We start from the raw sequence: 51,258 nt of genomic DNA, 5'->3' as shown, positions 1-51,258 counted from the left end.
CCCCCCCCGGGGGGCCCCCCCCCGCCCCCCCCCCCCCCCCCCCCCCCCCCCGCCCGGGGGGGGGCCGCCCCGCCCCCCCCCGGCCCCTTCCGCGTCGTCTAAGCCGTCAGCCGCAGCACGTTGCCGATGATCCGGTGCCCGTGCGCGCCCGCCGCGGTCAGGATCGACTCGGGGTGGAACTGCACGGCGAACCAGCGCTTGGCCGGCGCCTCGATCGCCATGACGACCTCGTCGATCGCCGCGGTCGGCGCGAAGCCGCCCTTCACCTCGTCGGGCGTGGCGTACAGGGAGTGGTAGCGGGCCGCGACGACCTCGTCGGGCAGCCCGTCGAACAGGCACCCGCTCTGGTTTGGAGAGCCCAGTACCTTCACGTTCCCCGGCTTGCCGTGGCTCGGCTCGTCCAGCAGCGAGAGGGTCCCGCCCGCGTGCTCGATCATCGCCTGCAGGCCGAGGCACACGCCGAACGCCGGCAGGCCCTGCCGCTCGATCTCGTCGAGCAGCCCGGCCGTGTCGAAGTCCTGCGGCCGGCCCGGACCGGGCGAGAGCACCACGAGGTCGGGGGCCTCCTCGGCCAGGACCTTGGCGGCGTCGAAACCGAACCGCAGGGTCGTGACCTCGCAGCCGTGCTGCCGGAAGTAGTCGCCGAGGGTGTTCACGAACGAGTCCTCGTGGTCCACCAGCAGCACCTTGCGGCCGTCGCCGGCCGGGCCGCCCGCGACCTCGATCGGCTCGGGCACCACCGCGGCCGCGCCGATCCCGCCCGCGGCGGTCTCCAGCAGCGCCCGCGCCTTCAAGTGGGTCTCGGCCTCTTCGGCGTCGGGGTCGGAGTCGTACAGCAGGGTCGCGCCCGCGCGCACGCACGCCACACCGTCGCGGATCTGCGCCGTGCGCAGCGTCAGCCCGGTGTTCATCGTCCCGTCGAACCCGACGAAGCCCACCGCGCCGCCGTACCAGCGCCGCGGCGTCGTCTCCTGCTCCTCGATGAACCGCATCGCCCACGTCTTGGGCGCGCCCGTCACCGTCACCGCCCACATGTGCGTCAGGAACGCGTCGAGCGCGTCCATGCCCTCGCGCAGCCGCCCCTCGATGTGGTCGACGGTGTGGATCAGCCGCGAGTACATCTCGATCTGCCTGCGCCCCAGCACCTTCACCGAACCGGGCACGCACACGCGCGCCTTGTCGTTGCGGTCCACGTCGGTGCACATCGTCAGCTCCGACTCCTCCTTCGCGGAGCCGATGAGCGCGGCGATCTGCGTGGCGTCGTGCATCGGGTCGTCCCCGCGCGCGATCGTCCCCGAGATCGGGCAGGTCTCCACCCGGTCGCCCGTGACCCGCACGAACATCTCCGGCGAAGCGCCCACCAGATACTCGCGGTCGCCCAGGTTGAACAGGAACTCGTACGGCGCCGGGTTCGCCGTGCGCAGCCGCTCGTAGAACGCCGTGGGCGAATCGCACGCCGCGTACATCTCATGGCCCGGCACGACCTCGAACAGGTTGCCCGCCTTGAACTCCTGCCGCGCGCGCCGCACCGTGTCCGCGTACACGCCGGGCACCGGACCGTCCGGCACCGACTCGGCCGGCACGTAGTCCAGCGACTCGGTCTCGCGAGACAGCCCCTTCGTGGAGCGCCCGCCGAACGAGAAGTCGTAGCGGCGCACCTGCGCGGTCTCGCGCTTGCGGTCGACCACGTAGATCTCATCCGCCAGGTGCAGCACCAGGTCACGGGCGTCCGCCGGTCGCTCCTTCGCGAACGGGATCGGCTCGAACTGGTAGGCCAGGTCGTACCCGAAGGCGCCCCACAGCCCCAGGTACGGGTCGTCGCACTTGAGCGCGTCGAGCACCACCCGCAGCGCCGAGAACGCCGTCGGCAGCTTCGACCGCAGCTCCTCCGGCACACGCTCGGTCGGCGTCGGCACCACCACGTGCACCTCGCGGTCGCACCGCGTCACCTCGCCGACCCCCGAAGCGGTCAGCGCATCCGCGAGCACGTCCACGAGCAGGAACCCCCGCGCGTTCAACTGCCGCACCGTCACCGTGCGCCCGCGCGCCACGACCTCGAGGGACGGGTCGACATAGGCGAGGTGGTAGCGCGAATAGCGGCCCGGGTACTCCATGCCGCTCGACAGCACCCCGCCGCGGCGCGTCTCGACCTGCGCGACGATCGGCGTCAGGTCGGGGTCGTCGAGCTCGCTCACGCGACGCTCGACCGTCACTCCGGCGGGTGTCAGAAACTTGGTCATCGGCCCTCTCAATGGGTCACAGGTCCCGACTCGAGGCGGCCGACCCCGGATACGACGAAGCGACCGCCTTCGAGACGGTCGCTTGCTTCTTGCACGCAAAAGCAGGGACGCCGCCTCAGCGACGCCACCACCAGTTGCGTGCGTGGATTCTCACAGGCCGAATACTACATGCCCGGTCAGTGGGACGACCGCCGGTGCGCTGCGGCGACGCGCGCAATTCGCTCGCGAACCCCGCGGGGCGCGGCGCTACACTTGCGGACAACAGCGTCGACCCGGCCATCACCGGCGAGCTTCCGGAAGAACCGGTCACCACCTGGGCTGAGCATGCGAAGCCGTCAATCTGTGGAGCCGCAGTAGAACCGGACGGACGCGGCCCGTCACCGCCGCCGAACGAAGCGGGCGCACCGGTTTCACCAGAAGCAGGGGCGCCAAGCGAGGTGGTACCGCGGGTCAGGCCCTCAAAAGCCGGCACTCGTCCTCGCACACCGAACGTCCGCAAGGTGTGTGTGAGGAGACACCGGTCCCATGGCCTATCCACTCGACGACCCCGCACGGGGCGTACCCGCGAGCCCGAACCTCCCGGAGGTCGAGCGCCGCGTGCTCGACTTCTGGACCAAGGACGACACCTTCGCCGCCTCCATCGACGCCCGCGAAGCGGGGGAGAACGGCGCGAACGAGTTCGTCTTCTACGACGGCCCCCCCTTCGCCAACGGCCTGCCCCACTACGGCCACCTCCTCACCGGTTACGTCAAGGACATCGTCCCGCGCTACCAGACCATGCGCGGCAAGCGCGTCGAACGCCGCTTCGGCTGGGACACCCACGGCATGCCCGCCGAGGTCACCACTGAGAAGGAACTCGGCCTCAAGTCCAAGGCCGACATCGAGGCGTACGGCGTCGACCGCTTCAACGCCGCCGCCAAGGCCTCCGTCCTCCAGTTCACCGGCGAATGGGTCGACTACGTCACCCGCCAGGCCCGCTGGGTCGACTTCGAGAACGACTACAAGACCCTCGACCTCTCCTACATGGAGAGCGTCATGTGGGCCTTCAAGACCCTCTACGACAAGGGCCTCATCTACGAGGGCTACCGCGTGCTCTGGTACTGCTGGCGCTGCGAGACGCCGCTGGCCGCCACCGAGACGAAGATGGACGACACCTACCGGGACCGCCAGGACCCGGCCGTCACCGTCGGCCTCGACGTCACCAGCGAAGGCCCGCTCCAAGGCGCGAAGCTCCTCGTCTGGACCACCACGCCCTGGACGCTCCCGTCCAACCTCGCCGCCGCCGTCCACCCCGACGTCGACTACGTCGTCGTCGCCACCGAAGGCTCCCGCTACGTGCTCGCCGAGGCCCGCCTCGCCGCGTACGCCCGCGAACTCGGCGACGAGGCCGACGTCGTCGGCCGCTACAAAGGCGCCGACCTCGTCGGGCTGCGCTACAACCCGCCGTTCGACTTCTTCACCGGCCGCGAGAACGCCCACCAGGTCCTCACCGCCGACTACGTCACCACCGAAGACGGCACCGGCATCGTCCACATCGCCCCCGCCTTCGGTGAAGAGGACAAACTCGTCACCGACGCCGTCGGCATCGAACCGGTCGTCCCCGTCGACGACTCCGGCAAGTTCACCGACGAAGTGCCGCCCTACGCCGGCGTCCACGTCTTCGAGGCCAACAAGCTCATCATCAAGGACCTCAAGGACACCCAGCGGCTCCTGCGCCACGACACGTACAACCACAACTACCCGCACTGCTGGCGCTGCGGCTCCCCGCTGATCCAGCGCGCCCTCTCCGCGTGGTTCGTCGCCGTCACCCGCTTCCGCGACCGCATGGTCGAACTCAACCAGCAGATCGACTGGACCCCCGGCCACATCCAGGACGGCCAGTTCGGCAAGTGGCTCGCCAACGCCCGCGACTGGAACATCAGCCGCAACCGCTTCTGGGGCTCGCCGATCCCGGTCTGGACCAGCGACGACCCCGAACACCCGCGCATCGACGTCTACGGCTCCCTCGAAGAGCTGCAGCGCGACTTCGGCGTCGAGGTCACCGACCTCCACCGCCCGGTCATCGACAACCTGGTGCGGCCCAACCCGGACGACCCCACGGGCCGGTCCATGATGCGCCGCGTCCCCGAAGTCCTCGACTGCTGGTTCGAATCGGGCTCCATGCCGTTCGCGCAGGTCCACTACCCGTTCGAGAACGCCGACTGGTTCGAGCACCACTACCCGGGCGACTTCATCGTCGAGTACACCGCGCAGACCCGCGGCTGGTTCTACACGCTGCACGTCCTCGCGACGGCCCTGTTCGACCGGCCCGCGTTCCGCACCGCCGTCGTCCACGGCACCCTGCTGGGCGAGGACGGGCAGAAGATGTCCAAGTCGCTCAACAACTACCCGGACGTGCGCGAGTCCTTCGAGTCCTACGGCTCCGACGCCGTGCGCTGGTTCCTCATGTCCTCGCCCGTCCTGCGCGGCGGCGACATGCCGGTGACCGAGAACGGCTTCCGCGACGCCGTCCGCCAGATCGTCCTCCCACTGTGGAACGTGTGGTACTTCTACACGCTCTACGCGGGCGCGGCCGGCTATGAGGCGAACCCGGAGCAGGCGCGGGCGACCGCGCTGGCGAGCGAGCACCGCCTCGACAGGTACCTGCTGGCGAAGACGCGGGAACTGGTCGAGTCGATGACCGCGATGATGGACGACTACGACCTCGCGGGCGCGACCGCCGCGTTCCGCTCCTACCTGGAGTCCCTCACGAACTGGTACGTGCGCCGCTCGCGCGACCGGTTCTGGGAGGGCGACGAGGACGGGTTCGCCACGCTCGCAACCGCATTGAAGACCGCGTGCGAGGTGGCCGCGCCGCTCCTGCCGCTCATCACCGAGGACATCTGGAAGGGTCTCACCGGCGGCCGCTCCGTGCACCTCGCCGACTGGCCGGACGCCGCCGAGCTGCCCGCCGACCACGCCCTGGTCGAGGCCATGGACACGGTGCGCGAGATCGCCTCGGTCGGCCTGTTCATGCGCAAGGCCCGCAAGCTCCGCGTGCGCCTGCCGCTGGCGAAGCTCACCGTCGCGACCGGGCACGCCGAACGGCTCGCGCCGTTCGCGGACCTGCTCAAGGACGAGCTCAACGTCAAAGCCGTCGAGTTCGACTCCGACGTGAGCGCCTACTCGAAGTCCGACCTGAAGCTGGTCCCGCGCGTGCTCGGGCCCCGCCTCGGCAAGGACGTGCAGCGGGTCATCAAGGCCGTCAAGGCCGGGGACTGGTCCGTCGCCGACGGCACGGTCACCGCGGGCGGCGTCGTCCTGGAGGACGGCGAGTTCGAGCTGACCATGGTCGCGGTCGACGCCGAGCACACCGAGGCCCTGCCGAACGACGCCGGCGTCATCGTCCTCGACACCGAGGTCACCCCCGAGCTCGCCGCCGAGGGCCTGGCCCGCGACGTCGTCCGGGTGATCCAGCAGGCCCGCAAGGACGCCGGCCTCGACGTCACCGACCGTGTCGCGGTCGTCCTCGACGCCGCAGACGACGTCAAGGCCGCGATCGAAGTCCACCGCGACTTCGTCCAAGCCGAGACCCTGGCCCTGGACCTCGCCTTCGGCGCCCTCCCCGACACCGCCACCAGCGGTGAGGCCGGAGAGACCACCGTCAAGGCCGCCGTCACCAAGCAGTAGGCACCGCAACAAGGAAGGCCCGGACGCTTTCGGCGTCCGGGCCTTCCTCATTCGTCGGGCCACCAGGTGTGGTCGGCGGCTATGTAGTGGAAGGCCGTGCGGATCTGGGACTCGTCGATGTTCTGGAGGCGGGCCCAGGCCTTTCGGTAGACCCTGAGTTGGAGGGCCGCGTGGCGGGCGGCGTCGCCCTGCGGGGGGCGGCCGGTCTTCCAGTCGACGATGTCGTAGCCGCCGCCGTCGCGGTAGAAGATCGCGTCGATGCGGCCGCGGACCACGGTGCCCTCGTAGTCGATGACGAACGGGACCTCCTGGGCCGCGATGCGGCGCCCGGCCCAGACCGAGTTTCGGAAGGCCTCCTTCAGGCGGTCGAGGTCGGCGTCCGGGCCGACCGGGTCGGCCGCGCCGGGGAGGTCGGCCGGATCGAAGAGGGTGCCGCCGCCGAAGAACTCCTCCACCCAGGCGTGGAACTCCGTGCCGCGCTGAGTTGCCGGGCGCGGCGGGACCGGCATCGGTCGGCGGCGCTCGGCCGCGAACCGCTCCTCGTCCTCGCGCATCGCCATGAGCTGCGAGGTGGAGAGCCGCTTCGGACGGGGGAGCTTGACCACGCCGGACTCGCGCTCGGCGCGTTCGGCGAGGAGCAGCACGGCCTCGTCCTGCCACGCCCGCGCCTGCGGGCCTTCGCCCACCGCGTCGTCGGTGCCGGCCAGCACCAGGTCGGCCGCTTCGGCGAACGCCTCCTGGCGGGAACCCAAGGGCGCCTTGCTCGGCCACTCGACCGTGCGGGCGTCCTCCTCGAGCGGGTTCGACGGGCCCGAGTCCGCCCACACCGTCGCCTGCGCGCCCGCCGCCACGGCCTCGTTCAAGTACGGGGCCGGCTTGCGCGGCTGGCGCCGCTCGGCCTCCCACCAGTAGCCGCTCGCGAGCAGCGCCTGCCGCGCCCGCGTCAGTGCCACGTACGCGAGCCGCCGCTCCTCCTCGAGCCGCGCCTCCTCGTCGTCGCGCTTGAAATCCTCAACGGCCCCTTTGACCTCCGAAGGCACCGTCGCGTCGTCGAGGTACAGGACCGGCAGGTTCTCGGCGTCGCCGCGCAGCGGGTACGGCAGCCGCGCCGCATCGCTCACCCACGTCTGGTCGCCCTTCACCTTGCCCGGCAGGATCCCCTCGCACAGGCCCGGCACCGCGACCACGTCCCACTCGAGGCCCTTAGCCGCGTGCACCGTGAGGAGCTGCACGACCCCGCCCGCCGGGGACGCGCCCTCCACGGTCAAACCACGTTCGCGCTCCGCCGCGGTCTCCAGATAGGACAGGAACCCGGGGATGCTCGCGCCGCTCGTGTCGTTCTCGTACGCCGCCGCGATGTCCACGAACTCATCGAGGTTCGAGAGGTCCCCGTGGTGCAGCATCACCTCGACGTCGAGCCCCGAATGCGCGATCACGTCGCCCACCACGTCCGGCAGGCTCTGCCCCAGCCGCCCGCGGATCCAGCCCAGCTCCTCGTGCAACTGCGCGAACCGCAGGTAGCCCACCGGCGAGTACCGTTCCGCCGGACCCGGATCGGCCAACGCGTCCGCCAAGGACGCCTCGGCCTCGCGTCCCGCGTCCGGTTCGAACCCGCGCGTGTCCGGCGCGAGCTCGCGGGCGCGGGCCCAGAGCCCGGCGATGTCGCGCGGGCCGATGCGCCAACGGTTCCCGGCGAGGAGCCGCATGAGCGACGGCCCGTCGGTAGGGTCGGCGGCGGCGCGGAGCATCGCGACCGCTTCGGCCACTTCAGGATGGAAGAGCAGCCCGAGCGAGCCGACGACCTCGACGGGCAGCCCGGCGGCGGTCAGCGCGCGGTGGAGGGCCGGTATCTGGCGGCGCTTGCGCACGAGCACGGCCGCCTCGACCGGTTTCGCCGCGTCCCCCTGCTCGGCGCGGCGCTGGTCCTCGATCGAACTGCGGATCACGGCGAGGTTGGCTGCGAGCCAGTCGGCCTCGTCCGTCACGGTGAGGTGCATGGCGGCGCGCACGAGCCCCGGTCCGTCGACGCCCGCTTCGAGCGGGCGGATGTCCCCGGCGCGCAGCGGCTCGGAGACCTGGTTGGCGACGGCCAGGATCTCGGCCCGGTTCCGCCAGGACTTGGTGAGCTCGACCCGGGTCGCGGGAAGCCCTGCGGGCGTGGGGAAGTCCGTCGGGAAGCGCAGCAGCGTTCCCGCGGAGGCACCACGCCACGAGTAGATGGACTGGTTCGGGTCGCCCACGGCAGTGACGGGGTGACCGCCGCCGAACAGGTCGCGCAACAGCGCGACCTGGGAGAACGAGGTGTCCTGGTACTCGTCCAGGAGCACGACCCGCCAGCGCTCGCGCTCGGACTTGATGATCTCGGGCGCGCCCGCCACGAGCTGCGCGGCGAGCGAGAGCTGGTCGGCGAAGTCCATGACCCCGAGCTCGCGCTTGCGCCGGTCCCAGGACTCGACGAGCGGCAGCAGCTGCTCGCGCTTGAGCCGCAACGACATCAACGCCCGGAACTGGTCGTTGAGCTTGCTGCCCTGGCGTTCCGCGAGGGCCTCGGCGAGCGCGCGGTCGAACGCCCGCAGGTCGTCGCCGTCGCGCAGGTGCTCGGCGAGCTGCCCCGCGAGCTGCAGGACCTGCTCCGTCACTTTGTCCACGCCCACGTCGAACTCGCTCATCGGCCCGTCCCACGCGCACACCAGGTCCCGCGCGATCTGCCAGCGGCCGGTATCGGTGATGACGCGCGTGCCCGGCTCGATGCCGATGCGCAGGCCGTGCTCGGCGACGAGCCCGCCCGCGTACGCGTTGTACGTGGACACGGTGGGTTCGCCGTGGAGGTCGGCGAGTTCGGGGATCGACTCGGTGAGGCGCCGGAGCTTGTCGCGCACGCGGGCGGCGAGCTCCGCGGCGGCCTTGCGGGTGAAGGTGAGGCCGAGGATGTGCTCGGGCCGGGCGACCCGGTTGGCGATGAGCCACACGACGCGGTCGGCCATCGTGGTCGTCTTCCCGGAACCCGCGCCCGCGACGACGAGCATCGGGTCCCGCCCGGCCTCGATGACGGCGGCCTGCTCGGGGGTCGGGGTGGGAGTGCCGAGGCGGTTCGCGAGACCGACGGCCGTGTACCGCTGCGGCCTGCTGACCTGGGCGTCGTTCGACTGGATCTCATTCACTGCGCTTCACTCATCCGTGACCTGCCGTCCCTCGTCCGCGATCGGGCAGCACCGCTTGACCGAGCACGTCTCGCACTTGCTGGTGTTGCGGGCCTCGAACACCGACCCCGCCATGCGCACTGCCGTGTCCCCGGCGAGCTCTCGCGCCCAGTCCGGGTTCTCGTGCTCGCCGAGCGGCCCCTGCTGGCGGGCGACGGCCGTGGCGCCCTTCGCGTTCGGGTACACGAGCTCCGCCCCGCCCGGCTCGGCGCCCTCCGCGAACGCGCCCTCGGCGATCGCGAGCTGGTAGATCCCCAACTGCGGATTCGTCTGCGCGTCCGCCTTGCTCACGGCGCTCTTGCCAGTCTTGAGGTCGACCACGTAGAGGCGGCCCGCCGCGTCGCGCTCGAGCCGGTCGATCTGGCCGGACATGACGACCTCGACCCCGGGGGGCCCGACCTCGAGCTTGAGCCGGAAGGACCGCTCCGCCCCGATGAGCTCCCTCCGGTTGGCGCTCAACCACTTCGCGAAGCGCTCCACCGCGCCGGAGACGCGCTGGCGCTGCTGCTCGGCGTGCCAGGGGGCCTCGAACGGGAGCCGGTCGAAGTGCTCGCCCACGACCTGCTCCATCACAGCCTTCGGATCGGCCGCCGGGTCGACGGTGACGGCTTCGGCGGCGGCGTGGAGGAGGGTGCCGAGGTGGCGGGGGAGGAGGTCGCCGGAGTCGCCGCCGTGGGATTCGAGGACCCACCGCAGCCCGCACTGCTGGGTCTTCTCCACTTGGGACGGTGAGATGCGGATGGTCTCGCCCGCGAGCGCGAGCGCGCGCTCGTCGGAGACCGTGGCGAGGCCCCACCACCGGGCCGGGTCCGCGCCGGGCACGCCGGACTCGGCGAGGCGGCGGAGCGCGGCGGCGGCCGCGTCGCGTTCGGCGTGCCCGGAGTCGACGACGGCTTCGCGCAGCCGCGCGGTGAGCGCCGCGAGGCTCAGGGGCCGGCCCCGGCGGGGCGCGGCGGTCGGCTCGACGCCGAGTTCGGCGCTGAAGCGGCTCGGTTGCGCCTCTTCGGAATCGACGGCGGTGACGAGCAGCCGCGCGCGGGCGCGGGTGCAGGCGTTGTAGAACAGCCGCCGCTCCTCGTCGAGGAGTTGCGCGACCTGGTCGACGTCGGCGCGGCCGTCGATGACGTCGACGAGCGCTTCGGCGCCGAGGAGCGAACCGCGCGGGCGCAGGTTCGGCCAGGCGCCCTCCTGCGCGCCGGCGACGATGACGAACTCCCAGCGGCGACCGTGCGCGGCGTGGGCGGTCGCGAGCGTGACCGCGTCCCCGAGTTCCGCTCGCGCGGAGAGGAAGTCGCCGGGGAGCTGCTGGTGGAGCACGTGCTCGCAGAACACCTCGACGCCCGCGCCGGGCTGCTTCTTCTCGTAGTCGGCGGCGAGGTCGAACAGGGCGATGACGGCGTCGAGCTCGGCGTCGGCGCGCTGCGCCCGCCGGTCGCCCGAGAGCGCGCGCCGCCGCAGCCGCTCGCTCATCGCGGAGGCCTCCCACACCGCCCACAGCGTGCCGCTGAGACCGGTGCCTTCCCTTGCGGCCGTGAAGAGCGCGCCGAGCCGCCGCGCGGGTTCGGCCCAGTCCTCCTCAGGCAGCGCGGCGGTCCGCTCGGGGTCGCGCAGGGTCTCGACGAGGAGGTCCGCGCCGGGGGAGAAGTTGTCCGCGGCGACGGCGAGCCGCCGCAGCTCCTGGCGCAGCCGCCGCTCCTCGAACGGGTCCGCGCCGCCGTACGCCGAGTGCAGGAGCCCGGCCGCGTTGGACTCGTCGAGGCGTTCGCGCCCGCGCCCGACGAGCACTAGGTGCAGGAGGTTGCGCACCGTGGGGTGCGCGGGGAGCGGCACGTCGTCGGCGGCCTGCCGGGTCGGGACGCCCGCGTGCTGCATGGCCCGGCGCAGGCGCGGGATCTCGGAGGCCGATTTGACGACGACCGCCATGTCCCCGTAGGGAACCCCGTCGAGCAGGTGCGAGCGGCGCGCGACGTCGGCGAGGTACACGGCCTCCCTCGTGGGGGACGGCAGGTAGACCACGTCGACCCGGCCGGTCTCCTCGGAGGCGGTGCCGCGCTTGCGGTCCCGGTCGTGGCCGCGCAGCCGCCGCGAGAGCGTCGTGGTGGCGGCGAGGGGCGCGAGCGCGGTGTCGTGGGTGTCGTCGAGCTGCACCGCGGGCGCTTCGGCGCCGTCGCGCGAGGTGAACCTGAACGGGAAGTCCCGCACCGATTCGGGGTCGCCGCCTTGGAACCCGAACACGGCCGTGTCGGGCGAGCCGGCCGCGACCAGGTTCGCCCCGTCCCCCGCGAGGAGTTCGAGGAGGCGCAGGTGCGCGGGGGTCGCGTCCTGCAGGTCGTCCACGAACACCCAAGCGGGCCTGGGGAACAGCTCGGGGTCGCGGCGCAGAGCCGCCGCGGCGGCGCGCACGATCTCGGCCGAGTCGTACAGCGCGCTCGACATCGATTGGAGGGCGAGGGTGGTGACGTACCGGTCGTAGAAGCGTGCGGCGGTCTGCCATTCCGGGCGGTCGTGCTCGGCGCCGAGCCGGGCCAGTTCGGGCGCGGAGAGACCGCGCTCGCCGCAGCGCAGCACGAGGTCGCGGAGCTGCTGCGCGAACGCGTACGTCTTGACCGCCTCGTCGAACCCGGCGGGCCAGCCGAAGTCCTCGCCTTCGAGCATGGACCGGATGAGCGCGTCCGCCTCGGGGCCGGTGAGCAGGCGCGGCTCGTCGAGGCCGGCGGCCACGGCGGAGGCGCGCAGGAGCGCGAACGCGAAGGCGGCGAAGGTGAACACGCCGACTTCGGCCGCCGAATGCGCGGCGGTCGCGGCGTTGAGCCGCGACCTGAGGTGCGCCGTGTCCTGGCGGCGCAGGCCGAACACGAGGATCGAATCGGGCGCGACCCCTGCTTCGACTTTCGCGATGACGGCCCGCAGCAGCGCCTCGGTCTTGCCGGTCTGCGGCCCGCCGCGGACCAGGAGCGGCCCGGAGGCGTGTTCGACCACCGCCCGCTGCGCCGCGTCGAGTTCGAAAGCGAATCGATCGGCGGGCGGATCGGTCAGTTCATAGCGGAGGTCCAACACGCTGCCCATGGAACCATAGGGAATCACGGGGGTCCGACAGTTCCGGTCGCGGCTGTCGTATGGGCCCTGTCGAATGCGCCCTTTCCGGCGCCATTACCGGACCCGAATGCGAAAGTGCCGATGCCGGGAACCAGTGGTCCCCGGCATCGGCGGCGGGTGTTTCCTCAAATGGTCGGTGCTAGCTGAATTGGAGGTCGCGCCGTTTCGCCCCGATGTAGCCGAGTGCCGCGAACAGCACGGCCACGCCGGTGAGCACGAACAGCGCGGCCCACGAGAAGTCCTCGGCCGGGTAGTTCCCGAGGTGGTCGAACGGCGAGATCGCCATCGCCCACTCCGGCAGGTCCAGCAGTGCGCCGAAATAGACGACCAGCAGCGTCCACGTCCACGCCAGCCACCGCAGCCAGCCCGCGCGCGGCAGCCACGCGAAGGCCGCGAACACGAACGCGATGAGCACCCAGACCGCGGGGAGCTGCACCAGCGTCGCCGCCAGGATCTTCCCGGCCAGCTCGCCGTCGCCGGACGCGCCGCCTGCGGCGAGCCCGAGGCCCGCGACGATGTTCGTGAGCGTCGCCGTGAACAGCGCCGCCGGCAGGTACGAGCCGGGCCAGCCAGAGCGGGCCACCGGCGCGGCGGCGATCAGCTCGCCCCGGCCCACGATCTCCTCCTTGCGGCCGCGCCCGATCACGAGCACGCCGAACAGGGCCGCGACGATCGCGTTGATCGACACGAACGTCGCCGCGAAGCTCAACTGGATCGTCGCCCCGCCCCGGTCGAGGATCTCCTGCTGGGCCTCCGAGAGCCCGTCCGCGAAGTCCTCCGCGCCGCCGATCACCGACCCGTACGCCACGCCGAGCAGCAGCGTGGTGACCACGCCGGTCCAGATAAGGCCCCGGGTGAGGCGGAACGTCAGCGCGCCGGCGCTCTTGAGCCCGGCCTTCGCCTCGGCCCGGCCGCGGCGCGCCGCGACCATGCCCTGCCCGAAGTCGCGGTGGGCGACCAGCGTGAACGCCAGCCACACCGCGAGGATCGCGACCGCGATCGAGATCAGGAGCGGCCACCAGCGCTGCTCGGACGTGAAGATGTAGGCGAGCTGCGACCAGCCGAGCGGCGAGAGCCACGTGACCCACGTGCCTTCGGCGTTCCCGGCGCCCGCCAGCAGCACCGAGACGCCGAGCGCACCCAGGCCGTAACCCGTTGCGGCCGAGCCGTTCTCGCTGAGCTGCGCCGCGACGGCCGTGAGGCTCGCGAAGACGAGCGCGATCGCGGTGTGCGCGGCCCCGAACAGGAGCGCGCTGGAGCCGTCGCCGCCTTCGAGGCCCATTGAGGCGAGCGCCAGGAGCCCGCCGAGGACGACCGCCGCGATGGTGCTGAGCAGCAGCGCCGCGGCCAGGTCCGCGCGGCGGCCGATCGGCAGGGACCGGATCACCTCCGAGCGGGAGGTCTCCTCGTCGGCGCGGGTGAGGCGGGTGACGAGCAGCACGAACATGACCGCGGTCATCGCCCCGGTCCACAGCAGCATCCGGTGCGTGAACAGCGCGCCGACGCTGTCGGCGTACGCGTTGACGTACTCGATCGGGCCGCTCATGGAGAGCATCGCCGGGGAGCTCATCGTGCCCGCGAAGCCCACCCGCTCCTCGGCGGTCGTGTACTGGTCCGCGAGGACCGGCACGGTCATCCAGGTGAACCCGGCGATGCCGGCGATCCACCAGAACAGGTACATGCGGGACCGGCGGACCTGGAAGCGCAGCAGCTTGCCGGTGCCGGCGAGCGTGCCCAGGCCGTCCTCGATCTCCGCGACGGCGGTGGTCATGACCCGTTCTCCTCGCCGTTCGGGACGCCGCTCGCGGCGAGCTCGTCGCCGTAGAAGCGCAGGAAGATCTCCTCGAGCGACGGCGGCTCGCACGTGAGCCCCGCGACGCCGGCGACGGCGAGCTGCGCGAGCACGTCGTCCAGCGCGGCGGTGTCCACGCTGCACTCGACCTCGAGGCCGTCGACCTTGAGGTCGTGCACGCCCTCGTGGTCTTCGAGGCCGCGCACCGGGTTCTTGAGGGTGGCGCGCACGCGCGAGCGTGAGAAGTGCCGCATCTCGGCGAGCGTGCCGGTCTCGACGATGACGCCCTTGCGGATGATGCTCACCCGCTCGCAGAGCGCCTCGACCTCGCTCATGATGTGGCTCGAGAGGAGCACCGTGCGGCCCAGCGCCGACGCCTCCTTGACGCACTCGTTGAAGACCGCGCCCATGAGCGGGTCGAGCCCGGAGGTCGGCTCGTCGAGCAGGAGCAGGTCGACGTCGGCGGCGAACGCCGCGACGAGCGCCACCTTCTGCCGGTTGCCCTTGGAGTAGGAGCGCCCCTTCTTGCGGGGGTCGAGGTCGAAGCGCTCGAGGAGCTCGTCGCGCTTGGCCTTGTCGATGCCGCCGCGCAGGCGGCCGAGGAGGTCGATGGTCTCGCCGCCGGTCAGGCCGGGCCAGAGCGCGACGTCGCCGGGCACGTACGCGAGGCGCTTGTGGAGCTCTGCGGCGTCCTTCCACGGGTCGCCGCCGAAGAGCTCGGCGCGTCCTTCATCCGAGCGGAGCATCCCGAGGAGGACGCGGATGGTGGTGGACTTCCCGGCGCCGTTCGGGCCGAGGAAGCCGTGTGTCTCCCCTTGTGTCACTTCAAGGTCGAGACGGTCGAGGGCGGTCACGTGGCCGAAGCGCTTGACCAGGCCTTCAGTGCGGATCACTGCGTTCATGCCCTCAAGCTAACATACCTTTCATGAATTTGTGAAAGTCGTGTCGTGTCAAGATAACATCAAGATCCGGTCGGGGACGTCGAAGGGGAACGATGGAACAGCACACCGAGGAGCGCAGAGCCCTGCTGGAGTACGTGGAGCAGTTCGCGGCCATCCTGACCGCCAGCGGCATGCAGCGCATGTCCGCGCGGGTGTTCACCTACATCCTCGTGGACGACGCGGAGACCTACACCGCCGCCGAGATCGCCGAAGGGCTCTCGATCAGCCTCGCCGCCGTGTCCGGGGCCGTGCGCGAACTCCTCGCCGGCAGCCTGCTCGCCAAGGGCCGCCGCGCCTCCACCCGGGCCGACGTCTACCGCCTTCACGACGAGGACGTGTGGGGCTCGATCATGCTCGACCGCTCCGACTTCCTCGACCGCTACCAGCAGACCGCCCTCGTCGGGATCGACACGCTCCCAGCCGGACCGGGCCGCGACCGGCTCGTTCAGACCGCCGCGTTCATGGAGTTCATGAAGACCGAGATGTCCGCGATGAGGACGCGGTGGAACGAACGACGGCGCGAACTGTCCGCCGCCTACGAAGCCCGCCGCCGCGATAGTGACGCGTCCCGCTAGTCCGGTATGCTGCAAGCCTGACCGCCCCGATCAGATGAACCCTGGAGGAAGCCGACGTGGCCGACGACACCAGCAGCTCCGACGCGGACGCGACCGCTGAAAAGGGTCGTCCCACGCGCAAGCGCGGCGAGAAGACCGCCGAGCGCAACGTCTTCAAGAAGCTGGGCCGCTTCCTCAAAGAGGTCGTCGAGCAGTTGCGCAAGGTCGTCTACCCGACCCGCCGCCAGCTCGTCACCTACTCGATCGTCGTCCTGGTCTTCGTCGGCATCATGATGGCCTTCATCGGCGGTCTCGACCTGCTCTTCGGCGACCTCGTGCGCCGGGCCTTCGGCGCCGACTCCTAGCGCCCCGCGGGCGGCCGCAGCCGCCCCGCGACACGGCCGCCCCGCCCTTCGCGGCGGCGCGTGGATTGCGTGACCTGCGCCGGTTCGCCGGTGCCTGAGACGCGCCGCCGTCCGGAGCGGCTACCCTAGTGGGTATGACGCGCGCCGGTTCCGCCGGCGCGCGACTTCACAGGCGGGGATCGCCGCATCCGAGGACTCAGTCGAGAAACCGGTTCGGTTCAGAGAGCACCGTCGTAAAGAATGTTCAGTCGCAGTACCTCGCCGTCGCGCGAGGTCGAGCCGGAATGAGAGTTGAGCGTGTCTGAGTTCGACGAGGCCCTGAAGAACGAGGTCGCGGCGCAGGCTGCCGCGGCACAGGTCGCGGACGTCGACGCGGAGCCGGAGATCGACGAGGACGCCGTGCCCGGCGAGCCCGAGGTCGACCCGGCCGAGGCGCTGCGCGCCAAACTGCGCTTCGCGCCCGGCGAGTGGTACGTGCTGCACTCCTACGCCGGCTTCGAGAACCGGGTGCGCTCCAACCTGGAGAACCGGATCCAGTCCTTCGACATGGAGGACTACATCTACCAGATCGAGGTCCCCACCCACACCGAGGTGGAGATCAAGAACGGCAAGCGCTCCAAGGTGGAGGCCAAGGTCTTCCCCTCCTACGTGCTCGTCCGCATGGAGATGACCCCCGAGTCCTACTCGGTCGTGCGCAACACGCCCGGCGTGACCGGCTTCGTCGGCGTGGTCGACCGCACCGACCGGCCCAGCCCGCTCCCGCTCGACGAGGTCATCCAGTGGCTGCTCCCGCCGGAGCAGAAGCCCAAGGACGAGGCCCAGGCCGAGTCCTCCGGCGGCGACGTCGACATCAAGGTCGACTTCAGCGAGGGCGAGTCCGTCACCGTCGTGGACGGCGCCTTCGCCTCCATGCCGGCCACCATCGCCGAGATCAACGCCGAGCAGCAGAAGCTCAAGGTGCTCGTCTCGATCTTCGGCCGCGAGACTCCGGTCGAGCTCAACTTCAACCAGGTCTCGAAGCTGTAGCACGAGCTACAGCTCACATACCTCCTTCAGAGTGCCCGCCACCTGGGCGAGTACCCTGGAGAAGTTGTGCGCCGGGCGCTGCCCTGCGCGCATGTAAGGCGGAGGCTCCGGTCTTCGCAAACCCAGGATCAAGAGAAGGACACGATGGCTCCCAACAAGAAGGCCGTTGTGACGTTCAAGCTGGAGCTCGCGGGTGGCCAGGCCACCCCGGCCCCGCCGGTGGGTCCCGCCCTCGGCCAGCACGGCGTCAACATCATGGAGTTCTGCAAGGCCTACAACGCGGCCACCGAATCCCAGCGCGGCGAAGTCCTCCCCGCTGAGATCACGGTGTACGAGGACCGTTCGTTCACGTTCGTCCTCAAGACCCCGCCGGCCGCCAAGCTGCTGCTCAAGGCCGCCGGCGTCGCCAAGGGCTCGGGCGAGCCGCACCGCGTCAAGGTCGGCAAGGTGACCTCGGCCCAGGTGCGCGAGATCGCGGAGAAGAAGCTCCCCGACCTCAACGCCAACGACCTCGACGCCGCGTCGCTCATCGTCGCCGGCACCGCCCGCTCCATGGGCATCACGGTCGAAGGTTAAGGCCCCCAGAACTCCGCCGGTCCCGTACCGGCGACAACCCAGTGGAAGGGCGCGCGCCCGCCCTCACCACGACATCCGAAGGATGGAACATGAAGCGCAGCAAGAAGTACACCGACATCGCCAAGAAGGTCGACCGCACGCAGCTCTACGCGCCCGCCGAGGCGACCGGGCTCGCCAAGGAGACCTCGCCGACCTCGTTCGACGCCACCGTTGAAGTGTCCCTTCGACTCGGCGTCGACCCGCGTCAGGCCGACCAGCTCGTCCGCGGCACCGTCTCCCTGCCCCACGGCACGGGCAAGACCGTCCGCGTCATCGTCTTCGCCGAGGGCGACAAGGCCGAGGCCGCCGTCGCCGCCGGCGCCGACGAGGTCGGCTCCGACGAGCTCGTCAAGCGGATCTCCGAAGGCTGGCTCGACTTCGACGCCGCCGTCGCGACGCCCGACCAGATGGCCAAGATCGGCCGGATCGCGCGGATCCTGGGCCCGCGCGGCCTCATGCCGAACCCGAAGACCGGCACCGTCACTCCCGACGTCGCCAAGGCCGTCACCGAGATCAAGGCCGGCAAGATCTCGTTCCGCGTCGACAAGCACGCGAACCTGCACCTGCCGATCGGCAAGGTCAGCTTCTCCGCCGAGCAGCTCGCCGAGAACTACAACGCCGCCCTCGAAGAGGTCCAGCGTCTGAAGCCCTCGAGCTCCAAGGGCGTGTACATCAAGAAGTCGACGATCTCCACCACCATGGGCCCGGGCATCCCGGTCGACCCGCAGGCGGTCAAGATCAAGTAAGGCGCACCGCGAGGTGTGACGTGGCCCCGGCGCAGGCTCCTGCGCTGGGGCTTTCTTCATGCCCCCTGCTACGATGAAAGCCAACAACCCAAAGACCGTTCGGTCACCGCCTTGCGCGGTTGTAAACCACCCGGGACCGACGTAGGGCGACTATTCGAAGCGACCATGGTGCGGGCTCCGGCCCGAAGGTCCCAGTGATATGGCGTCCGCGAGGGCGCCTTTTTTGTCGCCTCCGCACGGTTTTGGATTGACCAGCCGAGAAAGGAGGGAAATATGGCTGACAGGGAATACCCGGCGGGTAAGACGACCGCCATCGCCGAACTCGCCGACGAGTTCTCCAACGCGACCGCCACGGTGCTCACCGAGTACCGCGGCCTCTCCGTTGCAGAGCTGCGCGAGCTCCGGCGTTCCCTCGGCGAGGGGACGCAGTACCGCGTCGCCAAGAACACCCTCGCCAAGCGCGCTGCCAACCAGGTCGGGGTCACCGGTCTGGACGAGCTGTTCGTCGGCCCCACCGCGATCACCTTCATCAAGGGTGACCCGGTCGAGGCCGCCAAGGGACTCCGCGCCTTCGCGAAGGCGCACGAGGCCCTGGTCATCAAGGGCGGGTACATGGAGGGCAAAGCCCTCTCCGTCGATGAGATCAACAAGCTCGCCGACCTCGAGTCCCGCGAGGTGCTCCTGGCCAAGCTGGCCGGCGCGCTGAAGGCCACCGCGCAGAAGACCGCCTCCGTGCTTGCCGCCCCCGCCGGGCAGGTCGCACGACTCGGCGCGGCGCTGCAGGACAAGAAAGCGGCCGCCGGGGAGTAACCCCCAGCAGCCCAAGACTTCAAGAAAGGAACCACCATGGCTAAGCTTTCCACCGAAGACCTTCTCGAGCAGTTCGAGGGCATGACCCTCCTCGAGGTCTCCGAGTTCGTCAAGGCGTTCGAAGAGAAGTTCGACGTCACCGCCGCCGCCCCCGTCGCCGTGGCCGCCGCCGGCCCCGCCGCCGGTGCCGAGGCCGCTGTCGAGAAGGACACGTTCGATGTCGTTCTCGAGTCGGCCGGCGAGTCGAAGATCAAGGTCATCAAGGAAGTTCGCGGCCTGACCGGCCTCGGCCTCAAGGAAGCCAAGGAGCTCGTCGAGAGCGCCCCCAAGGCCGTCCTCGAGGGCGCGAAGAAGGAAGACGCGGACAAGGCCAAGGAGGCCCTCGAGGGCGCCGGGGCCACCGTCACCCTGAAGTAATCGCGCACTTCGCGACCTGCTCGGGCGAAGCTCACGAGCCTCGCCTCTAGTGCAAGAAGGGGCCTCCCAGCCCTTGTACGTGACCGGGTCCGCGCCGCCGTAAGGCGGTGCGGACCCGGTCTTCTTTCGTTCCGAGAGAATTCTCAGAAGAATTCTCGCGGGGCGCAACGAATCCGGACCACCGCCACGTCTTTGCGTGTAGACACACCCACGCACTCAAGGAGATGGACGATGTCCGCAAGGAGATGGGCAGCCGGGCTCGGCGGGGCCACAGTGCTCGCGCTGACCGCCGGCTGCGGGATGCTCGGTATCGGCGGCGGCGAGGACGACAGGTCCGCCGAGGAACGCCTCGTCGCGATGCTCAACGAGAGCAACCGCATCGAGGCCGACCTGACCTCCGCCGAATACCGCATCGTCCAGAACTGCCTGGAGGAGCAGGGCTTCACCGTCCACGAGCCCTGGTCGTTCCAGGAGTGGGAGGCCGAGGAGCAGGAGACGCTCTCGTGGGGCTACCCCCACGAGGAATTCCTGATCGACGCCGACGAGGCCAAGGAGTACGGCTACGGCGCCTGGGCCGACAGCGCCGAGGCCCAGGAGAACGGCGAGGCCGAAGACTACTGGGCCGCACAGGAAGAGAAGTGGGAAGAGGAGGAGGGCGGCGACGACTACGTCGAGCCCGACACCACCGACTGGGACGCCCTCACCCCTGACGAGCAGTACGACTGGTACCTCGCCTACCAGGGCGAAGAGTACGTCGAGAGCTCGTACGGCACCCGCGAGGAGTACACCTCGTCGATGTCCGAGGAGGAGCTCACCGAAGAGGAGGCCATCGCCCTCGAAGAGGCGGCCGAGGAAGAAGAGGTCGTCGAGGACGAGGGCGAGATCAGCGTCGAGGACGAGGACGACTGGGTCGACCCCAAGCCCGGCGGCTGCCAGCTCGAGATGATCGAGGCCCTCTACGGCGAGCCCCGCATGGTCGAGGACACCTGGGAGGACGAGGGCGGCGGCAGCTACACCTACTGGGAGTACCGCCCCGAGAACCCCGCCTACGCCGGTGAGAGCGAAGAGGACTCGATGTACGGCAAGATCGAGGACGACTACACCGAGGCCATGCTCGACATGCAGGGCAAGTACCTCGACTGCATCACCGAGCGCGGCTACTCCGGCTTCACCTTCACCGAGTACAACAGCCTTCCCGTGCGCGAGTACCTCACCGAGATCTACTACGACGGCGTCCCCGAGGACGAGCGCATGGTCTCCTACGGCGACAGCGACACCGAGATCCCGCCGCTGCCCGAGGACATGCCGGAGGACTACGAGGCCAAGAAGGCCTACGAGATCCAGATGGCCGTCGACTTCAACGAGTGCGGTGACGAGCTCGGCTACGTCGACGCCTCCGAGAAGGCCTACGACGAAGCGAACGTCAAGGCCTACGAAGCCATCGAAGAGGACGTCTACGCCTGGCAGCAGGACATGAAGGACGCCCTCACCAAGGCCCAGGAAATGCTGGACCAGTAAAAGCCACCTCTCTATCGGGGAAGAAAGGCCCGGGCCGCGCAGATGGGGCGCAGCCCGGGCCGCCCTGTATCCAGGGCACGTCTTTGCGCCGCAAGGGAAGCGCCCCGACAAAGCCTCGCCGACTCGATCCGCCCGCCCCTAGCCCACCGCTTTCCCGCCGCACCGGCGAGCCCCCGTCACCTCCTTGCACCGCAAGGGAAGCGCCCCGACGAAGCCTCGCCGACTCGATCCGCCCGCCTCTGGCCCACCGCTTTCCCGCCGCTCCGGCGAGCCCCCGTCACCTTTCCGGCGCGGGCTCGTTGAACAGATCGAAGCGGCAAGCCCGTTCACGGGCCCGCCGCTGAAGGTGCGAGGCCGGGACGCCGCATTGCGGCCGGGCGCCGGGACGCGCGAGCGCTCGGCACCGGCGGCAGGCGACGCAAAGGCGTCCCGTGCCCGCACCGAACCCGGCTCCGCCCTCGCCGCCGCCCGAGGCGCTTTCAGAGCCTCGCCGACACCCGGGCACGCCTCCGGGGACCGACGGCGATCCGGCCGCGGGAGCCAAGGCCCGCCGACGCTCGCTTGCGGACGATCGCGCGCTGGCCCGCCCAGGCCTCGCGCGCGCTAGGCCGCGTCGGGCGCGACACGCCCGGACATCGAAGCTTGTGCGGCCCTTCGCAACGCCCGAGCGACCCCGCCGCGGCCGGCCTCCGGCGGCCGTCCGCGGGCCCGCTGTGCTGCGGTTCGCCCGCTCCCGCGGGCCCCTCGGCGCCCACCGTTCTCCCCGCTTCAGGCGCTGGGGCCGAAGGGGCGCATCCGGGCGAATTAGACGCCTGACTTGACGAACTGTGACTTGATCCTGCAAACTAGTTCCTCAAGCGCCACTGCGTGGCGCGCGCAACGTTCGCCCCCACCGGGCCGGCTTCAGTGCCGCGAGCGGAGCGCGAGAAGGGCCGCCGCGGGGCGGCCCGGAGGAAGGCAGGACGGTCCAGGAGCGCGTGCGAACCAGGACTCGGAGCGATGTACGGAAGGAACTTCGGCAGCGGGAGAGATTGTCGTCACCACTTACCCCACCACCCGGTGGGGAAGTTGACAGTTGCCGGAGCGTACATTAAGCTATTAATTTGCGCTGCCTCCTTCACGCCTTCTTGACGCGGTGAGGGTCGTGGACGGTGGGGATTCCAGGTTATCGACCGATGTAGGACGCCGGTTTCGGCATGTCCGTCCGATTCGATGCCCGTCTCCGGCTGTCCCGTCTATCCCGCATCGGTGCGGTGACTGCGGCATGCGCCGGCCGTCGTAACAATCAGGTCCTCGGAAGGACGAATCTTGGCAGCTTCCCGCACTGGCAAGACCAGCTCCAGCAAGAGCAAGCACGCACCTCGCCGTATCTCGTTCGGCAGGATCGAAGAGAAACTCGAAGTCCCGAACCTTCTGGCGCTCCAGACCGACTCGTTCGACTGGCTCGTCGGCAACGAGGCCTACCGCGCCCGCGTGGGCGAGGACGCGGTGAGCGGCCTCGACGAGATCCTCGAGGAGATCAGCCCGATCGAGGACTTCTCGGGCACCATGAGCCTGTCCTTCTCCAATCCTCGCTTCGACGAGGTCAAGGCCCCCATCGAGGAGTGCCGCGAGAAGGACCTCACCTACTGCGCCCCGCTGTTCGTCACGGCGGAGTTCATCAACCACACCACCGGTGAGATCAAGAGCCAGACGGTCTTCATGGGCGACTTCCCCATGATGACTCCGAAGGGCACCTTCATCATCAACGGCACCGAGCGCGTGGTCGTCTCGCAGCTCGTCCGTTCGCCGGGCGTGTACTTCGACAAGCAGCCCGACAAGACCTCCGACCGCGACCTCACCAGCGCCAAGGTGATCCCGGGCCGCGGCGCGTGGCTCGAGTTCGACATCGACAAGCGCGAGACCGTCGGCGTGCGCGTGGACCGCAAGCGCCGCCAGGCCGTCACCGTGCTGCTGAAGGCCATCGGCTGGGACAACGACCGCATCCGCGAGCGCTTCGGCTGGTCCGAGCTCATGATGACGACCTTGGAAAAGGACACCATCAACTCGCAGGACGAGGCGCTGCTCGACATCTACCGCAAGCTCCGTCCGGGCGAGCCGCCGACGAAGGACAACGCGCAGTCGCTGCTGGAGAACCTGTTCTTCAACAAGAAGCGCTACGACCTCGCGAAGGTCGGCCGCTACAAGGTCAACAAGAAGTTCGGCCTCGACTCGCCGATCTCGACCGGCGTGCTCACCGAGGACGACCTGGCCGCGACCATCGAGTTCATGCTGCGCCTGCACTCGGCCGAGCCGGGTTACGGCCCCGACGACATCGACCACTTCGGCAACCGCCGCCTGCGCACCGTGGGCGAGCTCATCCAGAACCAGATCCGGGTGGGCCTCTCGCGCATGGAGCGCGTCGTGCGCGAGCGCATGACGACCCAGGACGTCGAGGCGATCACGCCGCAGACCCTGATCAACATCCGTCCCGTCGTGGCGGCGATCAAGGAGTTCTTCGGTACTTCGCAGCTGTCGCAGTTCATGGACCAGGTCAACCCGATCACGGGTCTGACCCACCGCCGCCGCCTCTCGGCGCTCGGCCCGGGCGGTCTCTCGCGCGACCGCGCCGCCATGGACGTGCGCGACGTGCACCCGTCGCACTACGGCCGCATGTGCCCGATCGAGACGCCTGAAGGCCCGAACATCGGCCTCATCGGCGCGATGTCGACCTTCGCGCGCGTCAACCCGTTCGGCTTCATCGAGACGCCGTACCGGAAGGTCGTCGACGGCAAGGTCACCGACGACGTCCAGTACCTGACGGCCGACGAAGAGGACCGCTTCACCATCGCGCAGGCGAACCAGCTCCTGAACGAAGACGGCTCGTTCGTCGACGCGCAGGTCCTGGCCCGCGGCCGCGGCGGCGAGGCCGAGCTCCTGACCGCCGACGAGATCGACTTCATGGACGTCTCGCCGCGCCAGATGACCTCGGTCGCGACCGCGCTGGTGCCGTTCCTCGAGCACGACGACGCCAACCGCGCCCTCATGGGCGCGAACATGCAGCGCCAGGCCGTGCCGCTCATCAAGACGGACTCGCCGCTGGTGGGCACCGGCATGGAGTACCGCGCCGCGGTCGACGCCGGCGACGTCGTCGTCGCCGAGTCCGACGGCATCGTCGAGGACTCCAGCGCCGACTACATCACCATCGCGCAGGACAACGGCATGCGCCGCACCTACCTGCTGCACAAGTTCCGCCGTTCGAACGCGGGCTCGTGCATCAACCAGGTGCCGCTCGTGACCGAGGGCGAGCGCGTCGAGGCCGGCCAGCCGATCGCCGACGGTCCGTCCACGGACAAGGGCGAGATGGCGCTGGGCAAGAACCTGCTCGTCGCGTTCACCACCTGGGAGGGCCAGAACTTCGAGGACGCCATCGTGCTCTCCTCGCGCCTGGTCGAAGAGGACGTGCTCACCTCGATCCACATCGACGAGCACGAGGTCGACGCCCGCGACACCAAGCTCGGCCCGGAGGAGATCACCCGCGACATCCCCAACGTCGGTGAGGAAATGCTCTCCGACCTGGACGACCGCGGCATCATCCGCATCGGCGCCGAGGTCGAGGACGGCGACATCCTCGTCGGCAAGGTCACGCCCAAGGGCGAGACCGAGCTGACCCCGGAGGAGCGCCTGCTCCGCGCGATCTTTGGCGAGAAGGCCCGCGAGGTCCGCGACACGTCCCTGAAGGTCCCGCACGGCGAGGCCGGCACGGTCATCGGCGTGCGCACCTTCTCGCGCGAGGACGGCGACGAGCTGTCCCCGGGCGTCAACGAGATGGTCCGCGTCTACATCGCCCAGAAGCGCAAGATCGGCGTCGGCGACAAGCTCGCCGGCCGCCACGGCAACAAGGGCGTCATCTCCAAGGTGGTGCCGCAGGAGGACATGCCGTTCCTGCCGGACGGCACGCCGATCGACATCCTGCTCAACCCGCTGGGTGTGCCGGGCCGTATGAACATCGGCCAGGTGCTCGAGGTCCACTTGGGCTGGGCGGCGAAGACGGGCTGGAAGCTCGAGGGCTTCGACGAGGCCTGGCAGCAGGCCCTCAAGGCCATCGGCGCCGACGAGGCCCCGGCGAACTCCAAGGTCGGTACGCCCGTGTTCGACGGTGCGCACCCCGAGGAGGTCACGGGCGTCCTGGCGAACACGCTGCCCAACCGCGACGGCCAGCGCATGGTCGCCCCGACGGGCAAGGCGCAGCTGTTCGACGGCCGCTCCGGCGAGCCGTTCCCGGACCCGATCTCGGTCGGCTACATGTACATCCTGAAGCTGAACCACATGGTCGACGACAAGATCCACGCTCGTTCGACCGGTCCGTACTCGATGATCACCCAGCAGCCGCTCGGCGGTAAGGCCCAGTTCGGCGGCCAGCGCTTCGGTGAGATGGAGTGCTGGGCCATGCAGGCCTACGGCGCCGCTTACGCGCTGCAGGAGCTGCTGACGATCAAGTCCGACGACGTGGTTGGCCGCGTGAAGGTCTACGAGGCCATCGTCAAGGGCGAGAACGTGCCCGAACCGGGCATTCCGGAATCGTTCAAGGTGCTGCTCAAGGAGCTCCAGTCGCTCTGTCTCAACGTGGAGGTGCTGTCCGCCGACGGGCAGGCCATCCAGATGACGGAGAGCGATGACGAGGTCTTCCGCGCGGCCGAGGAGCTGGGGATCGACCTGTCCCACGAAGAGCCCTCGAGCGTGGACTTCGAGAGCGCCTGACGTCGAGTGAGGGCGGGCCGCGATGAAGCTTGCGAGTCATGGATCCGCAGCGCTTCCGCCCGCCCTCGCCAACGTCTCATCCAATCCTTAAGAACCATCAAGGGGAAGAGTTCAGTGCTCGACGTCAACTTCTTCGACAAGTTGAAGATCGGCCTCGCCACCGCCGAGGACATTCGGCAGTGGTCGCACGGCGAGGTGAAGAAGCCCGAGACCATCAACTACCGCACGCTGAAGCCTGAGAAGGACGGTCTTTTCTGCGAGAAGATCTTCGGTCCGACCCGGGACTGGGAGTGCTACTGCGGCAAGTACAAGCGGATCCGCTTCAAGGGCATCATCTGTGAGCGCTGCGGCGTCGAGGTGACCCGTTCGAAGGTCCGCCGTGAGCGCATGGGCCACATCGAGCTCGCCGCTCCCGTGACCCACATCTGGTACTTCAAGGGCGTTCCCTCGCGCTTGGGCTACCTGCTGGACCTGGCGCCGAAGGACCTGGAGAAGGTCATCTACTTCGCGGCGTACGTGATCACCGCGGTCGACGAGGAGGCCCGCCAGCGGGACGTCCCGACCCTGGAGAACGAGATCGTCGCCGAGAAGCGCCACTTGGAGCAGCAGCGCGACGCCGCGATCGAGGAGCGCGCCTCGAAGCTCGAGGGCGACCTGGCCGAGCTGGAGGCCGAAGGCGCCCGCGCCGACGTCCGCCGCAAGGTCAAGGACGGCGGCGAGCGCGAGATGCGCCAGATCCGCGACAAGGCGCAGCGTGAGATCGACCGTCTCGACGAGGTCATGGACACGTTCCGCAAGCTCGAGGTGCGCCAGCTCATCGGTGACGAGATGCTCTACCGCGAGCTGCAGCAGCGCTTCGGCGAGTACTTCACCGGCGGCATGGGCGCGGAGTCCATCAAGAACCTGCTGGAGAACCTGGACCTGGACGCCGAGGCGATCAGCCTGCGCGAGACTATCGCGACCGGCAAGGGCCAGAAGAAGCTGCGTGCGCTCAAGCGCCTGAAGGTCGTGGCCGCGTTCCAGGCCACGGGCAACTCGCCGCTGGGCATGGTCCTCGACTGCGTGCCGGTGATCCCGCCGGAGCTGCGCCCGATGGTGCAGCTCGACGGCGGCCGCTTCGCGACCTCGGACCTGAACGACCTGTACCGCCGCGTGATCAACCGCAACAACCGCCTGAAGCGCCTGATGGACCTCGGTGCGCCCGAGATCATCGTGGCGAACGAGAAGCGGATGCTGCAGGAGTCGGTGGACGCGCTGTTCGACAACGGCCGCCGCGGCCGCCCGGTGACGGGCCCCGGCAACCGTCCGCTCAAGTCGCTGTCCGACATGCTCAAGGGCAAGCAGGGCCGGTTCCGTCAGAACCTGCTCGGCAAGCGCGTCGACTACTCGGGCCGTTCGGTCATCGTGGTCGGCCCGCGCCTGAAGCTGCACCAGTGCGGTCTGCCGAAGCAGATGGCGCTGGAGCTGTTCAAGCCGTTCGTGATGAAGCGCCTCGTGGACCTGAACCACGCGCAGAACATCAAGTCGGCCAAGCGCATGGTCGAGCGCGCGCGTCCGGTCGTGTGGGACGTGCTCGAAGAGGTCATCTCCGAGCACCCGGTCCTGCTGAACCGTGCGCCCACGCTGCACCGTCTCGGCATCCAGGCCTTCGAGCCGCAGCTGGTCGAGGGCAAGGCCATCCAGCTCCACCCGCTGGTGTGCACCGCCTTCAACGCCGACTTCGACGGCGACCAGATGGCCGTGCACGTGCCGCTGAGCGCCGAGGCCCAGGCCGAGGCCCGCATCCTGATGCTGGCGTCGAACAACATCCTCAAGCCCTCGGACGGCAAGCCGGTGGCCCTGCCCACGCAGGACCAGATCATCGGCCTGTACTACCTGACGCACCTTTCCGAAGGCCGCGTCGGCGAAGGCCGGGCGTTCTCGGACGTCGGCGAGGCGCAGATGGCGAAGGACCGCGGCGAGCTGGACCTCCAGGCGCCCATCCGGATCCGTCTGGACGGCATCGAGACCATCAACAACGGCAACGCCGAGCCGTGGACGGCCCCTGAGGGCTGGACCCCGGGCGAGCCGCTGCTGGTCGAGACGACGCTGGGCCGCGTGTTCTTCAACGAGTGCCTGCCGCCGGACTTCGAGTTCGTGAACTACGAGGTCCGCAAGGGCCAGCTCTCGGAGATCATCCACGACCTGTCCGAGCACTACTCGAAGGTGCAGCTGGGCGCCTGCCTGGACGCGCTGAAGTCCGCGGGCTTCCGCTGGGCCGGCTGGTCCGGTGTGACCATCGGCATCGAGGACGTCGTGGAGCCGGCCCACAAGGCCGAGATCCTGGAGAAGTACGAGGCGGACTCCGCCAAGATCGACAAGCAGTACGTCCGCGGTCTCATGACCGCGGAGGAGCGCCGCGGCGAGCTGACGGAGATCTGGACCAAGGCCACGGCCGAGGTGCTGGAGGACCTGAACGAGACGCTGCAGCCGGAGAACCCGCTGTGGCAGATGATCAACTCGGGCGCGCGCGGCAACATGCTGCAGCTCCGCCAGATCGCCGGCATGCGCGGCCTGGTGGCGAACCCGAAGGGCGAGATCATCCCGCGTCCGATCAAGTCCTCGCTGCGCGAGGGCCTGACGGTGCTGGAGTACTTCATCTCCACCCACGGTTCGCGCAAGGGTCTGGCCGACACCGCGCTGCGTACCGCCGACTCGGGTTACCTGACCCGTCGTCTGGTGGACGTCTCGCAGGACGTCATCATCCGCGAGGACGACTGCGGCACCGACCGCGCCCTGGAGTTCCAGGTCGCCGTCGAGGTCGACGGGCGTTTCATCGAGTCCGACATCGTCGACTCGTCGATCGACGCGCGCAACCTCGCCGAGGACGTCGAGGTCGACGGCAAGGTGCTCCTCGAGCGCAACACGCCGCTGAACTCGGACCACATCGCGACGCTGGTCGCCAACGGCGTCAGCGTCGTGAAGGTCCGCTCGGTCCTCACCTGCGAGTCCCGCCAGGGCGTCTGCGCGGCCTGCTACGGCCGTTCGATGCCGACGGGCGAGAAGGTGGACCTCGGCGAGGCCGTGGGCATCATCGCGGCCCAGTCGATCGGTGAGCCGGGCACCCAGCTCACGATGCGTACCTTCCACACCGGTGGCGCGGCGACCTCGCAGGACATCACGCAGGGTTTGCCGCGTGTCCAGGAGGTCTTCGAGGCGCGTGTCCCGAAGGGCAAGGCGCCGATCGCGGAAGCGAGCGGCACCGTGCGCATCGAGGACGCCGAGAAGAGCCGGAAGATCATCATCACCCCGGACGACGGCTCCGAGGAGATCGTGGTCGACAAGGTGCCGCGCCGTCTGCGCCTGCGCGTGGGCGACGGCGAGCGCGTCGAGGTCGGCGAGAAGCTCGTCGAGGGCACCATCGACCCGCACGAGCTGCTGCGCGTGCTCGGTCCGCGGAAGGTCCAGCGCCACCTGGTGGAGCAGGTCCAGGACGTGTACCGCTCGCAGGGCGTGATGATCCACGACAAGCACATCGAGATCATCGTGCGCCAGATGCTCAAGCGGGTCACGATCATCGACTCGGGCACCTTGGAGTTCCTGCCGGGCTCCCTGGTCGACCGCCTCGAGTTCGAGGAGCAGAACCGCAAGGTCCTCGCCGACGGCGGCGAGCCGGCCTCCGGCCGCCCGCAGCTCATGGGCATCACGAAGGCCTCGCTGGCGACGGAGTCGTGGCTGTCCGCGGCCTCGTTCCAGGAGACCACCCGCGTGCTCACCGAGGCCGCGATCTCCGGCAAGTCCGACTCGCTGGTCGGCCTGAAGGAGAACGTGATCCTGGGCAAGCTGATCCCGGCCGGTACCGGCATCGCCAAGTACCGGAACGTGTCGGTCGAGCCCACCGAGGAAGCCAAGGCCGCGGTCTACTCCCTCGGCGGCTACGAGGACACGACCGCGTCGGCCTTCGCCTACGGCGGCGGCCCGGCGGTCAGCCTCGAGGACTCGTACGACCTGGGTTCCTTCTAGCGATAACCTGCCGATTCCCGACGGCATGCAAGAAACCGGTGGGGCGGGGGGGGGGGACCGCCCCCCCCCCCCCCCCCGGGGGGCGGGGGGGGGGGGCGGGGCGGGGGCGGGGGGGGGGGGGGCCGGCGCCCGCGCCCCGCCGCGCGCCCCCCCCCCCCCGCCCGCCCCCCCCCCCCGCGGGCGCGGCCCACGGCGCGCTGTCACTCAGGGCCCCGGTCGCGTCCGCGAGCGGGCCCTGGCGTTCGATCGCCAACGGCGCGAGGCATTTCAGCCGCTGATGGCGGACTCGCCAGGACTATCGATGACGGACGGCACGAACGGCGCAGAGGCCGGTGGGACTGTGCGCCTGCTCCTCTCAGGTGTTCTGCGCGGGACCGCGCGCGGGGTCAGGCGCTCGGCGGCGGGGCGTCGTACCGGAGCGTGCCCTCCTCGGCGCCCGGACCGGCCGGTGTGAAACCGGCCTTCTCGAGCACCCGCACCGAAGCCGGGTTCGACGGCTCGACATGCGCGAACACGGCCTTCACCTCGGGTGCCGTGTAGGCGTGGGCCGTCAAGGCCCGCACCGCTTCCGGCGCGTATCCGCGGCCGCGACGCGAGGGCGCCACGCCGTACCCGAGCTCGACCGCGCCGTCCGACGGCGGCCAGAACAGCCCGAGCGAACCGACCACGAGACCGCTCTCGCGCTCCACGATCAGCCGGTGCCCGAACGGCCCCAACCACAACGGCTCGGCGGCGATCAGCGGCGCGATCACCAGGTCGCCCTCGGCGGGGAAGCCCTCGGCCCAGTCGGCGAGGCGGCCGCCCTCGGTCACCGTGGCGGCCTCGGCGGTCGTCCAAGCGCGCAGGACCAACCGCTCGGTGTGCAGATCGGCCACGGCCGCATCGGGATCAGAAGAAGCATTCACAACGCCACCGTAGGCGCGGCGACCCGACCGGGCAACCTACTTGCGAGCACCCCGGAAACCCACCGAACCTTGACTTGCGGGCCCCCGGTAACAAGGGTGGCCCGGGGGTACGACATTTCCGCCCGCAACGACCGAGCAGAGGCGAAGCTCACCCCGCCGCGCTTCCGAACCGCGCCTTTCCCTCTCACCGAAGGAGCAGTCGCTGTCGGCCCCCGCGCTCAGCCTCGGCGAGCCCACGTCCGGGCCGCCGCCTGCTTCGCGTCGATGATCGTCTCGACCTCCACGACCTCGATGCCCCGGTGCCGCTCGGCGACCGAGCCCTTCGGGACGATCGCCGTCTTGAACCCGAGGCGCGCCGCCTCGCCGATGCGCCTGTCCGCGTTCACCGTCCGCCGCACCTGCCCGGTCAGGCTCACCTCGCCGATCGCCACCAGGTCCGCGCTCACCGCGATCTCCTGATCCGCGCTCACCAGCGCCAACGCCAGCGCCAGATCAGACGCCGGCTCGCGCACCCGGATGCCGCCGATCGTCGTCGCGTACACCTCCCGGTCGAGCAGCCGCATCCCGCCGCGGCGCGTGAGCACCGCCAGCACCATGTTCAGCCGGGCCTGGTCGAGCCCCGACACCGTGTGCCGCGGGATCGCGCCGTCCTTCACCGACTTCCCCAGCAGCGCCTGCACTTCCACCGGCACCGCCCGGCGGCCCTCCATCGTCACGGTCACGCACGTGCCCGGGGTCGGCTCGGTCGGCGCGTCGTCCAGGAACAGGCCCGAAGGGTCGGCGAGGGAGACGATGCCGTCCTCGGTCATCTCGAAGCACCCGACCTCGTCGGCCGGGCCGAAGCGGTTCTTCACGCCGCGCAGCAGCCGCAGCATCGAGTGCCGGTCGCCCTCGAAGTGCACGACCGTGTCGACCAGGTGCTCGAGCGCGCGCGGGCCGGCGATGCCGCCGTCCTTCGTGACGTGCCCGACGAGGATCACGGCCATGTTGCGGGACTTGGCTTCCGCGGTGATCGCGCTGGCGACGGCCTTGACCTGGGTGACGCCGCCGGGGACGCCGTCGGTGTCGGGGGCGATGACGGTCTGGACGGAGTCGAGGATGAGCAGCGAGGGCTTGACGTCCTCGACGTGGCCGAGGACGGCGCCGAGGTCGGTCTCGGCGGCGAGGTAGAGCTCTTCGGAGAGGCAGCCGGTGCGGTCGGCGCGGCGGCGGACCTGCGAGGCCGACTCCTCGCCGGTGGCGACGAGCGCCTTGCCGTATCCGGCCTCACCGAAGCGGTGGGCCACTTCGAGCAGGAGCGTGGACTTGCCGACGCCGGGTTCGCCGGAGATGAGGGTGACGCCGCCGGGGACGAGGCCGCCGCCCATGACGCGGTCGAACTCGCCGATGCCGGTGGGGAGGCTCGCGGCCTGCGCGGCCGAGACGGTGCCGATGCGCATGGCGGGCTTGGCGGGCCGCCGCGCGGCGGGCAGGGCCGAGGCGATGCCGCCGCCGCCGGTCTGGCGGGGCGGGGCGGCGGACTCCTCCATCGACCCCCATTCGCCGCAGTCGGGGCACTGCCCGACCCACTTGGGGACCCGGAGTCCGCACGCGCCGCACGCGTAGGCGATTCGCTGGCTCTTCGACATGGCGCCAGCCTACGGCCACCGACCGACAGGAACGCCCCGCGCGCGGCCCCGGCGACGGCCGCTTGTGATGATCGCCTCGGAGGCTCCCGCGTCGGCCCCGGATTGTCGTACCCCGGGCCCACCCTTGTGTTCGGGGGCGCTGCGAACCGCGGCCCGGATGTGGTTGGCGTGCACGCGAACCGGGCTTGCGTTTGCTTCCGGTTCGTGTGAGGCCCGCCTCGGAAGCGCCCGTTTCCGCCCCGGAATGTCGTACCCCTCGGGCACCGTTGCAGACCGGGGGCCCATCCCCGGGGTCCTTGCTGCTCTCGGCGTGCGCGCCTCCCCGGCGACACCGCTCCCGGCATGCGACAAGTGCTCGAAACCGGGTTGTCCGGCTGTTTAGACTTGCGGCATGAACGCAGCGGAGCCGCTTCAAGGCTCACCGGCACTCTCGCTCGAACCGGTCGCGGCACCAGGCCGCTCGCGCCCAGGCGCGGCCTTCTTCGACCTCGACAAGACGGTGATCGCCAAGGCCAGCACCCTCGCCTTCTCCCGGCCGCTCTACCAGGGCGGGCTCCTCGCCCGCCGCGACGTCCTGAAGGTCGCCTACTCGCACCTCCTCTTCCGCCTCGGCGGCTCGGCCGACGAGGTCCAGATGGCGCGCACCCGCGACTACGTCGCCGAGCTCTCGCGCGGCTGGCCCGCCGAGGAGGTCCGGTCGATCGTGAACGAGACCCTCGAGGAGCTCATCGCGCCCGCCGTCTACGCCGAGGCCGCCGCCCTCATCGAGGCCCACCGCTCCGCCGGCCGCGCGGTCGTCCTCGTGAGCGCCTCCGGCGAGGAGATGGTCGCCCCCATCGGACGGATGCTCGGCGCCACCGACGTCATCGCCTCCCGCATGGTCATCGGCGACGACGGCCGGTACACCGGCGAGATCGACTTCTACGCCGCGGGCCCCGCGAAGGCCGAGGCCGTCAAGGAGTTCGCGTCCGCGCGCGGCGTCGACCTCGACGCGTCCTTCGCCTACTCCGACTCGATCACCGACGAGCCGATGCTCCGCACCGTCGGCTACCCGCGCGCCGTCAACCCCGACCGCGGCCTGCGCCGCCTCGCCCAGGAGGAGGGCTGGCCGCAGCTCACGTTCCGCCGCCCCGTGGCCCTGCGCCAGCCCCTGAACGGGCCGAATCCGCTCAAGGTCGCGGCCGCCGGCGTCGGCGTTGCGGCTGTTGCATATGTGGTCTGGCGAGTGTGGAGGGAACGCCGTTTCAGGACCGCTTGAGCAGCGCTTTCCGCAGATGGGTAGCCTCAGCGAGATGGAACGCAAACAACCGGCCCGACTGGCCGATGTCGCCCGAGCCGCCGGCGTCTCGGTGGCCACCGCCTCTCGCGTGCTCAACGGCTCCCCGCACCGGGTGAGCGACCAGCTCAGTGAGCGGGTGCGCGAGGCGGCACGCCGGTTGCGATACGCCCCCAACGTGGGCGCGCAGGTTCTCGCCCGCGCGACCTCCCAGACCGTGGCCCTGCTCCTGCACGACGTGACCGACCCGTACTTCGGGCAGATCGCCGGCGGCGTCCTCGCCGAGGCCGCCCGCCGCAACGTGCGCGTCCTCATCGCCGACACCGGCATCGACCCCGACTCGGAAGTGCAGCACCTCGACTCGCTGCGCGGCTACCGCCCGCGCGCGGTGATCGTGGCCGGTTCGCGGACCACCGACGACGCCGCCGAGCAGCGCCTCGCCGAGCACCTGTCGGACCTGCTGGAACTGGGCGCCACCGTGGTCAGCGTGGGCCAGCCGGGCCTGCCCGGGCGCGTGGTGCGCCCGGCGAACCGCGAGGGCGCGGCCGCCCTCGCGCGGTTCCTCACCGAGTTGGGCCACCGCCGCTTCGCCGTCGTCGCCGGGCCCGAGCAGCTCCAGGTCGTGCGCGAGCGCCGCGAGGGCTTCCTCTCCGCGCTCCCCGAGGACGCCGAGATCGCGCACGTGGCGGCCGAGTTCAGCCGCGACGGCGGCTACCAGGCCGGGCGCGCGCTCCTCGACGGCGCGCGACAAGACGGCGGCAACCTGCCCACGGCCGTGTTCGTCACGAGCGACGTGCAGGCCACGGGCCTGTGCACGGCCCTGCGCGAAGGCGGCGTGAGCATCCCCGAGCAGGTCTCGGTGGCCGGCTTCGACGACATCCCGATCGTGCGCGACCTCACCCCCTCGCTCACCACGGTGGCCCTCCCGCTGCACGACATGGGCGTGAAAGCCCTGGAAGCGGCCCTGGTCGAGGACGCCGACTATCCCGACGAGCTCAAGATCGACACCGAGCTCATCGAGCGCGCCTCCACGGCCCGACCGCGCCCCTGAAGCGCCGGAGCGAACGCGAATGCGGGGCGGGGCCGATCGGCCCCGCCCTTCGCTTTGCCCTCGGATGTGTGCTTTCTCAAGCCGATGTAACGGTCTTGAAACGCAAGAGGGCCGCACCGTTCGCGGTTTCGCGCTACGCTCGGAATCAAGATGGTCTATATATTGGGACGTCGATCTGAAATAATCGAGTGAGGCCGATCTCAAACACGAGACGGCAACCGCTTAAATATAGGTAGATTTAGATATAACTCCAGGTAGTGCGACATTAACTGAATAACCGTCGCTATGGCCTGCAAACTGATCTTGTGTCAACGGTGGATCCGCTGGCACTGCAGGCGTAATCTCGGCGGTGGATCCGGTCAGGGACTTGGTGCGGCCCGAGCGAGATCCGTAGGAACCGAAACCCTTTGCGAGCCGGAAGCGTCGTCGTTACCGCCCGGCCACACCGCGGGGGCATATTCAGGGTTGGAACTGGATTAATGGCAGTGCGGCCGTATCCGGTACCGACTGGAACCAATCCGGAAGGAACACGATCATGGTGCGAGTCACCGTCGAGGCCGAGACGCCCGTCTCGCCGGTCAGCGGCGAAACGCTTTCCAAATCCGACGCCGAGCGCATCGCGGGTGTCCTCAAAGCACTCGCCGATCCGAACCGGCTCCAGCTCATCAGCCTGATCCAGGCCGCTCCCGAGCAGGAGGCGTGCGTGGCCGAGCTGACGGAGCCCCTCGGGCTCTCGCAGCCCACGGTCAGCCACCACCTGCGCATCCTGGCCGAGGCCGGGGTCGTCGAGCGCGACAAGCGCGGCGTGTGGGCGTACTTCCGCCTCGTCCCCGAGACGATGCGGATCGTCGCCGACCTGCTGACGCCACCGAAGCGCCGCCCGCGGCGCCGTTAGGAATACCGAGCGACGCCCGCGGCGCCGTTAGGTATATCGAGCGACGCCGCCGGGAGCCGGGGTGGCGACGCTGAAGAAGGAACTGACGCGCACGGCCGGCCCGCCACCGGCACCGACCGCCGGGGGCACGGGCCGGCCGCGAGCGTCTGGAGCCGAGAAGCGCTGCGCGCGTGCGCTACTGACGCGCGATAGCGGACCGTCCGCATGCGATAACTGAAAAACGCGAACTCGACTGGGTTTGCGCCAGGTCATACACTCGTCACATGACCGGTGTGCATCGCAGACGAGGGCGCCTCTCGAAAGAGGGCCGCCGCCTCCTCGGCGGACTCGCGCTGCTCGCCGTCTTCGCCCCGGTCACCGCCTACACCCTCAACGCCGCCATCGCCCACGTCCAGTCCTGCGGGACGGAGGTGGACCTCCATGTCGCCGCCGCCCCCGAGATGGCCGCGGCGCTCGAGGACTTCGTCGCCGCCGGCGGCGGGGCGCCCTCCCGCGGCTCGGACGTGTGCGCCCACATCACCGTCGAGGCCGTCGCCGGGAGCGCCGTCGCCGAGACCGACGCCGACGTGTGGGTCCCCGAGACCGCGCTGTGGCGCAACAACCCCGAGGCCGGTCTGGCCGAGCGGTGGGACGTCCTCCAGGAGTCGACCGCGAGTGCGGCCGTCGGCATGGCCCTGCCCGCGGGCGAGGGCACCGACGGGGTGCTCCCCGACGAGGCCGACGTCGCGCTCCAGGATCCGCGGCAGCACGCCGCGAGTCTCATGTGGATCATGATGTTCGGGGTGGACGAGCACACGGTCGAAGGCGGGGACGGCACGCCCGTCATGTCCGCGCCCGAGGTCCTGGCCTCCGGGAACACCGATCTGCAGGCGCCCACGGGAGCGTCGCAGGTCGCGCAGTTCGAGTACCCGATGCTGGCCCGCGCCGGCCTGGGCGAGCACGAGCGCGAGGCCGCGCAGAACCTGCTGCGCTCCTACAAGGGCGAGGCGTACGGCGAGGTGCTGGCCGAGCACGCGCTGGGCGGGGCGATCTCGCAGCCCGCGCCGACCTCGCCGGAGCTCATCGCGGCGGCCCTGCAACGCTGGGACGACCGCGAGGACGCGTAGCTACTCGGCGGCTTTGGCGAGGACCTGGCTGAGGACGTCGTTGAAGACGTGCCAGCCCTCTTCTTCGCGTTCGGCGTCGATGTCGGCGGTGGCCCAGGCCTGGAAGGTGCCGTCGTCGGCGGTCACGAAGATGCTGAGGGAGCCGCGCCAGCGCCCGTAGACCTGGTCGCGCTCGGAGTAGGCGACGTCGCCGGCCAGTTCCTGGAGCGGTTGGTAGGGCAGGGCTTCGCGCATCATCTTGCGGGCGGCGTTCGGGCATTCGCCTTCGCAGGGGAGCCAGCCGACGCTGATCTCGGATTCGCCGTCGTCGGCGGTGCAGGTTGCCGTGGCGTCGTCGTCGGTGCACGCGAACTCGCTGGGGACCTTGAACGCGAAGGGCCAGTCGACGGCCGCGAACGTGGCCGTGGCGGCGCCCTCGGGGTAGGCGCTGCCGCCGACGCGCTCGGCGGGGGCGTCGGCGTCCCATTGCGGGACCTTGCTGCCTTCGGCCTCGGTGGGTTCGGCGGCGGGGGCCTGGGAGACGCCGTCGACGGCGGCGGTGGTCGGCGGTTCGGCGGAGCCGTCGTCCTCGCCGCCGGGGTCGGAGAGGACGACCCAGACGCCGACGACGAGGGCGAGGACGACCACGACGGAGCCGATCCCGATGAGGATCGGCTTGAGCTGCGAGCGGCGTTTGGGCGGGGCGATCATCACCACGGGCGGGGACATCGGAGGCGGTGAAGGCGGCCCGGAGACGCCGGCGGGGGAGGCGGGGGCGGCGGAGCGCTGGGCGGCGGCCATCTGGTGGGCGGCGCGCTGGGCCGCGGCGGCGGGGCCGACGGGGAGCGGGCCGGTGGCGGGGCCGAGGGCGAGGAGGCGGTCCATGATGCGGTCGGCGCCGCGGAGGCGGGCGTCGCGCAGGACGACGACGTAGGGCTGCTCGGCCTCGAGATCGGCGACGAGGATGGGGGCGTCCTCGGGCCCGGCGGTGGCGTAGGCCCAGGCGACGGTGTCGGAGAGGAGGCCGCGGCGGGCGGGGTCCTTGGAGGAGGTGGTGCCGAGGGTGAGGATCTGCACGGGCCGGGCGTTCTCGTCGAGGCCTTCGCAGAGCTCGTAGGCGCCTTCGACGCGCGCGGTCGTGACATCGGTGTACGGCCCGACCGTGCGACTCATCGAAGCCCCCCTCAAGCTGCGGATCCGCGGGCGCTGCACGGGCCGTCACGGGGTGTGCGGGCCGAAGGAGCGCGGAATTACCACTAAGTATGGCCCGGCTTCGCACGCCTCGCGACACCTGGCCGCGGGGAGACCGCCGAACGGCCCAGGGGATGGGACGCGTCTCGGTCAGACGACCGAGGCGGGCGGGAAAGTGAGCCGGTTACGCTGGCGGCGTGACCAACTTCCTCAGCCAGGGCCTGGCGATGGCCACCGCCTCCAGTGAGATCCCGAACGCCGAGGGGCAGGGCGACTTCATCCAGTGGGTGCTCGGCCTCATGGAGAACCTCGGTGAGGTCGGCGTGGGGCTGGCCCTCGCGATCGAGTCGGTGTTCCCGCCGATCCCGTCCGAGCTGATCCTGCCCGTGGCCGGGTACCTCGCGTACGACGACAAGATGAACTTCTGGCTGGTGATGCTGTTCGCCGCCATGGGCTCCATGGCGGGCGCGTACATCCTCTACTACGTCGGCTACGCCTTCGGGCGGGAGCGGACGCGGTGGATCTTCGAGAAGTTCCCGCTGCTGGAGCTGAAGGACTTCGAGCGTTCGGAGAAGGTGTTCGCCCGGTGGGGCGGCATCGCGGTGCTGGCGGGGCGGTGCCTGCCGCTGGTCCGCAGTGCGATCTCGGTGCCGGCGGGGATCGAGAAGATGCCGTTCTGGAAGTTCACGGGTTACACGCTCGTGGGCTCGGTGATCTGGAACGCGATCTGGGTGGGGCTGGGCTTCGCGTTCGGGCCGACGATCCAGCCGGTGATCGACGAGTACTCGGGGCTGCTGAGCAAGATCGTGCTCGGCGTCATCGGGGCGCTGTTCCTGTGGTTCGTGATCGCCCGCACGATCAAGATCATCCGCAAGAAGCGCGGCGGCGGCGACGAGAACGGGAACGCCGGGCACTCGGACACGATGATCCTCCGCCGCGTGCGGTAGCGGCTTTCTCATTGCGGCCCTTCACCTTGCGGTGAGGGGCCGTTTCGCGTCCCAGACGGGCATATGAGTCATCTACGCATTCACGGGACGCAACACCGCAATGTTTTCGAATTTCTTCGCGTCTGGGCGTAACCGCTTCCGTGCCTCTCCAGTTATTCAGTGTGGCCGCTTCACAAGCGACCGGGCCGCAGTGTCACCGGCCCAACGGACAGCGAGCGCGGTCCTCGACCCGCCGGCGATCCAGCCGGCCAGGTCGCGGCTGAGGTCCGCAGTCGGCAGGAGCGAACGCCCCCGCGGCGACCGCGCTGCCTCGAGCCGCTGGTCAACCACTGACAATTCAGCGATCTTGCACCGCACGGCGGTCGATTCGCGCTGCTTCCCCAGCCGTCGATCCTTGTTGTGCGGTACGGAGAAAGGCAACGAAGCAGATGAAAATGCGCACTGTGCGTACGGCAGGCCTCGTCGGAGGACTCGCCACGGGGGCTCTGCTGCTCGCCGGAACGGCGGCCCAGGCCGCCGACACCGAGGTCCCGGAATCGACCGGCGACCTCGTGATGGCGACGCCGGAAGCCCTCGGGGGGCTCCCGGTCTCTCCTGACGCCGTGACCGGCCTCGCCGGCGGCGTGACCGGCGGCGTCGCCGACAAGGTCCCCGGGATGAACGCCCTGACGGCGGTTCCCGGCGTGGACGCCCTGGTGCCGTCCGGTCCCGACGCGGAGGCCAAGGGCGACAACGTCACCGACAAGACCGCGGACAAGGTCAAGGACCAGGTCGACACTGAGGCCCCCGCGGGCAACCCGGTCACCGACCTGCTCTCGGGCCTCGGCGGCGGACTTCCGGTCCCGCTGCCCTTCTAAGGCTGCACGACCCCGCGGCGCGCGCTTCCGCCAGGCGCGCCGCGGACCATGGTCGATGGGTCCGCCAGGGGCCCGAACGCGAACGGCTCGACGAGTCCGCGGCGGTGCACCGCCGCGGCTCGCGAGCGGTCGTCCGGCCTGACCGCCGGCGGCCCCGGGCGGCCCCACCGACCGAGCAAGGAAACAGCAAGACCAGCAAGGAAAACTCTCCCGGTTTCAAAGCACCTCGTCCGCAGCGGGACCCAGCCCGCCGGACGTGAACAAGCTTTCGAGACCACGGAGCTTCACGGGGGATACGTGATGGAACAGCAAGAACCATTTCCCTGAAAGGTGAGACTTCGTGAATAACTCATGGGCACGCAAGACCGCGCAGGCCAGCCTCGTCGCGACGGGGGTCGCCCTCGTCGCCGGTGCCGGCACCGCCCAGGCCTACGGTCCTGACGTCACCACGCAGGACCAGGTCGGAGCGGTGTCGGGCAACCAGGTGGTCGCGCCGATCCAGGCGCCCATCAACATCTGCGGTGTGGCCGCGGCCGTCCTCGGCACCGCCTCGGCGGGCTGCGAAGGCGGCGCCGACGCCGACTACGACGGCGCGGGCGACCTGACCACCCAGAACAACACCGGCCTCGGCAACGGCAACCAGGCGTACGCGCCGGTTCAGGCCCCCACCGACATCAGCGGCATCGCCGCCGCCGTCGGCGGTGTCGCAGACGGCTGGTCCACCGGCGGCTCGCACGCCGACATCGAATCGGGAACTCCCGAGTCCGGCCACAAGACCGAGTCCGACACGCTCACCCAGGGCAACTACGGCGCGCTGTCGGGCAACCAGCTCCTCGCGCCGATCCAGGCCCCGATCAACGCCTGCGGCAACGCCATCGCCCTCGGCGGTGCGTCCGACGCGGGCTGCGAGGGCGGCGCCGACGCCGACTACTCCGGCGCGGGCGACCTGACCACCCAGGACAACGTCGGCCTCGGCAACGGCAACCAGGTGTTCGCCCCGATCCAGGCCCCGATCAACGTGTGCGGCAACGCCATCGCGATCCTCGGCTCCGCCAGCGCCTCGTGCGAGGGCGGCTCCGACGCCGAGATCCCCGGCGGGCACGACCACCACCAGAGCCACAAGGAGCTCTCGACCACCGAGGCCTCCAACGTGGACCTGAACGAGGAGCAGCTCCCGGCCGTCCCCGGTCTCGACGCCGTGAGCGGCGCGACCGGCGGTCTCCCGGTCGTCGGCGGCCTGGTCGGCAACACCACCTCCGAAGGTGTTGCGGACTCGGTCGCGGGCGTCACCGAGCTCGCGGGCGCGGGCGTCCTCTAACGCACGACACGGGCCCGCTCCATGGCGGCGCGGGCCCGTATTTCCGATCAAGGGGAGTCTGGACGGCGGTCCGCGTCAAGCGGGCCGCCGTTCCCCTGCGTCTCAGGTTGTCAAGGCCCAGTCTCGAGGCTCAGTCGTCGAGGGTCTTCAGCCGCGCCTCGAGCGCCGCGTTCATCGACCGGAACGCCTGGTCGGTGTCGGCCAGCAGCGACTTCATGAGCGGCACGAGCACGCCGGTGAACCGCTCGCCGTGGGTGAGGACCGTCGTGCCGTCCGCCTGCGGTTCGAGCACGAAGTAGTGCTCGCCGTCGAACAGCCCGCCCGGGCCGAGCTTGCCGAGCCAGCGGATCTGCCGGGCCGGAGAGACGCGCAGGACGCGCGGCTTGAACCGGGTGGTCTTGCCGTTCGGCTGCTGGAAGGTGACGTCGAGCCGGTCGTCTTCGGCGAGGACCCCGGCGATCGCGGTGATGAACGGGTTCCACTCGCCGTAGGCCGGGAAGTCGGTGAGGACCGCCCACACCTCGTTCGCGCGCGCGTCGAGGTGCGCCGTGGTCTCGATCCGCTGCTCCTGGCCGAGCGCCCACAGGCTGTACGCGGTGGCGGCGGCGATGATCGCGGCCGCGATGATGAAGAAGATCAATTCCCCAGACTCCAGAATCGGATGTTGCCTTGGTCGTCGCCGGTCGCCGCGTAGTCGATCCCGTCGATCCTGACCAGCACCAATTCGGTCGGGACGCCGTCAGGCGATTCGAAGTAAACGGTATCCGATGAGTCGGCGCTCATGGCCTGCGCGCCGCCGTCGGCGTCGATCGACAGCAGCGTCGCCCCCTGCGGGGTCTCCGCCATCTCGAAATGGAACTCGGCCGTCGCGTCGCCATAGGGGACCTGCCACGCCGGCTGCTGACCCTCGAGGTCCCAGAAGTGCAGCATCCCGTCGTCGCCGTAGGCCATCGCGTACGGCGTGCCCCAGTAGTAGACGACGGTGAACGCCTCGACGCTCTCGCTCTGCCAGTCCTCGGCGGTGAACGGCGCGCCGTTGGCCTCGCCCCCGAACGGGTTCACGATGTCGAGCTCCCGGTTCCCGTCGAACGCGACGATCTCCGAGTCCATCTGCCCGGAGTAGGTGAAGAACCGCGGGTAGTAGTACCCCTCCGGCACCGGGTATCGCGCGATCGATTCCTCCGTGTCGAGGTCGAACAGCTCGAACTCGTCCCCGTTCAGCAGGGCGAGCGCGGGCGCGCCCTCGTTGTAGGCGATGCGGACGAAGTCCACCTGCGCGCCCTCGTCCACCATCTCGGGGGTTCCGGCGGGCAGGAAGTCGGCGGTGTCGGGCCGCCACACCCACGGCTGGTGGTCCTCGGTGACCGCGACCATGATCGCTTCGCCGGCGGCGTCGGCGGCGGGCAGCAGGTCCCCGATGTCCGCCTCGGGCCAGTACTCGTCGATCAGCGTCCCCGTCAGCAGGTCCCACTGCTCGATCGAGCCGTCCGCGCCGCTCGAGAACAACTGCGGGCCGTTGTCGCTGTCGAGGAACGCCACGGACTCGACTGCGCCGTCGTGCGTCCCCTCGATGCTCGACAGGAGCGTCCCCGCGGCGGCCGTGGACCAGTCGGGCTCGAACGAGGAGACGGCGGGCTCCCGGTCGTCGATGTCCCCACCGCCGTCGTACGGGTCGTCGAAGGTGTCGCGGTCCGGGTTGAAGTACCAGACCAGCCCGGCGATGATGAGGATGTCCACGAGGATGAACGCGATGATGCCCCGCCGGCCGACCTTCTTGGCGCGCCGGCGTTCCGCATCGGTGCGGGGCGGCTCGTCGCCGTCGCCGCCCTCGACCGACAGCGGCGGGGTCAGCGGTGTCTGCGGGGGCAGGTCCCGGGGCGCGCTCGACTGCGCCGGACTCGGCACCGGCCCGGACTGCGCTGCAAGGGACTCCGGTTGCGGCGCGGTCAGCGCCGCCGGCTCCTGCGGTGAAAGCACGGCCTGCGGCGAGACCGGCTGGTAGGTGGGCGCGAGCTGCTGCGGCGCCTGCGGCACCGGAGCGGGCGCCGTCTGGGGGCTGGGCGGCGCGAGGTGGGCGACCCCCGGCGTGACCGGAGCGGGCGCGAACCCGCCCTGCTGTGGGGTCCGCTGGATCGGGAACGTCGTCGAACGCTCCCCGGCCCACGTCCACAGCACGCTGCCCTCGGCGACCACGACCTCCGGCTGGTCGAGCACGGTCGGCGCCAGGCCGAGCGAGCGGTGGAGCATGGTGCCCACCAGCGGCATCCGGCTCGCGCCGCCCACGAGGAACACGCCGGCGCTGGCGGCCACGTCGAGCCCGGCGGCGCGGATGACGGCCTGGGTGACGCGGATGGTCTGCTCGAGGTGCGGGTGGGCGATCTGCTCGAGCTCGGTGCGGGTGAGGTGGGCCTCGACGTCGAGGAGGGGGATCGCGATGTCCGACTGCTGGTGGCGCGAGAGGCGCTCCTTGGCGCCGCGCACCTCCTCCTGGAACTCGCGGAAGTACCGCCGTTCCTCCACAGTGGTCGGATTGACGAGGCGCTTCCAGCCGTCGCGGTTGCCGTAGGTGGCGCCGAGGTGCTCGATGAGGGCGGCGTCGATGTCCAAGCCGCCCAAGTCGTTCCGGCCGTCGAGTGCGACCGTCTCGAAGCCGTGGTCGGTGCGGCGCACGACGCTCGCGTCGAAGGTGCCCGCGCCGAGGTCGTAGACGACGATCGAGGCGCCCACGGCCATGCGGTGCTTCAGGGCCTCCGCGTAGTAGGTGGCGGCGGCGACCGGTTCGGGGACGAGCCGCACCTGGCCGAGGCCGGCGCGGGTGGCGGCGTCCTCGATGACCTGGCGGCGCGCCGGGCCCCATTCGGCGGGCACGGTGAGCGTCACCTGCGCGGGGTGGCCGACGACGCGGCGGCATTCGGCGGCGACGGCGTCCAGGACGGCCGCGATGAGGTCGGCGATCGGGTACTCGCGCGCGCCGAGCAGTGTCGAGGGCCGGTCGATGAGGCGTTTCGGGTTGGGTTCGAAGCGTTCGGGGTGGCGGCGGCCCGCGTGGACGGCGTCGCGGCCCACGAGGATGCCGCCCTCGGCGTCGGCGCAGACCGCGGAGGGCATCAGCGGCGCCCCGTCGAACAGGAGCGGGCGCAGGCTCCCGTCGGCGCGGCGGACGACCGCGATCGTGTGCGAGGTGCCGAAATCGACGCCGAGCGAAGTTCCTTGGGGGCCGGGGCTCATGAGAGGAATCGTAACGAACGGGGGAGGGAGGAGTCGGCCAGCAAGGTGGCGGGCACTGACCGGGATACCGACTTGAATTTGTCTGGTCGCCCGTCGTAATGTCGTAGGGGACTGACACCGACCGATAGGACGAGCATGACCGCTCCCGTGTACCTCGACCCGACCAGGCCTGTCGCCGAACGCGTGGAGGCGATCCTCGCCCTCATGACGGACGAGCAGAAGCTCGCGTGCCTCAACGGCGTGCCCGAGACCGTCCTCGCCGACGGCAACACCCTCCCGGGCCTGACGAACGCGTTCAACGAGGTCCTCCACAGCTCCGGCAAGAAGCCCGACGCCACGTTCTTCCCGCAGGCCATCGGCCTCGGCGCGACCTGGGACACCGAGCTCATGGAAGCCGTCGGCGCGGCCGTCGCCCACGAGGTGCGCGCCCGCGACACGGACGTCTTCGCGTCCTTCGGGCCGGTCGCCGACATCCGCTCCAACCCGCTCGCCGGGCGCTTCGAGGAGGGCTTCGGCGAGGACCCGCTCCACGTCGGCGCCATGACCACCGCCTACGCCTGGGGCCTGCGCGGACGCCACCCCGAGTACGTCAAGACCTTCACCCAGATGAAGCACTTCCTCGGGTACAACCACGAGTGGCACCGGTCGCAGAGCTCCGCCTCCATGGGCGTGCGCGCCTACCACGAGTACCAGGTCGTGCCCTACCGGATGCCCGTCGAAGCGGGCGCGGTGATGGGCGCGATGACCTCGTACAACAACGTCAACGGCGTGCCCTCGATCATCAACCCGATCATGGAGACCGTGCGCTCCGAATGGACCGGGAACGGCCGGTTCTTCTTCCTGCCCGACGGCTGGGACGGCGTCAACCTCCACACCACCAAGGGCCAGCCCTGGGACACCTGGGAGGTCGACCCGCGCGGCGACGTGCCCTACCCGACCGCGCTCGCGGCTGAGGAGGGCCGCGCGATCGACGCGGACGAGAACGGCGTCTACGCCTCGGCGCTCATGCTCCACGCCGGTGTCAGCCTCTTCGCCGACGGCTCCGAACTGCCGTTCGTCCCCAACGCGGGCAAGGCCGTCGAGCGCGGCCTCCTCGGCGTCACCATGTCCCATGTGGACCGTGCGGTGCGCGACTGGCTCGACTTCCTCGTCCGCACCGGCAAACTCGACGGCGACGCCTGCGAGTACAACCTCATCCCGGCCGACCCGCACCCGCAGGACCGGCCCGAGCACATCGCGCTCGCCCACCGCGCCGCCCGCGAACAGCTCGTCCTGCTCAAGAACGAGCAGTCAGCGCTGCCGCTCCCCGAGACCGCGAGCATCGCCGTCGTCGGCCCGCTCGCCGACCTCAACCTCCGGGACTTCTACAGCCCCACCGTCCCCGCCGAGCGCCGCCCCAGCCCCCTCCAGGCCCTGCGCGAGCGCTTCGCGAACGTGACCCACCACAGCGGCAACGACACCGTCGCGCTCCAGGCCGCCGGACGCTACCTCAACGTCGCCGCCAACGGCGTCGTCACCGCCGCCGGGGACGCCCTCGGCGACACCGAGACCTTCGAGGTCTGGGACTGGGCACACGAGCAGCACATGTTCCGCCACAACGCGACCGGCAAGTTCCTCAAGGCGAACCTGCTGCAGCAGAACGACGGACCGGCCACCTTCGAGAACCAGATCGGCGCCGCGGGCGGCGGCGGGCCGCTCCTGGTCGCCCTCGACGACGAGATGGAAGACGGCGACGCCTGGTTCACGCACCAGAACTTCCACTACCGCCGCACCGGCGGCGGCACCGTGGAGCTGTTCGGCGTCAACCATGTCGCCTCCGATGCGGACGGCCCCTACCACCTGCGTCTCGCCGAGGACGGCTCGCTGCCGCTCGCCAAGGGCGGCGATGCCCTCGACCTCACCGAAACCCTCTGCGAGAACGGCCCCGAAGCCGCCGCCGCCGTCGCGGCCGAAGCGGACTGGGCCGTCGTCCTCGTCGGCAACCACCCGATGGTCAACGCCCGCGAATGCTTCGACCGCCCCGGCCTCGATCTCGCCCCGCGCCAGGCCGACCTCGTCCGCGAAGTCGCCGCTGCCAAGCCCGGCCGCACCGTCGTCGTCGTGGTCTCGGCCTACCCGCTGGCGATCGGCGACATCGCCGCCGACCCCAACGTGGCCGCGATTCTCTACACCTCCCACGCCGGACAGGCCGTGGGCGACGCGATTGCCGAGGCCCTGGCCGGCGACTTCTCGCCGGCCGGGCGGCTCACCTCGACCTGGCTCGCGGACACCTCCTCGCTTCCCAAGGCGGGCCCGCGATCCGAGGCGTTCCGCGTCAGCGACGTCGACATGCTCGAATACGACGTCATCAGCGCCGGCCTTACCTACCAGTACTCCAAGGCCGAACCGGTCTACGGCTTCGGCCACGGCCTGACCTACACCGAGTTCACCTACAGCGCACTGGAACTGCCCGCCGCCGCGGACGCGGACGCGCCGTTCACCGCCGCGCTCGACGTGACCAACACCGGCAGCCGCACCTCCGATGAGGTCGTGCTGCTCTTCGCGACCGCCCTCGAATCGGCCTACGGCGACCGCACCGCCGCCCGCCGCCTCGCGGGCTTCACCCGCGCCAAGGACATCGCGCCCGGCGAGACCCGCCGCGTCGCGATCGAGGTCGACTCGGCCCACCTGTTCGTGTGGGACGTCGTGAGCGGCAAGCGCATCGTCGAGACCGGCGACTACCGGTTCGCCGCCGGAAGCGAGACGGCCGAGATCCGCCTCAACGGCGAGACCATCGCCCCGCTCGACCTCTCCGAGACCGCCAACGTCTGGGAGAAGGCCACCATCGCCGAAGGCCTCACCTACTGGGAGGTCTCGAAGCTCCACACCCTCAAGCGCGAGGGCGGCTACCACTCCACCGGCTCCCGCCGGCCGGGCAGCCACGTGGGCTTCACCAAGGCGATCCTGGACGGGGCGAAGGGCATCGAACTGCGCGCCGCCACGACCACCGCCGACTGGACCGACCTCGCCGACCCCGTCATCGAGGTCCGCGCGGGCTCGGCCGACGGGCAGCTCCTCGCCGAAGTCGAGGTCCCGAAGACGGCCGGCTTCCAGTCGTTCGCGGACGTCTCCGCACCTCTCGACGGCGCGGCCGGAACGCAGGACCTCTACCTGGTCTTCCGCACCGGAGGCATCTACATCGACACCATCCGCCTGACCCGCTAGACAACAGCGAAAAAGGGGGGTGTCGGGCGTCAGCCCGGCACCCCCCTTCGCTTTGCTCATTCTCGAGCTGGTGCGCTCCAGTTCCGGATTCGGAAGATCGCGCCAAGCCAGTCGTCAAGCTCCTGGCGGTCGGTCGAGGCTTCGATGCGTCGTCGATGCTGGACCGAAATGCCCCCGGGGGTCAGCTCCAGGATTCTGATGAGAATGCGTCGCGCTGCCCGGAGTCGTCCCTCCTCGAAGCCCTCTCGGAAGCTCTCGTCGTGGAACCGATCGCCCTGCTCCGATCGACTGGTGACGGTCTCGGCCGCCTTGAGGCTCTCCGTCATCCGCGAACTACTCGTCGAAGAGACCGACAGATGAACCGGAAGCGATGAACTTGCTGCGCCAGGCAATGAGCTCTTGACGGTCGGTTGAGGCCTCGATTCGCTGGCGTTGTTCGGCCGTGATGCCTGATTGCGTAGCCTCGAGCAGCTCGACGAGAACCTGGCGGGCCTCCTCCAATTTGCCCTGCTCGACGCCTTCGGCACGGAGACTGTCGCTGTATTCGGAGTGGTACGGGCGGGTCTGCGTGCGCATGAGTTCCTCCAGCATTCGGGCGGGCTCGTCTTCCAGAATCGTGAGCAGATGCTTGATGTAATCGGCCGCTCGCCCTGGTTCGATGGTACCGAGACGGCGGTCGAGTGTCGAGATGAACAGTTCGGCTCTGGGCCCTTCCGAGTCCTTGCCGTAAACGGCGGTGATCACGGCAGCGGCTGCGGTCGGCAGATGCTCGGCACCGGCACCGGGGAAGTCGGATCTTCCGACAGCGTGCACCTGAATGGTGTTGTCCGGGCCGAGCTTGATGCCCTTCCGGTACTTCAGGGCGACCCTGTCGTCGGGGCAGACCAGCACCAGCTCGGTCGGCAGCCGATGGTCCTCGAAGGCCCGGGTCATATAGCCCGGTAGCCGGAAGTGCTTCTCGTCCTTCCATTCGGTCTGGACCTCGACGATGACGATCCGGTCTTCCTCGTTCGGGAACTTCAGAATCGCCATGAAGTCGGCCCGCCGCTCGGTCCTTCCCATGGAGCCGACCGAGGTTGATCGCGTTTCGGCACCTGTGCAGGCAGCGAACCGCCTGTCGTGGTCGGCGAGGTCCATCAGCCAAGCCGCCGTCAGCGGCTCGTCTTGTAGGACCTGCACGATGAGTTCGTGCGCATCTCCTGGCATCGGGGGGAGTCCCTTCGTTTCGTGGTTCTCCTGTGAAACGAGTGGGTGAAAACCGGAGACGTGCAGGTGTCGGAAAGCCGACAATATGCCGTTCGAATAGGCGTGGTTGTTCGAGGCTTCTGGACGCTTTCGTATGTGACGGCGTGTCGCGCTTGCACTTCGCGAAAATCCTGTGTCAGCCTGAACTCGCGTGCGAATCGCACGTCGAACAACCAAGTGAATATCAAGTCGGTGGGCCGCCTCCAGTCCGCAAAAACTTTGGCGGCCCACCTCCCAAACCAAGGAAGGCGAGCCTCCCATGGCAGAGTCCACCCTACGCGAAAACAGGCGTGGCGCAACTCATCAAAACACGACGACGGTGAACCAGGCGCGCATGCGCGTCCTGGTCCAAGAGCCGTTCTACCAGCACGATCACCTCGGCCCAGGAGCCGACCTCACTCAGATCACCGGACAAGGTGAAGGCGACGGCTTCTACGACTGGGCGGGCCGTCGCCTGTTCCTCATCGACGGCGAGCCGGACCCGATGTGCCCGGGCGCGTACCGGTACCAGCACAACCCGGCGTGCTGCGACCTCGAAGCCCCCGACTCGGACCCGCGCAGCCCCCGCTACGAGCCGATGCACTTGCGCCACAAGCCAGGCGACACCTGGATCATCGACACCAACCGACCCCACGACCCCTACGACCCCGGCCCGTTCGGCTCCCCGGGCTGGTACCAGGATGAGCGCACCGGCCGCCACCGCAGGGACGAAACTCCCGACCCACTCCCAGCAGAGAACTGGGACCCACCAAAGGATGCCTGGTTTCCGGGCACGGCCGACTGGCCCGAACCCGAAGCACCGCTGGCGGAGTCGGCACATCCGGTCGAACGGTCCGGGGGCAACGAAGGCGACGAGCCGCCGCGCGCGACCGGTCAGCGGGGCGGCTCGGATCGGCAGCCGCCGTGGGGCCGGCGCGGGCGTCCGGTCCCGTCCGAGCCCGAGGAGGAGCCCGAAGGGGCACAACGGCCTTGGGGTGCCAGGACGGGTCGCCCGGGTCCGGGCTCGGATGCGACGCCGCGCACCGCGCGGCAGTTCTGGGACCACACTGGGCGCGACCCCGGCCCGGGCGATGCGGGCTGGATCAGCGGCTACGGCGGCACCCGAAGCGACGATCGCGGCGACGAGCCCGAGCGCCACGACGGCCAAGGCAGCGCCGACACCGGCGAGTACCGGTTCTCCAAGCTCCGCGAAGACGCCTTCGACCGCTTCATCGCCAACTCCGCGCCGCTGCGGGCCGCGCACTTCGCCCCGCAGAAGCCCTACATGCGCGAGCGCGCGGTGTGGGTCCTGCACTGGCTGACATGGGTCCTCGCCCTCGGCCTGGTTCCCATGCCCGCACCACTGGTCATCCGCCAGTGCGAGGCTGAACCGGTTGCGCGGCAGCCGATCCCGACTCAACCCGGCCCCGTGACCCGTCTCAGCGAAGACGAGCCAACGGACAGCAGACCAGCGCACGGACCCTGGCCTGGGGCGGCGCTCGCCGCTGCCGTCGCCGGTGCTCGCATTGCACGCAGGGTCATCGCTGAACGGGAGACGCGTTCCAGTGTCGATCTTGCTGCCGCCGTTCGGGACAGCGCCAGCCGCGCGAACGCAGTCCATTGGCGGACCGCGCCCCGCCAGAATCGGCCCCACCCCGTGCCCCGCCCGAGCCCCGGCGCCTACATGACCGTATGGGAACACGCCTTCGACTCCGGCCAGACGTTCATCCTCGGCACCGGCCCTGGGTTGGGGGCGACCGCATGATCCCCGACCGATACACCACCCGCCGCATTCGCGCCCGCTACATCCAAGCGCTGCAAGCGATCCCGCTCCCGGTCCGCCGTGCCGACCCTCCAGATGCATTCCTGCCGATCGACCTCGCCGGACTGCCCGTCCTCGCCACCGAAGCGATCGGCGAACGCCTCGTGCAGTACTCACTCGTCGTCGGCCAGACACGCTTCCGTCTGACCTTCATCGACACGCACCCGGCCCTGATCGGGCACGTCATCAACCTCGAGACACCGAGCCCGCGACTCGTCATCGCCGAGCCCTTCCACACCGAATGGGCCCTCACCAACGAACTCGCACTCGCCGCGCACGCGACCCGAATCTGGAAGGACCACACCAGAACCTGCAATCGCTGACCGCCGCGACGAAGATGGGTGCCGACGGGTGAACGCCTGTCGGCACCACCGGACTGCGCCCCGATTTCATCGGCTTGCCCGAGGGCGATGAAGAATGGTGGGCCGAGTACCGCGACCGGCTCGAACAAACCGCCCACGAAGCCGCCGGACAATAGCCCAGGGCGACCTTACCGCCACCGAATGCGCCTGGGGCGCAAGGGATCCTGGTGCCGCGGCAATTACCTGCATCGATCGGGCCAGACTTAGAGCGGGCAGCGACAAAGAGGTCTGTGCGTGAATGGGGCGGGGTTGTCGGCTGTCCTGTCTGATTCTGTTGCGGTTCAACCGGGCAGCGACAACAGGGTCTGAGGGCGGTGGGGGCGTGCACTGCGGCCACCGGGTTCGCGTGCCTCCGAGTCTTCCCGATCCACCTGCGCCGCAGTCGCTTCGGTGGCCCGTGTGAATGTCCCTCATGGAATAGTCACCCGATTGAGTGATGACACCACCGGTCCTACATGTCATCATTGAAGTACGAACAAGGAACCGAAAACCGGCAGACCATTCGAGAACAGGGAAGGAGGATCCAGGGCCCAT

Annotated in this window: 33 protein-coding genes; 21 read left to right on the top strand and 12 right to left on the bottom strand. The window is 70.0% G+C overall.

All coding sequences use genetic code 11. From position 1 onward, the window contains the following. Positions 1 to 98: 98 nt before the first annotated feature. Positions 99 to 2,240, bottom strand: a complete 2,142-nt coding sequence (locus O2L01_RS05465) for an anthranilate synthase component I (protein ID WP_270120871.1) — start codon at positions 2,238 to 2,240, stop codon at positions 99 to 101. 525 nt (positions 2,241 to 2,765) lie between these two features. Between O2L01_RS05465 and ileS the strand changes: the two genes are divergently transcribed. Beyond that, entirely contained in the window at positions 2,766 to 5,909 is a 3,144-nt protein-coding gene (gene ileS / locus O2L01_RS05460) for an isoleucine--tRNA ligase (RefSeq protein WP_270120870.1), read from the top strand. Positions 5,910 to 5,956: 47 nt separating this feature from the next. Here the strand turns inward: ileS and O2L01_RS05455 are convergent, their stop codons facing one another. From O2L01_RS05455 to O2L01_RS05440, 4 genes are all read right to left on the bottom strand, one after another. Then, positions 5,957 to 9,070 (bottom strand): UvrD-helicase domain-containing protein, encoded by a 3,114-nt coding sequence (locus tag O2L01_RS05455; protein ID WP_270120868.1) that lies wholly within the window; start codon positions 9,068 to 9,070, stop codon positions 5,957 to 5,959. Positions 9,071 to 9,076: 6 nt separating this feature from the next. Further along, entirely contained in the window at positions 9,077 to 12,175 is a 3,099-nt protein-coding gene (locus O2L01_RS05450) for an ATP-dependent DNA helicase (protein ID WP_270120867.1), read from the bottom strand. A gap of 169 nt (positions 12,176 to 12,344) precedes the next feature. Further along, a complete protein-coding gene (locus tag O2L01_RS05445) occupies positions 12,345 to 13,976 on the bottom strand; it encodes an ABC transporter permease (protein WP_270120866.1) in 1,632 nt (543 codons plus the stop codon). Then, positions 13,973 to 14,899, bottom strand: coding sequence for an ABC transporter ATP-binding protein (locus tag O2L01_RS05440; RefSeq protein WP_270120865.1), 927 nt, complete (start codon positions 14,897 to 14,899; stop codon positions 13,973 to 13,975). The genes O2L01_RS05445 and O2L01_RS05440 overlap by 4 nt, the downstream gene beginning before the upstream one ends. A 92-nt stretch (positions 14,900 to 14,991) precedes the next feature. On the opposite strand from O2L01_RS05440, the gene O2L01_RS05435 reads away from it, so the two are divergent. The 10 genes from O2L01_RS05435 (at position 14,992) to O2L01_RS05390 (ending at position 29,731) form a co-directional block, all read left to right on the top strand. Further along, a complete protein-coding gene (locus O2L01_RS05435) occupies positions 14,992 to 15,513 on the top strand; it encodes a GbsR/MarR family transcriptional regulator (protein WP_270120864.1) in 522 nt (173 codons plus the stop codon). A gap of 56 nt (positions 15,514 to 15,569) precedes the next feature. Then, complete coding sequence (gene secE, locus O2L01_RS05430; RefSeq protein ID WP_270120863.1) at positions 15,570 to 15,857, top strand: preprotein translocase subunit SecE; 288 nt, start codon at positions 15,570 to 15,572, stop codon at positions 15,855 to 15,857. Positions 15,858 to 16,154: 297 nt separating this feature from the next. After that, complete coding sequence (nusG, locus tag O2L01_RS05425) at positions 16,155 to 16,883, top strand: transcription termination/antitermination protein NusG (protein WP_270120862.1); 729 nt, start codon at positions 16,155 to 16,157, stop codon at positions 16,881 to 16,883. Positions 16,884 to 17,027: 144 nt separating this feature from the next. After that, positions 17,028 to 17,459 carry a 50S ribosomal protein L11 gene (gene rplK, locus O2L01_RS05420; RefSeq protein WP_112138175.1) on the top strand — a complete coding sequence of 144 codons (432 nt, stop codon included), beginning with the start codon at positions 17,028 to 17,030 and terminating at the stop codon, positions 17,457 to 17,459. 89 nt (positions 17,460 to 17,548) lie between these two features. Further along, entirely contained in the window at positions 17,549 to 18,244 is a 696-nt protein-coding gene (gene rplA / locus O2L01_RS05415) for a 50S ribosomal protein L1 (RefSeq protein WP_270120861.1), read from the top strand. Positions 18,245 to 18,517: 273 nt separating this feature from the next. Then, entirely contained in the window at positions 18,518 to 19,054 is a 537-nt protein-coding gene (gene rplJ / locus O2L01_RS05410) for a 50S ribosomal protein L10 (RefSeq protein WP_270120860.1), read from the top strand. A gap of 36 nt (positions 19,055 to 19,090) precedes the next feature. After that, positions 19,091 to 19,471, top strand: coding sequence for a 50S ribosomal protein L7/L12 (gene rplL, locus O2L01_RS05405; RefSeq protein ID WP_270120859.1), 381 nt, complete (start codon positions 19,091 to 19,093; stop codon positions 19,469 to 19,471). A gap of 231 nt (positions 19,472 to 19,702) precedes the next feature. Then, positions 19,703 to 20,989, top strand: coding sequence for a hypothetical protein (locus tag O2L01_RS05400; RefSeq protein ID WP_270120858.1), 1,287 nt, complete (start codon positions 19,703 to 19,705; stop codon positions 20,987 to 20,989). A gap of 1,308 nt (positions 20,990 to 22,297) precedes the next feature. After that, positions 22,298 to 25,729 (top strand): DNA-directed RNA polymerase subunit beta, encoded by a 3,432-nt coding sequence (gene rpoB / locus O2L01_RS05395; protein ID WP_270120857.1) that lies wholly within the window; start codon positions 22,298 to 22,300, stop codon positions 25,727 to 25,729. A 114-nt stretch (positions 25,730 to 25,843) separates the two neighbouring features. Beyond that, entirely contained in the window at positions 25,844 to 29,731 is a 3,888-nt protein-coding gene (locus O2L01_RS05390; protein WP_270120856.1) for a DNA-directed RNA polymerase subunit beta', read from the top strand. Between the two features lie 386 nt (positions 29,732 to 30,117). On the opposite strand, the gene O2L01_RS05385 is transcribed toward O2L01_RS05390, so the two are convergent. Together O2L01_RS05385 and radA are read right to left on the bottom strand one after the other, a co-directional pair. After that, positions 30,118 to 30,636: a GNAT family N-acetyltransferase gene (locus tag O2L01_RS05385; protein WP_270120855.1), complete on the bottom strand. Its 519-nt coding sequence runs from the start codon at positions 30,634 to 30,636 to the stop codon at positions 30,118 to 30,120. Positions 30,637 to 30,854: 218 nt separating this feature from the next. After that, on the bottom strand, positions 30,855 to 32,264 hold the full coding sequence (gene radA / locus O2L01_RS05380) for a DNA repair protein RadA (protein ID WP_270120854.1): 1,410 nt from the start codon (positions 32,262 to 32,264) through the stop codon (positions 30,855 to 30,857). 391 nt (positions 32,265 to 32,655) lie between these two features. On the opposite strand from radA, the gene O2L01_RS05375 reads away from it, so the two are divergent. The 4 genes from O2L01_RS05375 to O2L01_RS05360 all read left to right on the top strand — a co-directional run bounded on the left by O2L01_RS05375 (position 32,656) and on the right by O2L01_RS05360 (position 36,592). Continuing rightward, the gene (locus tag O2L01_RS05375; RefSeq protein ID WP_270120853.1) at positions 32,656 to 33,522 is read left to right on the top strand and encodes an HAD family hydrolase; all 867 of its coding nucleotides are present in this window, start codon (positions 32,656 to 32,658) and stop codon (positions 33,520 to 33,522) included. A gap of 34 nt (positions 33,523 to 33,556) precedes the next feature. Further along, positions 33,557 to 34,591 carry a LacI family DNA-binding transcriptional regulator gene (locus tag O2L01_RS05370; RefSeq protein WP_270120852.1) on the top strand — a complete coding sequence of 345 codons (1,035 nt, stop codon included), beginning with the start codon at positions 33,557 to 33,559 and terminating at the stop codon, positions 34,589 to 34,591. A 535-nt stretch (positions 34,592 to 35,126) separates the two neighbouring features. Beyond that, the gene (locus tag O2L01_RS05365) at positions 35,127 to 35,486 is read left to right on the top strand and encodes an ArsR/SmtB family transcription factor (protein WP_208497819.1); all 360 of its coding nucleotides are present in this window, start codon (positions 35,127 to 35,129) and stop codon (positions 35,484 to 35,486) included. A gap of 263 nt (positions 35,487 to 35,749) precedes the next feature. Further along, the gene (locus tag O2L01_RS05360; protein ID WP_270120851.1) at positions 35,750 to 36,592 is read left to right on the top strand and encodes a hypothetical protein; all 843 of its coding nucleotides are present in this window, start codon (positions 35,750 to 35,752) and stop codon (positions 36,590 to 36,592) included. On the opposite strand, the gene O2L01_RS05355 is transcribed toward O2L01_RS05360, so the two are convergent. Next, positions 36,593 to 37,744, bottom strand: coding sequence for a hypothetical protein (locus O2L01_RS05355; RefSeq protein ID WP_270120849.1), 1,152 nt, complete (start codon positions 37,742 to 37,744; stop codon positions 36,593 to 36,595). It lies immediately after the preceding gene. Between the two features lie 215 nt (positions 37,745 to 37,959). On the opposite strand from O2L01_RS05355, the gene O2L01_RS05350 reads away from it, so the two are divergent. From O2L01_RS05350 to O2L01_RS05340, 3 genes are all read left to right on the top strand, one after another. Further along, positions 37,960 to 38,709, top strand: coding sequence for a DedA family protein (locus O2L01_RS05350; protein ID WP_270120848.1), 750 nt, complete (start codon positions 37,960 to 37,962; stop codon positions 38,707 to 38,709). 434 nt (positions 38,710 to 39,143) lie between these two features. Then, positions 39,144 to 39,566, top strand: a complete 423-nt coding sequence (locus O2L01_RS05345; RefSeq protein WP_270120847.1) for a hypothetical protein — start codon at positions 39,144 to 39,146, stop codon at positions 39,564 to 39,566. Positions 39,567 to 39,906: 340 nt separating this feature from the next. Continuing rightward, the gene (locus O2L01_RS05340) at positions 39,907 to 40,884 is read left to right on the top strand and encodes a chaplin family protein (RefSeq protein ID WP_270120846.1); all 978 of its coding nucleotides are present in this window, start codon (positions 39,907 to 39,909) and stop codon (positions 40,882 to 40,884) included. A 130-nt stretch (positions 40,885 to 41,014) separates the two neighbouring features. Here the strand turns inward: O2L01_RS05340 and O2L01_RS05335 are convergent, their stop codons facing one another. After that, complete coding sequence (locus O2L01_RS05335) at positions 41,015 to 41,524, bottom strand: SRPBCC domain-containing protein (RefSeq protein WP_270120845.1); 510 nt, start codon at positions 41,522 to 41,524, stop codon at positions 41,015 to 41,017. After that, positions 41,521 to 44,112, bottom strand: a complete 2,592-nt coding sequence (locus tag O2L01_RS05330; RefSeq protein ID WP_270120844.1) for an Hsp70 family protein — start codon at positions 44,110 to 44,112, stop codon at positions 41,521 to 41,523. Before O2L01_RS05330 ends, O2L01_RS05335 begins: the two co-directional genes overlap by 4 nt. 135 nt (positions 44,113 to 44,247) lie before the next feature. On the opposite strand from O2L01_RS05330, the gene O2L01_RS05325 reads away from it, so the two are divergent. Continuing rightward, positions 44,248 to 47,316 carry a glycoside hydrolase family 3 protein gene (locus O2L01_RS05325; RefSeq protein WP_270120843.1) on the top strand — a complete coding sequence of 1,023 codons (3,069 nt, stop codon included), beginning with the start codon at positions 44,248 to 44,250 and terminating at the stop codon, positions 47,314 to 47,316. A 56-nt stretch (positions 47,317 to 47,372) separates the two neighbouring features. On the opposite strand, the gene O2L01_RS05320 is transcribed toward O2L01_RS05325, so the two are convergent. Together O2L01_RS05320 and O2L01_RS05315 are read right to left on the bottom strand one after the other, a co-directional pair. Then, a complete protein-coding gene (locus O2L01_RS05320; RefSeq protein ID WP_270120842.1) occupies positions 47,373 to 47,642 on the bottom strand; it encodes a hypothetical protein in 270 nt (89 codons plus the stop codon). A 7-nt stretch (positions 47,643 to 47,649) separates the two neighbouring features. Continuing rightward, complete coding sequence (locus O2L01_RS05315) at positions 47,650 to 48,522, bottom strand: hypothetical protein (RefSeq protein ID WP_270120840.1); 873 nt, start codon at positions 48,520 to 48,522, stop codon at positions 47,650 to 47,652. Between the two features lie 358 nt (positions 48,523 to 48,880). On the opposite strand from O2L01_RS05315, the gene O2L01_RS05310 reads away from it, so the two are divergent. Both O2L01_RS05310 and O2L01_RS05305 read left to right on the top strand, forming a co-directional pair. Next, positions 48,881 to 50,305, top strand: coding sequence for a hypothetical protein (locus O2L01_RS05310; protein WP_270120839.1), 1,425 nt, complete (start codon positions 48,881 to 48,883; stop codon positions 50,303 to 50,305). Continuing rightward, positions 50,302 to 50,685: a hypothetical protein gene (locus O2L01_RS05305; protein ID WP_270120838.1), complete on the top strand. Its 384-nt coding sequence runs from the start codon at positions 50,302 to 50,304 to the stop codon at positions 50,683 to 50,685. The genes O2L01_RS05310 and O2L01_RS05305 overlap by 4 nt, the downstream gene beginning before the upstream one ends. Positions 50,686 to 51,258 lie beyond the last annotated feature (573 nt).

This window comes from Glycomyces lechevalierae (genome assembly GCF_027622945.1).
GTDB classification, from domain to species: Bacteria; Actinomycetota; Actinomycetes; order Mycobacteriales; family Micromonosporaceae; genus Glycomyces; species Glycomyces rutgersensis.
This window is presented reverse-complemented; position numbering and strand designations above follow the sequence as displayed.

What these genes read in the sequence shown, in the direction of transcription:
- O2L01_RS05465 (WP_270120871.1), bottom strand. Translation starts at nt 2,240, where the DNA reads ATGACCAAGTTTCTGACACCCGCCGGAGTGACGGTCGAGCGTCGCGTG.
- ileS (WP_270120870.1), top strand. Translation starts at nt 2,766, where the DNA reads ATGGCCTATCCACTCGACGACCCCGCACGGGGCGTACCCGCGAGCCCG.
- O2L01_RS05450 (WP_270120867.1), bottom strand. Translation starts at nt 12,175, where the DNA reads ATGGGCAGCGTGTTGGACCTCCGCTATGAACTGACCGATCCGCCCGCC.
- O2L01_RS05445 (WP_270120866.1), bottom strand. Translation starts at nt 13,976, where the DNA reads ATGACCACCGCCGTCGCGGAGATCGAGGACGGCCTGGGCACGCTCGCC.
- O2L01_RS05440 (WP_270120865.1), bottom strand. Translation starts at nt 14,899, where the DNA reads ATGAACGCAGTGATCCGCACTGAAGGCCTGGTCAAGCGCTTCGGCCAC.
- O2L01_RS05435 (WP_270120864.1), top strand. Translation starts at nt 14,992, where the DNA reads ATGGAACAGCACACCGAGGAGCGCAGAGCCCTGCTGGAGTACGTGGAG.
- rplK (WP_112138175.1), top strand. Translation starts at nt 17,028, where the DNA reads ATGGCTCCCAACAAGAAGGCCGTTGTGACGTTCAAGCTGGAGCTCGCG.
- rplA (WP_270120861.1), top strand. Translation starts at nt 17,549, where the DNA reads ATGAAGCGCAGCAAGAAGTACACCGACATCGCCAAGAAGGTCGACCGC.
- rplJ (WP_270120860.1), top strand. Translation starts at nt 18,518, where the DNA reads ATGGCTGACAGGGAATACCCGGCGGGTAAGACGACCGCCATCGCCGAA.
- rplL (WP_270120859.1), top strand. Translation starts at nt 19,091, where the DNA reads ATGGCTAAGCTTTCCACCGAAGACCTTCTCGAGCAGTTCGAGGGCATG.
- O2L01_RS05400 (WP_270120858.1), top strand. Translation starts at nt 19,703, where the DNA reads ATGTCCGCAAGGAGATGGGCAGCCGGGCTCGGCGGGGCCACAGTGCTC.
- radA (WP_270120854.1), bottom strand. Translation starts at nt 32,264, where the DNA reads ATGTCGAAGAGCCAGCGAATCGCCTACGCGTGCGGCGCGTGCGGACTC.
- O2L01_RS05375 (WP_270120853.1), top strand. Translation starts at nt 32,656, where the DNA reads ATGAACGCAGCGGAGCCGCTTCAAGGCTCACCGGCACTCTCGCTCGAA.
- O2L01_RS05370 (WP_270120852.1), top strand. Translation starts at nt 33,557, where the DNA reads ATGGAACGCAAACAACCGGCCCGACTGGCCGATGTCGCCCGAGCCGCC.
- O2L01_RS05365 (WP_208497819.1), top strand. Translation starts at nt 35,127, where the DNA reads ATGGTGCGAGTCACCGTCGAGGCCGAGACGCCCGTCTCGCCGGTCAGC.
- O2L01_RS05360 (WP_270120851.1), top strand. Translation starts at nt 35,750, where the DNA reads ATGACCGGTGTGCATCGCAGACGAGGGCGCCTCTCGAAAGAGGGCCGC.
- O2L01_RS05355 (WP_270120849.1), bottom strand. Translation starts at nt 37,744, where the DNA reads ATGAGTCGCACGGTCGGGCCGTACACCGATGTCACGACCGCGCGCGTC.
- O2L01_RS05345 (WP_270120847.1), top strand. Translation starts at nt 39,144, where the DNA reads ATGCGCACTGTGCGTACGGCAGGCCTCGTCGGAGGACTCGCCACGGGG.
- O2L01_RS05330 (WP_270120844.1), bottom strand. Translation starts at nt 44,112, where the DNA reads ATGAGCCCCGGCCCCCAAGGAACTTCGCTCGGCGTCGATTTCGGCACC.
- O2L01_RS05325 (WP_270120843.1), top strand. Translation starts at nt 44,248, where the DNA reads ATGACCGCTCCCGTGTACCTCGACCCGACCAGGCCTGTCGCCGAACGC.
- O2L01_RS05320 (WP_270120842.1), bottom strand. Translation starts at nt 47,642, where the DNA reads ATGACGGAGAGCCTCAAGGCGGCCGAGACCGTCACCAGTCGATCGGAG.
- O2L01_RS05315 (WP_270120840.1), bottom strand. Translation starts at nt 48,522, where the DNA reads ATGCCAGGAGATGCGCACGAACTCATCGTGCAGGTCCTACAAGACGAG.
- O2L01_RS05305 (WP_270120838.1), top strand. Translation starts at nt 50,302, where the DNA reads ATGATCCCCGACCGATACACCACCCGCCGCATTCGCGCCCGCTACATC.